This window comes from Aerosakkonema sp. BLCC-F183 (assembly GCF_041929145.1).
Taxonomy (GTDB): Bacteria; Cyanobacteriota; Cyanobacteriia; order Cyanobacteriales; family Aerosakkonemataceae; genus Aerosakkonema.
Genome location: NZ_JBHFNU010000049.1, coordinates 115,343 through 173,013 on the forward strand (window position 1 = coordinate 115,343; position 57,671 = coordinate 173,013).

At 42.2% G+C, this 57,671-nt stretch carries 31 protein-coding genes (2 of these 31 running past the window's edge); 15 read left to right on the plus strand and 16 right to left on the minus strand.

All coding sequences use genetic code 11. From position 1 onward, the window contains the following. The 3 genes from ACE1CD_RS14775 to ACE1CD_RS14785 form a co-directional block, all read right to left on the minus strand. On the minus strand, positions 1–206 hold the 5' portion of the coding sequence (locus tag ACE1CD_RS14775) for a CHAT domain-containing protein (RefSeq protein WP_374825073.1). It extends 2,440 nt beyond the left edge of the window; only the first 206 of its 2,646 coding nucleotides appear in the window; the start codon lies at positions 204–206; its stop codon lies off the left edge, out of view. A 241-nt stretch (positions 207–447) separates the two neighbouring features. Next, the gene (locus ACE1CD_RS14780; protein WP_374825075.1) at positions 448–3,171 is read right to left on the minus strand and encodes a filamentous hemagglutinin N-terminal domain-containing protein; all 2,724 of its coding nucleotides are present in this window, start codon (positions 3,169–3,171) and stop codon (positions 448–450) included. A 349-nt stretch (positions 3,172–3,520) separates the two neighbouring features. Further along, on the minus strand, positions 3,521–4,411 hold the full coding sequence (locus ACE1CD_RS14785) for an NAD(P)-dependent oxidoreductase (RefSeq protein WP_374795509.1): 891 nt from the start codon (positions 4,409–4,411) through the stop codon (positions 3,521–3,523). Between the two features lie 262 nt (positions 4,412–4,673). Here ACE1CD_RS14785 and ACE1CD_RS14790 point away from each other — a divergent pair, with 262 nt between their 5' ends. Next, positions 4,674–4,898, plus strand: coding sequence for a hypothetical protein (locus ACE1CD_RS14790; RefSeq protein ID WP_374795510.1), 225 nt, complete (start codon positions 4,674–4,676; stop codon positions 4,896–4,898). 1,078 nt (positions 4,899–5,976) lie between these two features. Continuing rightward, the gene (locus ACE1CD_RS14795; RefSeq protein WP_374825077.1) at positions 5,977–14,217 is read left to right on the plus strand and encodes a S8 family serine peptidase; all 8,241 of its coding nucleotides are present in this window, start codon (positions 5,977–5,979) and stop codon (positions 14,215–14,217) included. Here ACE1CD_RS14795 and ACE1CD_RS14800 read toward each other — a convergent pair whose 3' ends face one another. Further along, positions 14,218–14,418 (minus strand): hypothetical protein, encoded by a 201-nt coding sequence (locus ACE1CD_RS14800; RefSeq protein WP_374825079.1) that lies wholly within the window; start codon positions 14,416–14,418, stop codon positions 14,218–14,220. A gap of 37 nt (positions 14,419–14,455) precedes the next feature. On the opposite strand from ACE1CD_RS14800, the gene ACE1CD_RS14805 reads away from it, so the two are divergent. After that, positions 14,456–15,037 carry a Uma2 family endonuclease gene (locus ACE1CD_RS14805; protein WP_374825081.1) on the plus strand — a complete coding sequence of 194 codons (582 nt, stop codon included), beginning with the start codon at positions 14,456–14,458 and terminating at the stop codon, positions 15,035–15,037. 79 nt (positions 15,038–15,116) lie between these two features. Here the strand turns inward: ACE1CD_RS14805 and ACE1CD_RS14810 are convergent, their stop codons facing one another. Then, positions 15,117–15,245 carry a hypothetical protein gene (locus tag ACE1CD_RS14810; protein WP_374795513.1) on the minus strand — a complete coding sequence of 43 codons (129 nt, stop codon included), beginning with the start codon at positions 15,243–15,245 and terminating at the stop codon, positions 15,117–15,119. Between the two features lie 124 nt (positions 15,246–15,369). Here ACE1CD_RS14810 and ACE1CD_RS14815 point away from each other — a divergent pair, with 124 nt between their 5' ends. From ACE1CD_RS14815 to ACE1CD_RS14830, 4 genes are all read left to right on the plus strand, one after another. Beyond that, positions 15,370–15,627, plus strand: coding sequence for a type II toxin-antitoxin system ParD family antitoxin (locus tag ACE1CD_RS14815; protein WP_374795514.1), 258 nt, complete (start codon positions 15,370–15,372; stop codon positions 15,625–15,627). Continuing rightward, the gene (locus ACE1CD_RS14820) at positions 15,627–15,923 is read left to right on the plus strand and encodes a type II toxin-antitoxin system RelE/ParE family toxin (RefSeq protein ID WP_374795515.1); all 297 of its coding nucleotides are present in this window, start codon (positions 15,627–15,629) and stop codon (positions 15,921–15,923) included. Before ACE1CD_RS14815 ends, ACE1CD_RS14820 begins: the two co-directional genes overlap by 1 nt. 273 nt (positions 15,924–16,196) lie before the next feature. Further along, positions 16,197–19,091: a filamentous hemagglutinin N-terminal domain-containing protein gene (locus ACE1CD_RS14825; RefSeq protein ID WP_374825083.1), complete on the plus strand. Its 2,895-nt coding sequence runs from the start codon at positions 16,197–16,199 to the stop codon at positions 19,089–19,091. Positions 19,092–19,095: 4 nt separating this feature from the next. Further along, positions 19,096–21,507 carry a CHAT domain-containing protein gene (locus tag ACE1CD_RS14830; protein WP_374825085.1) on the plus strand — a complete coding sequence of 804 codons (2,412 nt, stop codon included), beginning with the start codon at positions 19,096–19,098 and terminating at the stop codon, positions 21,505–21,507. Positions 21,508–21,535: 28 nt separating this feature from the next. Here ACE1CD_RS14830 and ACE1CD_RS14835 read toward each other — a convergent pair whose 3' ends face one another. From ACE1CD_RS14835 to ACE1CD_RS14850, 4 genes are read right to left on the minus strand one after another with little or no spacing between them, the layout of a single operon-like run. Continuing rightward, positions 21,536–22,312, minus strand: a complete 777-nt coding sequence (locus tag ACE1CD_RS14835; RefSeq protein ID WP_374825087.1) for a DUF928 domain-containing protein — start codon at positions 22,310–22,312, stop codon at positions 21,536–21,538. A 21-nt stretch (positions 22,313–22,333) separates the two neighbouring features. Then, entirely contained in the window at positions 22,334–24,676 is a 2,343-nt protein-coding gene (locus tag ACE1CD_RS14840) for a CHASE2 domain-containing protein (RefSeq protein ID WP_374825089.1), read from the minus strand. A gap of 32 nt (positions 24,677–24,708) precedes the next feature. Then, positions 24,709–25,614 carry a DUF1822 family protein gene (locus tag ACE1CD_RS14845; protein ID WP_374795520.1) on the minus strand — a complete coding sequence of 302 codons (906 nt, stop codon included), beginning with the start codon at positions 25,612–25,614 and terminating at the stop codon, positions 24,709–24,711. A 16-nt stretch (positions 25,615–25,630) separates the two neighbouring features. Next, positions 25,631–26,272 (minus strand): hypothetical protein, encoded by a 642-nt coding sequence (locus ACE1CD_RS14850; RefSeq protein WP_374825091.1) that lies wholly within the window; start codon positions 26,270–26,272, stop codon positions 25,631–25,633. A 393-nt stretch (positions 26,273–26,665) separates the two neighbouring features. On the opposite strand from ACE1CD_RS14850, the gene ACE1CD_RS14855 reads away from it, so the two are divergent. The 3 genes from ACE1CD_RS14855 to ACE1CD_RS14865 all read left to right on the plus strand — a co-directional run bounded on the left by ACE1CD_RS14855 (position 26,666) and on the right by ACE1CD_RS14865 (position 33,835). Beyond that, complete coding sequence (locus ACE1CD_RS14855) at positions 26,666–26,917, plus strand: hypothetical protein (protein WP_374795522.1); 252 nt, start codon at positions 26,666–26,668, stop codon at positions 26,915–26,917. A gap of 63 nt (positions 26,918–26,980) precedes the next feature. Further along, positions 26,981–33,499 (plus strand): S8 family serine peptidase, encoded by a 6,519-nt coding sequence (locus ACE1CD_RS14860; protein WP_374825093.1) that lies wholly within the window; start codon positions 26,981–26,983, stop codon positions 33,497–33,499. Between the two features lie 63 nt (positions 33,500–33,562). Continuing rightward, positions 33,563–33,835, plus strand: a complete 273-nt coding sequence (locus ACE1CD_RS14865; RefSeq protein ID WP_374825095.1) for a hypothetical protein — start codon at positions 33,563–33,565, stop codon at positions 33,833–33,835. Here ACE1CD_RS14865 and ACE1CD_RS14870 read toward each other — a convergent pair. Continuing rightward, positions 33,813–34,175, minus strand: coding sequence for a type II toxin-antitoxin system PemK/MazF family toxin (locus ACE1CD_RS14870; RefSeq protein ID WP_374825097.1), 363 nt, complete (start codon positions 34,173–34,175; stop codon positions 33,813–33,815). The two genes, ACE1CD_RS14865 and ACE1CD_RS14870, sit on opposite strands and share 23 nt — an antisense overlap. Next, positions 34,160–34,399, minus strand: a complete 240-nt coding sequence (locus ACE1CD_RS14875) for a hypothetical protein (protein ID WP_374795525.1) — start codon at positions 34,397–34,399, stop codon at positions 34,160–34,162. The genes ACE1CD_RS14870 and ACE1CD_RS14875 overlap by 16 nt, the downstream gene beginning before the upstream one ends. 464 nt (positions 34,400–34,863) lie before the next feature. Here ACE1CD_RS14875 and ACE1CD_RS14880 point away from each other — a divergent pair, with 464 nt between their 5' ends. The 4 genes from ACE1CD_RS14880 (at position 34,864) to ACE1CD_RS14895 (ending at position 38,901) form a co-directional block, all read left to right on the plus strand. Next, positions 34,864–36,318: a hypothetical protein gene (locus ACE1CD_RS14880; RefSeq protein WP_374825099.1), complete on the plus strand. Its 1,455-nt coding sequence runs from the start codon at positions 34,864–34,866 to the stop codon at positions 36,316–36,318. A gap of 121 nt (positions 36,319–36,439) precedes the next feature. Further along, entirely contained in the window at positions 36,440–37,954 is a 1,515-nt protein-coding gene (locus ACE1CD_RS14885; RefSeq protein ID WP_374825101.1) for an HlyD family efflux transporter periplasmic adaptor subunit, read from the plus strand. 23 nt (positions 37,955–37,977) lie between these two features. Next, entirely contained in the window at positions 37,978–38,301 is a 324-nt protein-coding gene (locus tag ACE1CD_RS14890) for a hypothetical protein (RefSeq protein ID WP_374825103.1), read from the plus strand. A 33-nt stretch (positions 38,302–38,334) separates the two neighbouring features. After that, positions 38,335–38,901 carry a hypothetical protein gene (locus ACE1CD_RS14895; RefSeq protein WP_374795529.1) on the plus strand — a complete coding sequence of 189 codons (567 nt, stop codon included), beginning with the start codon at positions 38,335–38,337 and terminating at the stop codon, positions 38,899–38,901. 503 nt (positions 38,902–39,404) lie between these two features. On the opposite strand, the gene ACE1CD_RS14900 is transcribed toward ACE1CD_RS14895, so the two are convergent. From ACE1CD_RS14900 to ACE1CD_RS14920, 5 genes are all read right to left on the minus strand, one after another. Next, complete coding sequence (locus ACE1CD_RS14900) at positions 39,405–46,874, minus strand: RHS repeat-associated core domain-containing protein (RefSeq protein WP_374825105.1); 7,470 nt, start codon at positions 46,872–46,874, stop codon at positions 39,405–39,407. 283 nt (positions 46,875–47,157) lie between these two features. Then, positions 47,158–47,391, minus strand: coding sequence for a hypothetical protein (locus ACE1CD_RS14905; protein ID WP_374825107.1), 234 nt, complete (start codon positions 47,389–47,391; stop codon positions 47,158–47,160). 59 nt (positions 47,392–47,450) lie between these two features. After that, entirely contained in the window at positions 47,451–48,398 is a 948-nt protein-coding gene (locus ACE1CD_RS14910) for a peptidylprolyl isomerase (RefSeq protein WP_374825109.1), read from the minus strand. A 35-nt stretch (positions 48,399–48,433) separates the two neighbouring features. Beyond that, positions 48,434–49,927, minus strand: coding sequence for an efflux RND transporter periplasmic adaptor subunit (locus ACE1CD_RS14915; protein ID WP_374825111.1), 1,494 nt, complete (start codon positions 49,925–49,927; stop codon positions 48,434–48,436). 35 nt (positions 49,928–49,962) lie between these two features. Then, on the minus strand, positions 49,963–51,645 hold the full coding sequence (locus ACE1CD_RS14920) for a site-2 protease family protein (protein ID WP_374825113.1): 1,683 nt from the start codon (positions 51,643–51,645) through the stop codon (positions 49,963–49,965). A 338-nt stretch (positions 51,646–51,983) separates the two neighbouring features. Here ACE1CD_RS14920 and ACE1CD_RS14925 point away from each other — a divergent pair, with 338 nt between their 5' ends. Then, positions 51,984–57,671: the 5' portion of a DUF4114 domain-containing protein gene (locus tag ACE1CD_RS14925; protein ID WP_374825115.1), read on the plus strand. It continues 765 nt past the right edge of the window; only the first 5,688 of its 6,453 coding nucleotides appear in the window; it begins with the start codon at positions 51,984–51,986; the stop codon falls past the right edge of the window.

Below are 57,671 nucleotides of genomic sequence, written 5' to 3' on the forward strand. Positions count from 1 at the left end.
AAACGTTCTGCTTCGTACAAATTCCTGCCTTGTTCAATTAATTCTTGAGGATTAATTAAATTTTGATCGAGCGAGTTTTCCGCTGCCAAATACTGCGAATTGAGCGTTAATAGCACTGTAGCAAAGAATGCAACTATAAACAGCATTAAGAGAGCATAATGCTGTTTTTTTAGCCATTGTTTCAACCAGCGTCGAACTCTAGACAAAAATTTATTACTCCTCTTCACCATTTTTTTGTCCTGTTATGTCGTGTCGGGTTGCATCGGGAGTGTAAGATTGATACGAAAAATTGTCTGTGGGAATATAAGGTGAATTTTTTACCGCAGATGAAGACAGATGAACGCAGATAAACGCAGATAAGAGAGCGTTTTTTTAGGATTCGATGTTATCGGATATGATATTATAACTCTTGATTAGATGCTTTCGTTGTCCTATCTCGTAGCCTAACTAAGGTACGTTGCACGAGGCAGAAAATTGCCACGAACTGTTAGGCGTAACGGGCGCAGTAGCGGTGAGTATTACTTGACCTTTTTCATTTATCACCCATCCTTGAGCTTCGACAATAAGACTTGGTTCGCGCAGAGTTAAATTGCGAGAAACGTTTGAATTAAAGTTGTTTTCTAACTTAGGGTTGAGAGTAACCCACTCTATTTGGATTGCATCGTTACTGAGGGATTCGCTAATACTAGGTGGCAAACCGCCTCGTCCGCTAATCACAAATCTATTTTGTCTCCCGGAGTTAGAACAGCGTCGATCGATTAAACCAGCGGTATCAACAACCTCTTCTGGTAAGTCAACCAATCCAGAGCTAGGATCGACATCGGGCGTGTTAAGTTCTACACTACCGCTAAACTCAACTCCTCGTTGAGAAGTGGCGGTAATATCGCTTTCTGGGGTATCTAGAATTGGTGAGGGACGAAATGAAGTGCCGAAGATGCCAGAAGCGTTGATTCTCACTTGTCCTCCGAAGCTTTGTTCGGCATTAGCACTGATATCGCTATCTTCCAAAGCAGCTAAGGTTTGTGTGGTAATGTCGATATTGCCGCCTGTAGCACTATTGCTGGCATTGGTGGTGATGCTGCTACCGCGCCGCAATTGTATGGATCGCGATCGCATCTCAATATTACCGCGATCGCCTGCTGCGGTTTCTGCTTGGAGGGAACCATTGGAAAGAAGCATTGAACGAGCTTCCACTATCATATTGCCAGCTGCTCCTGAATTTAAGCCTTGACTGTTTACGCTTAGTCCAGCAAGATCGCTAATTATCAAGCGATCGGTTTCAACCCTTAACTCACCTGCATTTCCGATACCGTTCGTTATAGTATTCAACGCGCTGCGGTGGTTTCCATCGGCTGATGTACCGCTCAGTTCCACTGACTCCCTAGCCCTAACCGTCAAAGTACCCCCCTTACCCGCACCCCTTGTGGCAGCTTGTACCAGTGCGCCATCGCGAACAATTAAACGTCCTGTCTCAATGCTCAAATTCCCAGCATCCCCGCTACCAAAAGTCGAAGTATTTAATGTGTTGTATCCGCTTACTTCTACCAACTCGGAAGCAATTACAGTTAAATTTCCTCCTCGTCCCTCGCCTTCGGTAGCTGCTGTTATTTGTGTATTTCCCTCACCTCGAACAATTAATCTTTCTGTATTAATCGTCAAGTTGCCAGCAGCACCACTACTGCTACCGAAAGAAGAAGCCGATACCACAGCCCCATCTTGAACTGTCAACTGCGGTGTGGTAATCGTCAAGTTTCCCCCTGTTCCAGCACCGCTAGTCTCAACAAATATACCGCTAAAAGTTCCAGGGACAACGCCACTTACATCCACCGATTCAGTAGCTGTCACAGTCATATTTCCCGCTACACTATCACCGAAAGTCACTGCTTGTATCTGCGCCCCATCCCGAACGATTAATCGCCCCGTTTCAATAAAGACATCGCCTACATTTCCTGAAGTTTCTTCTTGAGATGAATTAAATATGCCAGTCGAGTATATGTCGTCTCCCAATTTAACTGCGCCACTCGCTTCTAATAACTCAGAAGCAATTACTCTGACTGTTCCCGACGAGCCTTGACCAAATGTACTGGTATCTATCCTAGCTGCGCCCTCAAGGATGATTAATCGCTTAGTTTCTACATTTAAATTGCCTCCAGCACCAGTAGCTCCTGGATTTACTTGAGCAAACAAGCCGCTAACAGACTCACCATTAGCTGATATTCCGATCAGTTCCACTGACTCCTGTGCGGTTACGTTCAAAGTTCCTCCAGCTTCCGCACCCAAAGTATTGGCTTGAATAGGAGAACCATCCTTGAGTATTACCCGCCTTGCACGTACTTGAATATCACCACCACCCGCACCGCTAGCATCGGCTGTTCCTTGTTGGGATAGTTGAATATCTCCAAATGTGGAAACGTTATCGTAGCCTAGAGCATAGCCTTTGTCGATCGCAGTTAAGCTAACTATTCCCGATCCTCCCACACTGCCGAGTTCGATTCTCCCTCCTGCTGTTTTGAGCGTTCCGCCTTCGATCGCAATATCACCGCCAACTAAAGCCAAAGTTCGATCGGACTGTACGCGCAAACCAACAGTAGTATCAATTAAATCGGAGTTTATCCTTATCCCTTCACCATGTCCCTGCACGACAATTCTTCCCGGATTTAACCCGTATTGCAAGCCAACTGGTACGCTTACGGTTAGCAGGGGTTGATTTTGGTCAGCTGCTGCCTTAAAAAAAGAACCATTACCAAAATTTACCTGAGTTGCTGTACTCGCTAAAAATGAGCCGCCAATATTCAGACGAGCATTTGGGCCAAAAATAATTCCATTCGGATTGAGCAAAAATAAATTAGCGACACCATTGGCTTGGATTAAGCCATCAATGTTAGAAATTGAGCTACCTGTCACCCGACTGAAGATATTGTGGATATCCAGGGCGTTATTGAAATAAGCCGTTCCACCAGTGGGAATGGAAAACTCCCGAAAACTGTGGAATAAATTGCCCCCGGCTCTAGTTCCACCTTCAATGAGGCTGGTATTGTCAGAAGGGGTAACGATCGAATTCACGGGCAATGTGCTATCTGGGACAATTTGTGCTGCCGTGGGGTTACAGGCGATCGCATAAAACAGAGCATAGCCCAATATTGGCCAAAGTTTAAGAATAAATGGTCTCATTAAACCGAGCAAGTATTTTCGTTTTAGATTTCGGTGAATCAAATCGAAAAATCTAATTTTATCACATTTTATATCTGACGGTAGATAACTTAAAAAATACTGCCAACCAAGTGAGTAACGCCATTTTGTAACGCTTGGGTGGAGATTTTTGAGGTCGGTGAGGCAGTTGAAACCAAGTTTCTAACCCCGTCAAAACTTGTATGTTCTCCGATTAAAGTTCTATTTCCTTGGAAAGTCGAGCGGCCATTTGGGTACGAGAAGAAACTTCAAGCTTGCGAAATATTCTCTTTAAAGCTTGTTTCACCGAGTTTTTAATTTCTTGATGTGACGCTCGCTAAGTAAAAAGTGTTTAAGATTTGAGACCAGCTTCTTCGGAAATGCTCAGGGCAATACTCGTCCAATCCGAGTCGCCCCGACCTCTAGCAACCGCAGCAATTAATCGATCGTGGAGCAAACTGGCTAGAGGTAAAGGCATTTGACTTTCTCTGGCAGTTTGCAGCGCCAAGGTAATATCCTTGAGGCCAAGCGCTAAGCGGAAGCCGACAGGTTCGTATTCCTGTTGCGCCACCATCCGACCGTAGTTCTGATAAATCGGGCAAGCAAACAGCGTTTGTGCGAATAAGTTAGCAACAACAGTGCGATCGATGCCATTCTTTTCGGCCAGCGTGAAGGCTTCCCCCATTGCTTCAATCGCGGACATAATCAAGAAGTTGCCAGCCAATTTCACCACATTCGCCGCTCCTACTTCCTCGCCAAAATCGTAAATACCTTGACCGAGTTGTTCTAAAATCGGACGAACTCGTGCTTTAGCTTCTGTATTTCCTGACACACAAATCCACATTTTTCTAGCGGCAACTGCTTCGGGACGACCGAACACGGGTACTGCTAGGTATATAGAGCCTCGTTCCTCGTGATCGGCTGCTAACTTTACCGCAGTAGCTGGAGCGATCGTACTCATAGAAATGTGAATACCTCCAGCCCCTAACTGACTCAAAATACCGTTTTCCCCTCCTGTGACGGCTTCTAATGCTGAGTCATTGGCGAGGATAGTGAATACGATTCCTCCCGGTTCTACGACATCTGCGGGGTGAGATACCAGTTGAGCACCTTTGTCTATTAAGGGTTGGGCTTTTTCGGGAGTGCGGTTATACACTCGCAACTTGTAGCCTGATGCCATCAGGTTAAGACCTAATGGCAGACCCATATTTCCCACGCCAATCAAGCCGATCGTTTCACTCATAATGGTTTTCCTGCTGCCAACGTAGCGGTTCTAAGTTAATTTGCGCTCTCGTCGAATTCACTTTGACGATGAGAGTGAAATGCTTTTTTCAGTAAATATTTAATTTCATACCATTCTCTGTTACGATACGCTTCCTACTTTCTGCATAAGCAATTATACTTAGCCAAATTTGCCTTACAAAATTGACAAAATATTAAGCCATCTTTAGAGAGAATTGGTATGAATCACTCCTCTTTCTTTGGTGGTAGTCTGATTTCGCTTATTGAAAATTTGGATATACTTGGGTTCTTTTGGTGTCAGGTTGCTTACTGATGGACTGACACCAGGTAAACTGGCTCTGCAATCAGTGGGATTGGTGCTGGCATTGGGCGCAGGTATTTATACTACCCAGCTAGCTAAAAAAGCTTTGAAGCCTAAGTGTTCGACATCAGAACCCAATCAACAAGCTCATACAGTGTCTCAAGGCTCGTCAAACTCTAAGAGTTGAGATGTCTGGGCTGGCAATAGCTACCACTATCGGTTGCAATTATTGTGGCGATCGTTGCACACTTTATAGTGCAATCGTATTTCGTTCTCTTGAGGTCTACTGATTTTAGGAAAACCACGAACATTAACGAAGCATTGAGGCTGATTAGAACTGGGATACATAGTTAGACTCGCTCTTAACAAATGATAAAGCTTTATCGATTTGTCCTTGACGCCGCGATTGATCTAGTTTGATGCAGTTATAGCGCCACTGTTCACCAGTTGGTTGACTAATAATTTTGAAGCAACCGAAGTATTATACATCGCGAGCGATCGCACGCAATGGGGATTGGTAAATTTGATAGTTGTAACGCCAATGAGAGCGTGTACGCAGCAAGCCTCACACCCTCCTATCTCTCTCTCAGGTCAGACTTCCAACTTTTATGCAGAAGCAACATATCTTTACAAATATTTTTTCTTACTGCCCTTAATGTAAAGATTTGTAACAAAACCAGAAGGTTCTGCATAAAACGGCAAGCTTTGAACAGAGAGAGATATAGAGGGCTGCACACAGTCCCAGCACTTTAGTACCGATCGGGTAAAGGAGTAGATCTGACTGGGGTTTTTAGGAAAAGGCGATCGCAAGGCGGGCCATTCGCTATATTGCTTTTTCCGAGATGTTTAAATCTGGGACATCAAAGAGCGATCGGCTGTTGGCAATGATTATCACTTTCTTGTAGTGGAAATAATCAATTTCCTAACGAGTTAATCAATTTTTATCCTTTTAAGAATTGGCAATATTTGCCAATCAATTTCTCATGCTTAAAAACCAAGTCTAACCTAACTAATTTAAACAGTTATCATGTCCACAATAAAAAGCTCTTGACCTATTCAGCTTCATCATAAATTTATATTTAATCTTAGTTTGTGAAACTTAGTTAAAGCCCCTATTTTCTACGTAAATTTACGGCTGTGTCTTCTTTATAGAAATGTAATATTTTATTTGTTGCTATTCATTTAGAGCTAGCCATAGTAATACAAAAGCGAATCTAAGCAAGAGTTTGACTATCAATAATGCAAGTATCGAGGGGTGCTAACAGATGTCCACTTTTGAGATTGGTCTACTAAATAACTCTTACAATGCAGCCGATGCCCTTGGCGTTGCGTATCCATCCGATCAATATAGCTTTACACTTGGCGATACTCAAAGTTTCAAGTTATCCCTCACTGGCATCAGCACGACTGTAGACTGGCAGATCAAAGACAGTCAGGGAACAACTCTGCACAGTGGCTCAGTTAGCCCCACCAACTTAGAAGGAATTAATATTGATAATTTGTCAGCAGGGGAGTATTCTCTTGAGCTTTCCCAAACAAATACCGATACTAACTATGCTCTCAACATTGACCTGCTGACTAAGTTGAATGTAGAATCGGGATTTTTTACTGTCGGACAAACTGGACAAATAGGGGTTGATTACTTAACTGACGGCGGTTGGTATCAGGGCGAGTTAGCCATTTTCAGTTTGACGGGAATGGAGGCTTTTGCTCCAGGCTCGCAAGCTTTTATTAAAGAAGCTGCTAGAAGGTCACTGACCAATTCAACACAAGGTTACGTCGTTATTGCAGACGCTACAGAAGGAGCCAAGTTCAGTCCTACTTTTCCTTGGGGAGATAATTACAACAATGGCGAATATAAAAATATAAAGACATTTGCCATGAAACCAGGGGATAATTTTGGCTTTATGCTTGTTCCCAATGGCACCGCACAACAGGTATTTGATAATCCGAATATAGGTGGAGCAAAGCGTCCTTTATTCTCTTTGGTAACAGCTAACCCGAATGAGGCGTTTCACGTCGGTCAAATTGCGGATGTAATCGGGGATGGCAAAACTTTTGTCATGGAGGATAAGCGAGTTGATGAAGGTTCGGATAAGGATTATAACGATATAGTTTTTCGACTAACTGGTGCTACAGGAAAAGCAGTTAAGTTAGATGATGTAATTGCTGCGGATAAAGATTGGTGCAAAACTAAGGTAGTTGATGATTTAATTGCTTACATCAACACGCCTCCTCAGTTTTTGCAATTCACCACCAAAACACTCTATAAAGCAGGTGAAGCGATCGAGCTTACTGATGCTAAAGTTTATGACGAAAATCGAGACTTGACCAAAGTAAATTTCTGGTTAAACAGAAAGGAAGAGGTTGGCTGGGTTAATATCAAAGATGCGACTAAAGATGCTTTCAAAGTGAATGAAGACTGGACAAGCTTCAATTACTCTTTGAGAGATTTAGTAGCGGGTAGTTACGAACTGAAGGCGATCGCATTCGACGAGCGGCAACAAAGCAACGAGATAATTAAGGAGTTTCGGGTCAATGCCGCTCCGAAAGAACTGCAATTTAGCATTACCCAAGATACTTACGATATCGGAGAAACGGTAAGTATCACTGGAGGTACAGTGTATGATGCTGACGGGGTGGGTGACTTAGTTAAGGTAGGTTTCTTTTTAAAGAAAGACAATAATACTTGGCAAGATATTACTGCCGATGTCACCAGTTTCACGGCTGGTAGTGGAGATAATAATTTAGCAAACTTCACCTACTCATTATCACCAAATTTATTAAAAGAGGCTGGCAATTACGAGATTAAAGGCGTAGCTTACGATCTAGCAGATGATTCCAGTAATGAGGTAATCAAGAACTTTACCATCCGCAGCAAAACTGTCGAACCATCACCCAACTCGCCACCCGAACAATTGCAGTTTAACTTATTACCATATTACACGATCGGTCAATCAGTCAGCATTACGGATGGAAAAGTATACGACAAAAATGGTGAGAGCGACCTGAAATCAGTAGATTTAGAGCTATACAAAGATAACGTTTTTTTGAATAAATATAGTGTAGCGATCGCAGATGATGATCGAAGTGGAGACGGCTGGGGAACTTTCAACTATTTGTGGAGCGATTTACCAGAAGGGAATTATCGTCTAGATGCAAAAGCTTTCGATGGAGTGGAATACTCTGCTAAAGTAAGCCAAAGCTTTTCCGTCATCGGAGAACCTGTCATCGAGCCAGTACCCAATTCGCCACCTGAATTCTTGCAATTTAACTTATTGCCATCCTACAAAATTGGTCAACCAATCACCATTATGGATGGAAAAGTATACGATAAAAATGGTGAGAGCAACCTGAAATCAGTAGATTTAGAGCTATACAAAGATAACGTTTTTTTGAACAAATATACTGTAGCGATCGCAGATGATAATCAAAGTGGAGACGGCTGGGGAACTTTCAACTATTTGTGGAGCGATTTATCAGTAGGGAATTATCGTTTAGAGGCGAAAGCTTTCGATGGAGTGGAATACTCTGCTAAAGTAAGCCAAAGCTTTTCCGTCATTAGCGAACCTGTCATCGAGCCAGTACCCAATTCACCACCTGAATTCTTGCAATTGAATTTATTGTCATCCTATACAACAGGTCAACCAATCACTTTCACAAATGCGAAAGTATACGATAAAAATGGAGAGAGCGACCTAAAAGAGGTAACTTTAGAGTTATATAAAGATAACAATTTTTTGGGCAATTATACAGTCGGTATTGTGGATGATAGTCAAAGTGGAGATGGCTGGGGAACTTTTAACATTTCTTTTAATCAGCTAGCAGAAGGAAATTATCAAATTAAAGCATCCGCTTACGATAAAGCGAATGCCGAAAGTAATAAAGTAGTTCAAAGCTTTACCGTAGAAGCAAACAAACCGCCACAGCCTAACAGAGCGCCTGGAGCTTTAGATTTTAGTATTTTGCCTCTTTACGTTAATGGTGAGACACTAAGTTTTAGTGATGGGAAAGTTTATGACCCGGATGGAGCTAGAGACGTAGATAGAGTATATTTTTGGTTGGGTACAATTGCTGGCGAACAAGTTGACGCGATCGAAGTTACTCAGTTTACTCCCGATAGCAAGGGTAACGCTAGATTTGATTTCAATTACGACTTGAGTAAATTAGCACCAGGACGCTACCAATTATGGGCGATCGCAACTGACAAATCGGGAGATTATAGCGAACCAACAATCCAAACTTTCTCTATTACCAGTGATGCGGGAATCAAGGGATTATCAGATGAAGAAAGATTAGCTATGCTAGATGCGGCTAAGTTGGAAAACTATACTCCCGAACAATTAGCTGCAACTCGCGAATGGGTAGTTTGGATAACGCCGGGTCAATCTTCAGCAGAGTTAGCAACAGCTGTAGAAGCGCAAGATAAGGGTGCTACTGGATATATTCCAAATACATACATTTGGGAATTTACCGATACTATTCCTCCCGAAGAAGTTATTCAAAGATTAAGTTCACTTCCTGGTTTGGAATTATCTTACCCCCTTGTTCCCGTACCGACAACTTTATCATCGACACCAAACGACGAACCTTTAGTCCAAAAACCAGGAACTTTAAACCCAAGTTACCCAGTTCCCGATCCGAACGATACCAAACTTCGCGATTTTCTGAATAGTTACCAGTGGCATTTACGCAGTGGAGTGAACCAAAGTGCTGATGCTAATGTTAGCAATGCTTGGAATTTAGCTCAAGGTAGAGGAGTAGTTATTGGTATAGTTGATGATGGATTAGACTTTAATAACCCAGATTTGAAAGATAGGTATCGAGGAGATTTAAGCTGGGATTTTAATGAAAACAATAGCACTCCTTCGCCAACTTATAATAAAACCATTAGTTTGAAGAATACGCCCAAATTTATCAGAGATTATGGTCAGACCAATATTTATTTAGATGTTCCTTTAACTGGGGTGTTAAGTGATGTAAACGTCCGTTTAAATGCGACGCACGCCAAACTCAGCGATTTAGAAATTTCGCTGGATAGTCCCAACGAACCAATATTTAACCCTACTATTGGGATGGCATCTTCATCGTTTAGGAGAATACAAGGAGGAAATGGTTCCGGTAAAAATCCCGTTAAATTGTTTGGCAATTTTATCGGCAATGGTGCTAATTTAACCAATACTATTTTCGACGACCAAGCAAGTTTATCCATTTTTCAAGGAACAGCACCTTTCACTGGCAAATTTAGGCCATTAGGAACTTTAAGTGATTTTAACGACCAGTGGGCTGGAGGTACTTGGAATTTAAGAATTACCGACAAAGCTTTGGTAGCTGCTGGTTTGTTGAGTAATTGGACATTGGATTTACAAACTTACAATCCGCACGGAACTGCTGTGGCTGGGATAGCAGCTGCTACTGGTAACAATAGTATTAACGGAAGTGGGGTAGCCCCGTTAGCTTCTTTGGCTGGATTGCGGTTAGTTGCTGATGCGGTGACAGATGAACAAATAGCGATGGCATTGACTCATAAAAACCAAGATATTGACATTTATAACAACAGTTGGAAGCTGCAAGATCGCTTAATTAAGCCAGCACTAACTATGGCAGCAATGAAAGAAGGAACGAATCTTGGTAGAAGAGGATTGGGTAATAATTACGTATTTGGCGCTGGTAACGATGAGTGGACTGGCGGGAATGTGAATTACAATGGGTTGGCGAATTCTAGATATGCGATCGCAGTAGCAGCGATCGATCATACGGGCGAACAAACAATCTACAGCGAACCGGGCGCACCGTTGTTAGTTTCTGCTTACTCTAGCGGTAGCGGAGTTGGTATTACTACAACTGATTTAATGGGTAATAACGGTTACTCAGCCGGAGATTATACTAATAGATTTGGTGGTACTTCCGCAGCTGCGCCTTTAGTTTCTGGTGCAATCGCTTTGATGTTAGAAGCTAATCCAAATTTAAGTTGGCGCGACGTGCAACATATTCTAGTGCGGACTGCCAAGCAAAACGATCCGACCGACTTAGATTGGACTACGAATGGTGCAGGATATCACATCAATCATAAGTATGGTTTTGGGGCAATAGATGCGGATGCTGCTGTACGTTTAGCTAAGAATTGGGTATCAGCAGGCGATGAAGTAATGGTTAGTTCCGATCTCCAAAACGTGCTAGAAAATATTCCCGATGGAGACGAACAGACGGGTGTAACTTCAACGGTTAGCATTAATGATGATATTTCTATTGAAAAGCTGGAGGTATTGTTTGATGCTAATCATAATGATTGGAGTGATTTGAAATTAGTGCTAACTTCTCCTGATGGTACGCAGTCGATTTTAGCTGACTATATATCCAGTGATTCCAATGTAAGTAATAGGTTAACGCCTCTATCTAGTATTTGGACTTTCACTTCTGCACGTCACTGGGGCGAGTCTTCTAAGGGAGAATGGAAGTTACAAGCTTTCGATCGGGAGGGCAACCAAGTTGAGGGCAAGTGGAATTCTTGGAGGTTGAATATTTATGGAGCAAAAGCCACAGTGACAGTTACCGCAACAGATAATTTTGCTACAGAAAGCGGCGATTCAGGTCAATTTACTATTACTCGTACAGGTAATACTAAATACGACTTGAGCGTGAACTATTCTATGGCTGGAAATGCAACAAATGAGAAAGATTACAATCAGGTAAGCAATAGTATTATTATTCCGGCTGGAAAATCCGCAGTTACTATTCCTATCATTCCGATCGATGATCAAGTGTATGAAGGCAATGAGGCTGTTATTTTAAATCTAAATGATAGTGATGTTTATACTTTGGGAACTCAAAGTAGTGGAAGATTGGTGATTGGAGATAATGATAATCCCCCTTCAAATAATCCATCTGATATAAAATTTGTGGATTCTGGTACTCTTCTGGAAGGTGGTGATATTGGTTCCGTAACTCCAGGCGATTACGATAGCGATGGAGATATTGATCTTTTGTTAACTGGTTGGGGTAACTCAGGGCTAACTTCAACAATCTATCGTAATGACAGCGGCACTTTTACTGACATCAATGCTTCATTACTAGGAGTACAAAGAAGTGCTGTAGACTGGGGAGATTACGATAATGATGGAGACCTTGATATTCTTCTGACAGGTACTACAGATAATATCAAAAATAATAATGCCAAGATATATCGCAACGATGGTGGTAATTTTACTGAAGTTAATACCTCCTTAAGTGGTGTTCAGTACGGCTCAGTAGCTTGGGGAGATTATGATAACGATGGAGACCTCGATATTTTATTAACTGGGTTTAATGGTCGCAGTATATCAAAAGTTTACCGGAATGATGGCAGCAATACGTTTACTGATATTAATGCACCTCTAGTGGGTGTTCATTATAGTTCGGTAGCTTGGGGAGATTATGACAATGATGGCGATCTTGATATTCTTCTAACGGGTATAGCGCCTAGTAATGGCACTCCTGTATCAAAAATTTACCGTAATAACAGTGGGAATTTTATAGATATTGGTGCTTCTATAGTGGGAGTTCGTGATAGTTCAGTAGCTTGGGGAGACTACGATAATGATGGCGATATTGACATTCTTTTAACAGGTAATGCTGGGACTTTTGTCAATCCCAAAATGGTTAGCAAAATTTACCGCAATGACAATAACACCTTTACTGATATTGGTGCGTCTTTAGCCAATGTTAATCATAGTTCAGTGGCTTGGGGAGACTATGATAACGATGGCGATCTCGACATTTTATTGGTAGGGGCGACAGACAATCAATACCCAACAATTGTCTCGAAAGTTTACCGCAATGATAATGGTAATTTTACCGATATCAAAGCATCCTTAACTGACAGCGTTGAGCTAAATGGTCATGCAGTAGCTTGGGGAGACTATGACAGTGATAGCGATCTCGATATTTTCATATCAGGTGCTACTGGTATTTCTAGGATTTATTGGAATGATTCTTTTGTAGCTAACAAAGCACCAACTGTTCCTACAGGTTTAACTACTTTAGTTAATACGTCTTCTGCAATTTTTAGATGGAATCCGTCTACTGATGACCATACGCCCCAAACAGGTATGACCTACAACTTGCGTGTAGGAACAACACCAGGCGGTTCAGAAATTATGTCCCCAATGGCTAGTGACAATGGTATCCGCAAAGTTGTCCAAATGGGCAATGTTAATCAAAACACTAGCTGGACTCTCAAAAATCTGAAACCGGGTACTTATTATTGGAGTGTCCAAGCAATTGACACTGCTTTTGAAGGTTCGGCGTTTGCCAATGAAGGCAGTTTTACAATTGAAGAACCAAAACCTTCACTAGAGTGGGTACGTCAATTAGGAACTTCTCTTGAGGATTGGAGTAGAGATGTTGCTACCGATAGTGCTGGGAATGTTTACATCGTTGGCAGTACGGGGAGTGGCGATACAAGTACAGGAAATTGGGATAGTTATCTCGCGAAGTACGATAGTAATGGCAATTTAGTTTGGAAACAACAATTTAATGACAATCTTGCTGACCAAGCTTTGGGAGTAAAGATTGATAATACCGATAATATCTACATCGTGGGATCGACAGAGTATGATGCTTACGTTGCTAAGTATAATACCGATGGTGAGGAAATTTGGAAGCGCGTATTTAGCAGTGAGGATGGAGCTTTTGTAATGGGTGACGGAGCTAGGGGAGTAGGAGTTGATGGAGCAGGTAATGTTTACATTGCTGGGAGTACGATGGGTTCTTTCGATGTGTTAAAATCTGTACAGAAGATAACACCTAATCAAGATGTTTTTATTACTAAATATGACAGCGATGGGAATCAGCTTTGGGTGAAAGATTTCGGTTCTTCAAAACACGAATATCCTTGGTCTATGACTGTTGACAGTGCTGGCAGTATTTACATGGTGGGATATACTGAGGGTGCTTTTGGTGGTGAAAGTAAAGGTTCTGACGATGCTTTTGTTACCAAATATGACAGTGATGGCAACCAAGTTTGGTTGCGGCAGTTTGGTACTGTAGCTACGGATCGCGCTTTTGGAATATCACTTGATAATACTGGTAACGTCTACATCTCAGGATTTAGTTCTGGCTCTTTAGACGGTAATATTAATTCAGGGGGAAGCGATAGTTTGGTTGTCAAATACGATAACAGCGGTAATCATTTGTGGACAAAACAGTTTGGAACTACAAGTAGTGACAATGCAACAACAATAAGTATTGATAAAACCGGAAGTATTTATTTGGCTGGCATAACTAAGGGAGGTTTAGATGGCAAGAATAATGCCGGGTTAAATGATGTATTTATTACCCGATATGATAGTAACGGTAACCGTTCTTGGAGCGACCAGTTAGGGACTGTTGGCGAAGATCAACTCTTAAAATTAATTATCGATAACGATAACAATATGTATTTGACGGGGGTTGCTAGTGGCTCTTTACTTGGTCAACCCTATGCAGGTTCTTACGATGCTCTTTTACTCAAGTACAAGATCCGGTAGTTAGACTGGGCGGATTAAAAAATTTTTGTGCAAAAAAGAGCGATCGCACCTTCCTCCCTTCTCTAGGTGCGATCGCCTTGATGACCTATGGATGGAAAAATTTGGCCTAACAGAGGTGCGATCGCGTAGCGTGCCGTTAGGCGTATCGCGCAGTGTGCCTCCCGGCATATCGCATTTTCCGCAACTCTTCAGGAGTGGCATAAGGGTAAACTTGTGATAGGAGCAAGGAGATTTCGTTATGACAGTAACGCTAGACAAAACAAAAGACCAACGGCTAGTTCATTTTGGCATGAGTTGGCAACAGTTCAAGTTACTTCAGGAAAGCTTTGCCGACGCACGAGGAATTCGACTCGCTTATTACAAAGGAGAAATTGAAATTGTGACACTTTCCCCTGACCACGAATCAATCAGCCGCATGATTACAGGGTTGCTCATTGTGTATTTTTTGAACAAAAACATTGAATTCAACCCATTAGGCAGCTTTACCCAAGAAAAGGAAGAGGAAGTTTCAGCGCAAGCAGACGAATCATTTGCTATTGGTAGCTCAACAGCAACTAAACCTGACCTGGTTGTAGAAGTAATCTTTACCAGTGGTAGCGATCGCAAATTGAAGCGCTATAAAGTTTTAGGTGTTCCTGAAGTTTGGTTTTGGGAGGATGGTTTATTCACGCTGTATCGTTTGCGGGAATCAGGGTATGAGCGGATAGAGCGTTCTGAAGTTTTGCCAGATTTGGATATCAACCTGTTAACTCGTTGCGTGATGATGGCTTCTAAACTTGAAGCTCTTAAAGCGTTTCAACAGACAATTGCTCAAGCTTAGCCAAATATCTAACGTAAGTAGCTAGTTACAAATATTCTTGGTTATATCGTGCCTAACTTTGGAGGTCGGTAGACAGCATTTATGAGAGCGATCGCACCTTCCTTCCATCTCTAGGTGCGATCGCCTTAATGAAGTATGGATGGGAAAATTTGGCAAGTAACAGAGGTGCGATTGGATTTCCTTCCCGCGCCTCGTCAGGAGTTGCCAAAATTGTTGTGGAAGCGTGGAACGCTGAGTCAAACGCAGCATTCGCAAAATTTTAATAACAAGAATTGCTATTGGCTGTTATTGTGACCTAAAATGAAGTTGAAAGGTCACAGGAGAGAGCAAAGATGAATGTATCCCTGACACCGGAGTTAGAGCAGTACGTCCAAGAAAAAATCAAGAGTGGAAAGTATTATTCTGCTAGTGAGGTTATCCGTGAAGGATTGCGGTTGCTACAAGAAAAAGATGAGATGCACCAAATTCGCTTGCAGCAACTACAGCAAGATATTCAGGCAGGGATCGATAGTGGAGAATCAACTCCCTTAGATATGCAAGCTATCAAAGCCAAAGCACGGCAGGGTCGTCAGCAGAGGCAGTCACAGTAATGGCAATTATTATTAAACGTCCGTTAGCTGAACAGGATTTGCTTGATATTTGGGAGTTTATCGCCGAAGACAGTCTAGACCGAGCAGATGAGTTTTTGGATAGGTTGGAGGGTAAGTTACAAACTTTGGCACTCAATCCTGGGATGGGTAGGAGGCGAGAAGAACTGTTAACAGGGTTGCGGAGTTTTCCCAGCGACAATTACATCGTATTTTACCGGAAAATTGAGGATGGTATTGATGTAATTCGTATTTTACATGGCTCAAGAGATTTTGAGGCAATTTTTAGGCAGGGCTAAATAAACTCAGTAGATCGCCTTTATGGGAGCGATCGCACCTTTTCCCCATCTCTAAGTGCGATCGCGCAGCGTGCCGGAGGCATATCGCTCTTTTTTGCTCAATCGCTTTCCATAACACTTTTTGACCAATTATTCAAGCTTAATATAAAACTTTTAACTAAAATTCAAATAATAATTTAAATTAACCCTTAAATAAGAGCCATTATCTTGTAATATTATTTCAGCTAAAGCAATTTAACTTAAAATACCAGCTATGCTATTAGGTGCTTTACCGTGACAGAGAGAAGCCAAAAGAAAAAAAGTAAAATTTTTTGTATTCTAACTTACATCTTCGGGTTTCCCTCTCTGGCAACAGCGCAAATCGTTCCAGATAATACCCTACCTGTTAATTCAACTGTCACATTTTCTAACAACTCCTTTACTATCGAAGGTGGAACTGAACTAGGTAGCAACCTATTCCATAGCTTTGAGCAGTTTTCTATCCCCACGAACGGAACTGCATACTTTAACAATACTCTAACAATTCAAAATATCTTTAGTCGCGTAACAGGTAATTCAATATCAAACATTGATGGTTTAATTAGAGCCAACGGTGATGCTAACTTATTTTTAATTAATCCGAATGGAATTATTTTTGGGCAAAATGCCTCTCTTAATATTGGAGGCTCATTTCTAGCCAGTACAGCTAATAGCCTGCTTTTTAAAGATGGCAGTCAATTTAGTGCCACCAATCCCCAAGCCCCACCGTTACTAACAGTAAATGTACCTGTTGGCTTACAATTCACAAATACACCGGGAGCAATTTCAGTACAAGGGACAGGTCATAATTTTAGTGTAGATCCAGAAACGGGAAAAGTTACTAGAAATGATAGCGCGATCGGTCTATCCGTAAATCCGGGTAACACTTTAGCATTGATAGGTGGAGATGTTACTTTAACAGGTGGAAATTTAACGGCAAACGGGGGAAGAGTTGAACTTGGGTCAGTTGTCAACGGGCAGTTATCAATTGTTGATAGCAATGGAAAAATAACGATCGATCGAGCCGAAAGTACTAATAATTATGGAGATATTCAGTTATTAGGTGCATCTGCCATAGATGTTAGCGGAAACGGTGGTTCAGTTCAAATACAAGGACGAAATATTTATCTTTATGATGGCTCAACAATACTAACTCTCACCCAAGCAGAAGAACGAGGAGAAAATTTAACTGTAAAAGCTTCCGATACTGTAGAATTGATTGGTACTACAGCCGACAGTCGCTTATTCCGCAGTAGTTTGCTGAGTCAGGCTCAAGGGGAAGGAAAAGCTGCCGATTTGACAATAGAAACTGGTCAATTAATTATTCAAGGAGGAGAAGCAGCAGCTTCTACTTTCGGGGCAGGAGATGCCGGAAATCTTATCGTTCGCGCTAGAGATGCGGTGCAATTAACTGGCATAGAAACGGATGGAGAATTGACCAGCGGATTATTTTCTTTAGTCAATCCAGATGCAACTGGGAACGGAGGAAATTTAACCGTAGAAACAAGACAATTAACTGTTAAGAATGGCGCACAGATAGCAACTACTACGTTTAGCGATGGTCAAGGTGGAAATCTCACCATCCGTGCCTCAGATTCAGTAGAATTAATCGGAGGAACGATTACTATTGACCCGTTTGCTGAACTTCCCTATCCTAGCGGCTTATTCTCTTTAGCCGTAGGTTTTGGTCAAGGTGGAAATTTAACAGTAGAAACAGGGCGATTGATTGTCAACGATGCAGCAGAGATATCCAATACTACTTTTTCGGATGGGAATGCAGGAACTTTACTAATTCGTGCTTCCGATTCAGTAAAAGTTAGTGCAAATGGCGGTATATCAACTCAAGTTAATCAGGAAGAAGCGACCGGAAATGGAGGAAATATAACGATTGAAACTAAGCAGTTAATAGTACAAAATGGAGGACAAATAACAGCTTCTACTTTCGGTATAGGTGCAGGAGGAACTTTGATTGTTCGTGGTGTCGAACAAGAAGGAATTTCGACTGCTAATGAAGCTGAATCTGTGGAATTAATAGGAATATCGCCAGATGGGTTTCCTAGTGGTTTGTTTGCTATCACTGGAGGAACTGGTGCAGGTGGAAATTTAATTATTAATACCAGAAGATTAATTGCCGAAAATGGCGCACAGGCAGCAGCTTCTACTATCGGCGAAGGATTAGGAGGAACTGTCACGGTAAATGCTTCTGAATCAGTCCAATTGCGGGGAATAGGAATCAAACCAGATGGCGAAATTGCACGTACAGGAGAAGGCGATATAATTCGCAGTGGATTATTAGCCAGAACTCGGTTTGAAGGTAATGGAAAAGCAGGCAGTATAAACATTAATACAGAACAATTAACCATCCAAGATGGCGCAACAACAACAGTCAGCACTCGCTTAGGTTCCGAAAACGCTGCTGCTGGTAATATCACCGCTCAAGCTAACAATATATTACTCGAAAATGGCATAATCACCGCCGAAACAAGAGCAGGAGATTTCGGAAATATAGAATTAAATTCAAACAACCTACAACTGCGTCGCCAAAGCAGTATCACCAGCAACGCCACCGGAACGGGAGGTAACATTACCCTCAATACAGGTGTATTAGCAGCATTAGAAAATAGCGACATCACCGCCAATTCCACAGACAGCAGAGGCGGTCAAGTAAACATCAACACAGAAGGCATTTTTCGACAAGGATTTTTAGGAACAAATGTTTCCAGAGAAGCAAGCGATTTCACCAGCGATATCACCGCTACCTCTAATTTAGGCCCACAATTTGACGGTGTAATAAATATTCAGACTCCCGAAATAGACCCGACTCAAGGATTAATCGCTTTACCTCCTATTGATAATCGACCAGTTTTCCAAAATGTTTGTGCAGCCACAAGAGATAATGATGAAATTGGCGAATTTGTTCTTACCGGACGTGGCGGTTTACCGCCAAATCCGAGAGAAGCACTCAACCTTTCCACCGCAGAAAGTACCTTTGCGCCAACCGAAATTATAGAAGCACAAGGATGGATAAAAGATGATAAAGGCGTCATACATTTAATTGTACAAGCGCCCAAAGTAACTCCCTATAGTCCCGCAGAAAGTGTAACAGCTTGTCGCACACCATCTCCAGTATCTATGAATACTTTTAATTAAAAATATGGCAAGAAAAGGCAAATCATTTCTAACATTTTCTCACTGTATCAAAAAGCGTTTAGCTTGGTGGTTAATTGCTGCTAGCTGTATGGTTTTGTGTCTCCTCAAATCTCCTGTTTCCGCTCAACTTACCCACAATACCGTACCCAACTTACTAAAGAACGCCCAAGAGTTGCAAGCAGCAGGACATTACCGTAGCGCTTGCGGAACTTTATTACAATCTTTAGCCATTCCTTCCCAAGAATGCAGAACGTTAATTCGCGATGAAACTTCCCTGCAAGTAGCAGAAACTCTTCCCAAGTTAGCAGATTCTCAACTGACTGCTACGAGTTTAAGAAATTTGGGAGATATTTTACGAATTGTTGGTGCTGTCAACAACTCAGAACAGATTTTACAGCAAAGTTTGCAAATGTTTCAACGCTTAAAATCCGATGCAGAGATTAGCTCTACTTTAGTTAGTTTAGGCAATACCAAACGCGCTTTAGGCAAACGCGAAGAAAATTATAATAATCAATCAAAAGCGCAAATGGCTTACGAAGCTGCCTTAAAATTTTATCAAAATGCTGTTTCACTATCTGCCGCACCTATAACCAATTTACGAGCCAAGCTAAATCAACTAAGCTTGTTAATAGAAACTCCCCTCAGTTCTGATATCGGTGATTTACTACAACAAATTCAATCTCATCTTACTGAATTAGCGTCAACGAAAGAAACAATTTATGCGCGGCTGGATTTAGCTCGCAGTTTGACTTGTCTGAAATTACAACAAGAAGAACAAACGCCTGATTATCCTTCACCGATTGCCAGAGAATGCGCTAACTCAAACGTTAATAAAAAAAGCCAGCAAATTGAGATGTTATCTTGGCAATATATCGGCCAATTATTAGCAACATCTATCCAACAAACTAAAACTTTAAACGATGTGCGATCGCAATCCTATGCTTTAGGACAATTAGGAGAATTATATGAAATAACTCAACAATTGTCAAGTGCAAAACAACTAACGGAACAAGCTTTGCGCCTCGCGCAATCAATTCAAGCCTGGGATATTGCCTATCGCTGGCAATGGCAATTGGGAAGACTGGAAATTAAGCAAGAAAAAGATATTGAAAGCGCTATAGAAGCTTACACAGCCGCTTTCGATAATCTCCAATTATTACGAAAAGATTTAACTGCTCTTAACCCCGACCTTCAGTTTAACTTTCGGGATGAAGTGGAACCTGTCTATCGCGAATTTGTTGATTTACTCTTAAAACAAGAAAATATAACCAAAGCGCGAGATGTAATAGAGGCGCTACAATTAGCGGAACTGAACAATTTCTTTCGAGAAGCTTGTTTAAATAGCGAACCAAAACAAATCGATCGCATCGATAAAAATGCTGCCGTAATTTATCCGATTATTCTCAAAAATAGGTTAGAAGTAATACTCACCTTACCCGAACAGCCTATCCGCCATCATACCATAGATATATCTGCCGATGAAATCCACAAAACTATAGACAACCTGCGAAAATTATTAAGAAACCCCAGCATTAGTATTGAAGAAGTTAAAAACCAATCAAAACAGATATATGACTGGTTGCTAAAACCGTTTGAAGCCGACCTGGAAATTGCTCAAAATCGGGAAGAAAGCCAGGTAAAAACGCTGGTATTTGTTTTAGATGGTGCGCTCAGAAATCTGCCAATGGCAGTCCTTTATAATGGAGAAAAATATTTGCTGGAAAGATATGCGATCGCACTTGCTCCAGGTTTGCAACTTATAGACCCCAGACCATTAACGCGAGAGCGAATCAATGCCTTAATTGGTGGTGCAAAAGACGCTCCCAGCTTCCAAAAAGAAACTCCAAAGTTTGGTTTGATAGATAATGTAGAAACTGAATTAAACCAAATTAGTAAAGAAATACCGAGTCGCCAACTGGCAGAACAAAAATTTAATCGCACCAATATTCAAAACCAAATAAACTCATTTGACTTTTCCATAGTTCACCTAGCAACACACGGGAGATTCAGTTCTAACCCTGATGAAACTTTTATCCTCGCTTGGGATGAACGCATCAAAGTAAAAGATTTGGATAAATTACTGCGACAAAAAAACCAGCCTCAATCTAACCCAATTGAACTATTAGTCTTAAGTGCTTGTCAGACCGCACTAGGAGACAACCGCGCTGCTTTGGGACTAGCGGGAGTCGCCGTGAGAGCAGGCGCACGCAGTACCTTGGCAACTTTGTGGCAAGTTAACGATGCTTCTACGACTGAACTAATGATTCTGTTTTACCAAGAGTTAAAGAAACCGCAATTGACAAAAGCAGAAGCACTCCGACAAGCTCAACTTGCTATATTAAAAAATTACCCAGACACAGATTACCAAAAACCTTATTATTGGGCTCCTTTTATTATGGTTGGGAATTGGTTTTGATGGGAAATGCTACCAACTTCCAATCCAATCAATTTACATTCCCAACGATTCGCTCTGCGGAAATTTCTCCTAATCTCACCTCTTCGCTTTTTAAAAGATTAATCCAAGCATTAATAGCTTCCCTATTTTCCGGTTCCTTAAGGCGAAGTTGACCCAACTCGGTTACAGTATCGTACCAAATACCATTTTTGGCATAAATAGCTGCTTTTTCCAATGCTGTTTTCACTGCTTTTAACTGACTATCTAACTCAGAGCTAATCCCAATCCTTTGCACCTGTCCAGTTACAAAAGCAGGGGTAGAGTTTTCGGGAGAACCTTCTCTTTGAGGGCAGTTAAGAGTAAAATACCAACGATATTTTTTACCGATTTCCAAAGGTTCGACTGTAGGGGGAATAGTGACGCTGACAATTCCTGGCGTTTTTGACAAGCTGAAAGGAGTACGGTAGATATTTTTTTCCCCATCCTGCAATGAAAATTCTCCAGAACTAGCTTCCTCTGGCGCATAAGGTACGTAAACCCAAAAAGTAGGTCGATCGCTAATAGTTGACTCCAACTTGCTACCACCTCCTAAACGAGTTAGAGGAATGCTTTTAGACAAACAATCACCCCGACTCCCCGGACCTCTATTATCTGTAGTTGTAGTACCCCTAGTTCCTCCAGAAGGAGAAGTTTGATTTGATGTTCGGGGAATAAAGCGGATATCTACTCCTTGAGAAATTAGCTGACTCGACTGTGCTAATAGTCGCAACGGAAAAATGATAAAGTTAATCAAAAATAAGCAGATGACAATACCCGGTCTGTTCATAAATTCAACTCCATTTTTCTATTATTGTTGCCGATTTGTTGATAAGGTGTAGATGGCCAAGCTTACACCTGTAATTACTGAAGCTAAAACAGAAGGTATCAAGGGTATCCAACCTCCTTTTAGCAAAACTAAAAAACAAATAGCATAAATGAGCGAAATTGTAATGCCCCCAGCAGCTATCTGCTGTATGCGCGATCGCAAACACCAACCAATCATACCTCCAACAAAAGACCAACACCAAATCCAGATAGTTTCAGCTTGTTTTGGCCACCACCAAATCAATGGGCGATTATCCAAAACTGCACTAATAATTTGACTTACTTTATGTGCCTGAATTTCTACACCTGTCATTCTTTGAATTGGCCAATGACCGTAACTGTAAGGCGTCAGCCAATGGTCATCGTTAAAACTAGGAGCAGTTGTACCGATAATAACAATGCGATTTCTGATTAAATCGGGATTAATTTTGCCGTTGAGAAATTCTTTGAGGGTGACTTTCTGAGCAATTTGACGGGTAGAGCGGTAATTGAGCATGATTTGATGAGCGCGTGAATCTATTAGTTGATATCCCCCCGAATCTTTTTCTAGAGTAGTAAAAATAGTTTTTCCGATAAAAGACAAATAATCTTGTGGTTTAATCAGGTCTAATTTAATATTGTCATCATCTAAATAACGTTTAGCTAATTGCAGGCTGAAAGAAAACTCTGTTTGACAAGGAGATTGTTTTCCGTTAGCTAATAAATGGCGGCGAAGAATGCCATCAGGATCGGTTATAACATTATTAAAACCCAAACGTTCGGGTGGAACTTCCGTAGGTGGTAAGATTCCGGGGTGATTGCCGTTACTAGCTTGGCAGACAGCAAAAAAGCGATCGCTCTTTTTCATCCGAGTTGCTAAATCCGCATATTTTGCTTGAACGGGGTTATCCCGATAGATTAGCAATCCAATTGCTCTCGGCTGATATTGCTCTACTTTTTTCAATAAAATAGCTAGAGAGCGATCGGATATCGATGCGCTTCCTCTTTCCGCAGATGGTTGAGATTGTACGTCATTTTCAGTAATAGTAACTAATAGCAGGCGATTATCCTGTCCTTCATCAGGACGCAAACGCATTAATTGGTCAAAAGATTGCAACTCCCAAGCTTGCAAAAAAACAAGCGATCGCACCCCCTTCACCAAAGCAGTTACCACCACACTTACTAACAGCACAGATTGCCATTTTGGGATTTTAGAATTAGGATTTTCGATTTTTTGTAACGACGGAATTTCTACTTTCGCAGCGGGTAACAAATCTTCCCACCTTGGCGGCACCTCTGCGGGATTTTGACAAATTACAGGCAACCAAGTCGCACAAGGAAACTCACCCTCCATCCCCTGCAACCTTTCTCGCGCTGACCGCACAGCTAAATAAAATGACTTACCAGCCACAAATGCTGTCAGAAAATTTCTCAAAAATTCTTGAGCTACTCTGTCTGGCACCAACTCCCGCATCACAATCATTTGGGGAATATGCAAATCATCTAATTGCCGTGCCAAACCTAAACCATCGCAAGAATTAAACACTGCTAATTTTAAACCTTGTTCGACTGCTTTTCTGAGAGCGTACCACAGCTCGTTAATTGTTAAACTTTCAGTGGGATTGATATAAATTATACCCGTTTCCCCTTCTGTCTCGCTATGACCTGCAAAAAAGATGATATCCCAAGGTTGTTCCCACAATCGATCGTTAATTTGTTGACGTTGAGGTTCTACTAAAAAGACTACTTCTGCATTAGGTAAGCTTTCTAGCAAACCTCGATCTCTCTCAATATTAAGACCGGCACTATGTCCTAAAATAGCTAAAATTTTGACCCTCGCCTTCTCCTGTACCGAATTCAATTTTTTAGTAGCTTCAAACTTTTTTGCACTTAAGGCAACTTCTGCCAAAGGGTAACGCTCAAAAAAATCCCACAAATGCCAAGGAAGTTTCTGTAAATGACTATCTTCAGTGCGAATCAATAGCCTAATTGCTTCCTCTCGGCTTAACTCTTCTCGCAATCGCCTGTCAATAGGACGAAAATCGTCAGAATCCAACCACGCACTCAGGCGTAATCGTAACTCTTGCGCTGACTGATGACATTGCTCAATTCGCTTATTTACCGAACCATCATAAGTAATTTTCTTCGGTTTAATGCGGTAAGGCGCACCCACGCTACGATAATTTTGTTGCCAGCTATCTAAACAAACGAGCAAATCTGGATCTGGCGGTAATTGACCAGCGATCTCTATTTCAGGACGCCTACTTTCCCAGCCAATTTCTAGGCTGACTCGAAACCCATTTCGCTCTAGATCGCCATCTAACTTTAGAACGACTAACTTAACCATAATTTGCCCCTTTTTAGTCAGCATTCCGCTCTTTAAATTACAAAACCTTCGGTAATGCTGACATCACCCAAACCCACTTTGACACTAAAATGTTCACCCAGTTCGCCACTAAACTCAAATTGAATATTTTTGGTAGTTCTAGCTTGAGCTTCCATCACAGTAATTCCCTCATCATCTAGTACCATTACTTGGAGATCTGGCGGCAGATAATTTTGATCGCCTGTGGGATATACTTCAACTAAAATATTCACTTCTAATTGATCGACTGGTTTTAGTCCAACGCATAAAGCTACCTGTTTCCCTGCGCGTTCCAATTCTAAAAATTTACCGCGACGTACACCATCTGTGCCTCTAAAATTAAAGGCAATTTGTGCTTGTGGCGGTAATAAAAGTGCTTCCACTGTCTGCCACCCAATTTCAACAACATTGTGCAGCCACTGGCTCAAATTAATAGGTCGAGGCTGGCGAATTTCGCTGATAAATTCTGGAAATTCTTCGAGCGATCGCAATTCGCTAATCGATAAGTTTTCCCTCGTTGCCGTCTTCGTAAATCCCAGCAACATTACTTCCGTTAGCGATCTAGTCATTTGAACAGCTACATAGCCAATTCGGTTTAACCAAACTTCAGGTGGAATATAGATAAACTCTTGTTCTGGCAACACAGGGCGACACTCTAACTTACCCAAATTCTTAACTTCCAAATCAGCCACATCCATAAGTGTCTGCGCTACCGGATCGAAACTATCGCTGGCTTGACAATCTGTTTCTATTCCCAAGCAGTCCAGGTAAAATTTTACTGCATACACCGCCAATGTATTGAGGTAAACCTGCTTGCCTTTCTGAGGCTGTCTTTGGTGTTTGCGAAACTGTTCTGCTAGACGATGGGCTTCTGCGCCTAGAATTACAGTAAAAGTAAACGGATTTGATGGCTCTTGCATAATCTATATTTCTAACTTAACTTCCGTGATTTTGGCAGTATTCTCGCAGCTTAGCTGTAAATTTCTTCAAACAGCGCTGATAAAAGCTACTGAGGGTAGGAACTTTAATCCCTAATTCTTCCGATATTTCTTGCCATGTAGATCCAGCTAGCCTTTTTTTCGCTAAATATTGAAAATTAGCTGGCGGATTATTTTCAATATACTCATTTTTGAAAACATCTTCTCGATCTTCTTCTATACATTGCTTCACTATTTCTGATGTAGAAACTTCTTCTTCAGGTTGAATTATATTCTCTAGGTCGTCCAGCGTCCTTCTGATAATGTTCTTATCCATAAACTTAGGAATAGCCTCTCTGAAAAATCGTTTTTCAAATAGGAAGTTCACCCAGCGCATTACCGGGCTTTTTTCCGGATCGTAATCATCAATTTTTTGGCAAATATACAGCAACATATCTTGTCGGGCTTCATTGTAAATATCTTCGTAAACGCCCTCAAATTGACCTCGATAGGGACGGCAAAGCCTGCCAGATTGCAAAATTGCTTGCACCAGTTGCACTAAAGCTTGCTGTCGCAAGGGCGTCATCGGTGGATGTTGTTGAGCTTTGATAACCAGCTGCTTAAGCCGCTCATCAAGTTCTTTATCCCGCTCATTGTCCATCTCCAGTACCCCAGGAAAAAACTACCTGAATTACCAGCGTAATCTATCTCAAGGTACAACCATTTTCATGCCGTAGATGGATGAAACGTCATGTACTTGAGTAATGGAACAGACAAGATGTTGCTCGGACAGTTTTCGGTGTTCGCGGTCGATTCGATCGCCCGAACATTTCAACCTCCTATTTCTTTGTCAAGGTCAACCCATCAACTTTATGCAAAGTTGCACGATTCTTTAACAAAACTTCATATAACCTGGTTTTGTTATGGCAAGCGGCTTTTATGTAAAGTTTTGTAACAAAACAGGTATTCACGCATAAAAGTTGCCGCCTGACCCTGAGAGAGAGATAGAGGTGTTTCGGGTCAGAGTAGCTGTAACTTTCGAGAGAGGTCGAGTATGGTGCGAATCCGCGAAGTTGTCCAAGAAGCCTTAACCATCGGCTATTTAACGGTTAAAGCCGAAGAGAAACTGCGCCTGCTGTTGCAAATTCAGTATGACTCGCAAGATTTCGATGCCTTTATGACTTTGCAGCAAGCAGCTTCTTCCGGTTCCGTAATGCAAGAATCTCGCAAGGCGATCGAGTTTGAGAACTTAAAAACGCTCCAAGATAGTTTGCTAGTCGAACCAGTTGGCTCGAAAAGTTCGTAAATTTCAAACCTTAATTAACCACACCGTTTCAGTCTACCTCTTCATTTCAAAGGAGAATTATTTATGGGTTGGTTTCGTGGATTTAGCAAAAAGCGTTCTGGAAATAAAGGTTTTCAACCTCAAAAAAACGCGACGGCGTTGCAAACATTCATCCTTGAGCCTATTCTTACTCCTAGCGGCATCATCGATAGTGGTGATGATTCGCACACCTCGCTGATGTTGGATGTGGATACGCCAACTTTGCCAGAAGTTGATTTACCGGAAAATAACTCAACTGATGTACCAGTTGTAGAAGTACCCGATGTAGATGATGTGGATGGTGACGACTCTGACCCAGACACGAGCGCAGTAGAATCTTCCCAAGATAGCAGCGATATCGTTGATACCGATATCCTCGCTACGCATAAAGTAGACGATTCAATTTCAGATGGTGAGTTGGAAGAAATTTCCTTTATCGATAGTGCGATCGATAATGCTGACGATGCTACAACTGATTTGGAAACTGATGATGTTGATACCCCAATAGGCGAGACTGAGGAAATAATTCTTGATTCAACTGATGATAAGTCTGATGCTACTGCGGATGAAGTTTCCGTTTCTTTGGATAAGGAAGACTTCGCTACTGACACTCAAACCGATCTAGAAACTGAAGATTTAGCGGAAACTGATAACACTGACCTAGAAGTTACGACTGTTTCACCCCAAACCAAGGATACTATCACCGATACTCAAATCGATGCGGTGGAAACGGAGGTTGCTGATGTTGATAGTTTCACTGAGAATGCGACGATCGCCGATCAATCTGACCCATCTCTCTTACCAGACTCCGACATTGAAGAGGTAATTGATAGCTTACCAGAACCTACCGATATTCCGCCCATAACTTCATCGGAATCTCCCACTTTTACTTCCGGTGTTTTCACTGTCGGTGAAACCGGAGAAATAGGAATTGATTTTCTATTTGACGGTGGTGGATACAAAGGAGAGTTAGCAATTTTTAGTCTCAAGGACATGGAGAATTTCACTCCCGGTTCCACTGAGTTTATTAAAGAAGCAGCTACTCGCGCTTTGAGTAGTTCTGAATTTGGTTACGTCGTAATTTCCGACCCGATAGAAGGTGCTAAATTTAGCGGTAAACTCCCTGGAGAGGGCAACCAAAATTCGGGCGATTATTTGGGAGTAAAAACTTTTAAGATGCGTCCGGGAGACGAGTTCGGTGTGATGCTCGTTCCCAATGGTACGCTACAACAGCTATTTAATAGCCCGAAAGTAGGTGGTGCTTTGCGTCCGTTATTCTCTTTGGTAACAGCTAATCCTAACGAGCATTTTCATATCGGACAAATTGCCGATGTGACGGGGGATGGCAATACTTTCGTAATGGAAGATTTGCGAGTAGATACTGGTTCCGATCGCGATTATAACGATATCATTTTCCAAGTACGCGGTGCTACTGGTAAAGCAGCCCTTTTGGATGATGTAATTGCTCCCGGTAAAGATTGGCGTACTTCCGATATGGGTCAAGCTTTGATTGCTTACGCCGAACCATACATTGCTCCCGATCCGACGGATTATTTTGAGGGAGAAGATGGCGAACTCGTCGAAATTCCATTTGACGATTCAGATGATTTTCCAGAAAATGTTGAATTAGTTGATGATGAATTAATCATATCTGAAGGAGAGCTTGAATTAGTTGATGATGAATTAATCATATCTGAAGGAGAGTTGGAATTAGTCGATGATGAATTCATCACTTCTAAAGGAGAGTTGGAATTAGTCGATGATGAGTTCATCGCTTCTCAAGAAGATGTTCAGCTTTCAGATGTCACCGAGTTGGGTATAGATACCTCTACTAATTCAGCTTCGGAAGGTGCTACTACTGAACAAAGCACGGTAGCAAATGATTCTACGCTGGAAACTCCGAAAGTAATCGAAAATGCGATCGCTCCTAACAACACTCCGGCGACTGAATCTACTACGGTAGCAGAAGTAACTGCGGTAACATCTCCGAAAGTAGTGGAAAGCGCTTCTAACAGCACTCCGGCGACTGAATCTACCACGGTAGCAGAAGTACCTGTTGTTACATCTGAAAAAGTAATCGAAAATGCTATCGCTTCTAACAACACTACGGTAACTGAATCTACCACGGTAGCAGAATTACCTGTTGTTACATCTGAGAAAGTAATTGAAAATGCGATCGCTCCTAACAACATTACGGCTACTGAATCTACCACGGTAGCAGAATTACCTGTTGTTACATCTGAGAAAGTAATTGAAAATGCGATCGCTCCTAACAACACTACGGTAACTGAATCTATTACGGTATCAGAAGTACCTCTTGTTACATCTGAGAAAGTAATCGAAAATGCGATCGCTCCTAACAACACTACGGTAACTGAATCTATTACGGTATCAGAAGTACCTCTTGTTACATCTGCGAAAGTAATTGAAAATGCGATCGCTCCTAACAACACTACGGTAACTGAATCTATTACGGTATCAGAAGTACCTGTTGTTACATCTGCGAAAGTAATTGAAAATGCGATCGCTTCTAACAACACTACGGTAACTGAATCTATTACGGTATCAGAAGTACCTGTTGTTACATCTACGAAAGTAATTGAAAATGCGATCGCTCCTAACAACACTACGGTAACTGAATCTACCACGGTAGCAGAAGTACCTGTTGTTACATCTGAGAAAGTAATCGAAAATGCGATCGCAGCTAACAGCACCTCCACTACTCCCGCATCTGGCGTTACTACAACAGTGACATCAATTCTTTCTGTTGAGAAAGAAGAAGTTGTAGCAACATCGCCAATTACCATTAACCAGAGTTCGACAACTTCCGCATCTGGGGTAACATCTACTACTGAAGTAACAGTTTCAGCACAAACTAATGTTGCATCTCCAAGTTCTTCTACAATCGTAGCAAGCAGTGGTCAAACAGTTTTGACTGTAGAACAACCACCTGTAAAAGCTGCGATTCCAAAACCTCCAACTTCCTTTGATTTCCCGAAAGCGAATCAGCCATTAGTCGGTGTAATCGATACTGGATTTAGTGCTAATAATCCCGATATTGATTATTCCCAGATTACTTTAGGAAAAGATTTTGTAGATGGTGATGATAATCCCTTATTGCAATCCGGTGAAGGAAGCGAACACGGTACCCATGTATTAGGAATAATTGCCGCCCAAAAGGATAACGATATTGGGATTAATGGTATAAATGATGATGCACCAATTTGGGTAGGACGTGCGATCGGCTCTGGCAAATGGGCAGATTCTTTAGTAGAATTTGTGGATGCTGCTAAAGAGTCGGGACAACCGAATGCAGTGGTTAATTTGAGTTTGGATTTAACCCAAATTAATCCCGATGGTAGCGTGACTACTCGTTATGAATTTACGCCACAAGAAAGGGCAGCAATTGAATATGCACGTCAGAATAATGTGTTGATTGTGGTTGCTGCTGGGAATGATGGCGGCGTGATGTCAGCATTAGGTCAATCTTCCCAAGAATTCGACAATATAATTACCGTTGGTGCAGCCGAACGAGTTAACGATTCGGTAGCGGTATCCAAAGCATTCGATCGCGCCAGTTATTCCAGCTATGGTTATGGTTTGGATATCATGGCTGATGGTGGCACTGTGGATAATCCAGTTTTATCTACTACTGGCGATAGCGTTGGTACGATGGCAGGAACTTCGGTTGCATCAGCGAAAGTGACAGGTGCAGTATCTCAAGTTTGGGCAGCAAATCCGAATTTGAGTTATCGCCAAGTTATTGAGCTGCTGAAGGATACGGCAACTGATTTAAAAACACCTGGATGGGATGCCGAAACGGGTGCAGGATTTTTGAATATGACGGCGGCGGTGTTGTTGGCGAAGGTGACAAAGCCGGAAGAATATGATGTGTTGGCAACTGTTATTCCCGATACTTGGAGTGGTGAAGGAAAGGTAATACCCACAGAACGTGCTGCTGCCACTGAATTTATGGGCAAATACTATGAGTGGGATTCCTACACCATTAAATCAGGAGATAGCCTGAGTGCGATCGCGCTCCGAACAATGGGCAGTAGTTCAGCCACTTACTATAACTTTATTGCTCAGAAAAACGGCATTGCTAATCCCAACCTAATTTATCCGAATCAAAGAATACTGATACCTCGTCAAGTATCAGCACCAGTCCAGAATCAGCCAGCAATTCCAGACTGGCAGAAAGCGATCGACCAAGCTTATGCAGCAAGTCCCGTTAATTTAGGTTCTCCGCTTTCTGGTTACTTGGATGCTACTAAATCGCCAAAAGGAACAACTGGTAAGTTCCGTGTTTACCAAAACGGCACTATTCACTGGTCACCCCAACACGGTGCTGTTCCTCTTTGGCTTGATTTGCAACGAGAATACAACGATTATGGCTCTCCCAATGGTTCTGGTGGTTGGTTAGGCTTCCCCACGAAGCGAGAGTATCCTTGGAATGGAGGAATGCGAACTGACTTTGAAGGGGGGTATATTTTCTGGAACGGACGGGCTAAAGCTTATCGTCTTTGGGAATCACCTAATAATACTCCCTCCCAACCGCAACAACCGTCGAATAACGGACAGCGAATTATTGATGCGGTCAACAAGGTTAATCCCGATCAATGGTACTATCGACCCCGCGACATTACGGGCGATCGAATCAACGAAACTTTCTGCAATTGGTTTGCTGCTGATGTCCTCGATCAGTTAGGAGTTCCTATCCCACGTAACGGCCCCAGTGCTGGTGCCTACACGAAACCTCATCCAATCTACGGAACTAACACCCCAAATAAACCCTACGGGACTGACCAATTGCTAGGTTTTATGAATCGTGGCGGCGATGGGATGTGGGAAAGAGTTAGTGCTGCTGATGCAGTTGCCAGTGCTAATAACGGACAAGTCGTACTTGCTTGTTCTGTCGGTCACGTTGCTGTTGTCATCCCTGGTGGTTCCGGCTCAAATGTCCGCATTGCTCAAGCTGGTGCGACAAATGGCAAGAACATGAGTGTTGGTACAGGGTTTGGTAGCATCACTCCTACATATTTCCGATATAAAGGAAATGTCAAGGGTAACGTCAGCCCCAATACGAACACTTCTTACTCACCTCCAGCAACCCCAGGACAAACGCGGCAGTATATTGTCAAATCCGGTGATACGCTCTCAGGAATTGCTCAGCGCGAACTTGGCAATGCTAATCGTTGGCGGGAGATTAAAAAACCCAATGGCACCACATTTACAGAGGCGGAAGCGCGGCTAATCAAACCAGGACAATCAGTTTATTTGCCTGTTACTCAACAGGTAGGGACGGGTAAGCCGATAACATCTACACCTATATCTGTTCCAGTTCAGAATATTAATCTTAAACCCGGTGCATCTAACTTGAATTTCTCGCGGGGTCAACAGTGGATTACTTCTACAGGCTACAAATTCATCTTTCAGAACGATGGCAATTTAGTATTGTACAATCCCCAAAGGAAACCAATTTGGGCTACCGGGACTGAAGGGACAGGAGCCGATCGGTTTTCAGTTCAAGCAGATGGCAATGTTGTACTTTACGATCGAAATAAACCAGTTTGGGCAACTGATACATGGGGTAATTCTGGAGCATACTTCGCGATTCAAAATGATGGAAACCTTGTTGTTTATTTCTCGAATGGCAAAGCGTTATTTGATACAGGTACGTATGGTGGCAGGACTGGAACAGTTACAGCATCACCAGATTGGCTGAAGAAACACACGCCAGTTCAGAATATTATTCTTAAGCCTGGTGCATCTAACTTGAACTTTTCACGGGGTCAACAATGGGTTACTTCTACAGGCTATAAGTTTATTTTCCAGAACGATGGCAATTTAGTATTGTACAATCCCCAAAGAAAACCAATTTGGGCTACGGGAACTAATGGGACAACAGCCGATCGATTTTCAGTTCAAGCAGATGGCAATGTTGTACTTTACGATCGCGGAAAAGCAGTTTGGGCAACAGATACCGCAGGCAATCCAGGTGCTTACTTTGCAATTCAAAATGATGGGAACCTCGTTGTTTATTCCTCGAATGGCAAACCGTTATTTGATACGGTTACGTATGGTGGTCGGACTGGGACAGTTACAGCATCGAAAGATTGGTTGAATAAACACTCGCCAGTTCAAGTTAACAATATTCTGGCACGTGCAAAGAAATGGGTAGACCAAGGAATTCCTTATAACCAAAGTGCCTATTACCAAGGTTATCGCCAAGACTGTTCTGGCTTTGTTAGCATGGCTTGGCAATTGCCCACCAGTGCTGTTACTGGTACTCTACCTCAATATGCCATTACTCTAAACAGTAAGGATGAATTGCAACCTGGTGATGCAATCAACAATTGTGGTATTGGCAACGGTGGTCATGTTGTCCTCTTTGTTAAGTGGGTAGATAAGGCTCAAGGCAAGTTCATTGCCTATGAAGAAAATGGTGGTTATGGTAAAGCCGTTCAAACGCAACTTACCCTGAAGACTGATGCGAAGGGTTATTATATCCAGGAATATTCTTCCATCTCTAAACCCTGGTATCTAGAACGGAAGAAGTCCTAAAAGACATTTTAGTTAAGTTGTAGGGTGGGCAGGTCTGGAGATTTGCTAACAGCACTGAATCTAGTGACTCTGCCCACCCTACCAGATACAAAAAATCCCAGGCGATCGCTTTTTTGGGGTTTGCAAAAGAGGGAGGCGATCGCCCTTTTCTTCCCCCAACAAAAGAAACCGGGTTTTTCAGATCGCCTTTGCTTCTTAACCGATATCTTGTGCAAAAACCCGGTTTCTGAACTTCAGGCGATCGCACTTCAATCATTTCTCCAAAGTGCGATCGCTTTTTCTAACTCTTCTTTTATTAAAAAGATCGTCTTTTCTACAAAGCAAACACGATTCTGAGAGCTTCATCAATTTTTAACATAATTTCTGGTTCGAGTTCACCTCGGATAGCAACGAAGCGAGAACGGTAATCTATCGGGCGCGTTTGCAAACAATCTGCGATCGATTTTTTAGTTAATCCATTTGCTTCAGAGGGTTCAATCTCGACATTAGTTTTAATCTTAACTTTTTTGTCACTCCAAGCGGTAATCGGAACAACCTGAATAACAGGAACGCGCTCGTTATAAGTATTGTTATTCACCACAATACAAGGTCTAATCTTTCCTGTTTCCGACCCCTTTGTTGGGTCGAGATTAACATCAACAATCATCCCCCTTTTAATCTTTATTCCTTCGGCCATTGTTCTAAACCAGATTCTGTCAGTTCTTGTAATTCTCGCTCGCTTTCATAAATTTCAGCATAGAGAGTAGCTGATTCTTGCAAGTTATCTGATTCCAACGCTAACTGTAATTTTTGCAGGGCAGTTCTGACTACTTCGCTGGGGTCTTTAAACCCATATTCTTGGCAGCGTTCAACAAATGCGATCGCCGATTCATCAAGTTTGAATGTTTGTTCTTTCATCATAAAAAACATTTCGTAAATAAGCGCGTTAGTTTGTCTGAAGGTAACTGACTGGAAATGGCAGTTTTTTACTACCGTATTTTTAATTATATGTCAATTTGAGGTATGCGATAATGCTACGCATCGCTTCGCGAACGGGTTAACGCCTCTTTAATTGAAAATTAGACAGCCGAGAAAACTAAGTGATTTGCATAATCTTTAATCTTAGTTAAATCCACTTGCTAGTTTACCACTAATGATGGACGGGAGGCGCGATATGCCGACCGCACAGCTAATTTTGAAAAAATTTTGGCTGCGATGCGATCGCGCAGCGTGCCTTTTTGCGATCGCTTCCATCCACCCAGCTAAATTGTAAAGTTTTATAACAATCTCCCATCTCCCGCATAAAAGTCACCCATTGTCCCTGAGAGATAGATAGACGGGTAAGAGGTATCCCTCAACCCCAACCCATACAGGGATCTACCACGATGAACCTTGAAGAACGCCAAACTCAGACAGATTACCAAAACTGCATCTGTCCCGATATCCGAGAATATTGGAAATTGGGTCAACTTAAAGGGTGCGATCGAGTCATCCTTCTATCCACCCAAGTCAATCAACGCTACCAATTTTCCGCCGCCGAAGGTTACGCTTTGCGCTACTTCATCGGACAATTCACCGTCGAGGAAATCCAAAACTACTGTCAACAACAATATAAAGATGCAATCTCCCCCAACTTGGTAGTAGAGTTACTCCAAAAACTAATAACTTTGGGTATCCTCGCTGCTGAAGTAGAAAACCAGGAGAGAGAAGAAAACCAAAACATTCCCACAAATCAACCCAAATTGAAAGCTTGCGTTCACTGGGTAGAACATCCCGGCGGTTACTGGATACTACGCAACCCAGAAGATGTGACATTTCTGCAAGTAAGCGATCGCGATAAAGCCATTATCGAACACCTCGGACAAATTCCCATACATCTACTCGCAGAAGAATTCTGCATCACCCAAACCGAACTGCGATATCTCCTCCAACTCCTCGCCGCTACCGGAATGCTATCAGGTACAAAACCTGCCAAACGACGCCGAGGTAAATTTTCTCCCCTGCAATTACTCTCATTTAAAATCCGCCTATTCAATCCCGACCCATTTTTAACTAACCATATTGACAAAATCCGCTATCTGTGGACTAAACCAACTGCTATTTTCCTCAGTGCATTTCTCATCGTTTCCGGTGTAGTTGGATTTACTCAGCGAGCGGAAATTATCTTCATCGGACAAAAACTGTTTGCAGCTTACGGAAGCAATCTAATATTACCATTTGCACTTCTCACTGCTGTAGTTGTTACCCTCCACGAACTAGGACACGCTTTCACCCTCAAACATTACGGTGGAATAGTGCCAGAAGTAGGGTTACTATTTATGTGTTTAATTCCTTCAGTTTATACGAATACCACCGACTCCTATTGTTTGTCGCGCTTTGGCAGAATATTAGTAGTAGGAGCAGGCGTACTCGTCCAATTAATTCTCGCAGCTATTGGTTTATGGTTGTGGAATATATCCGCTAGCGGTACTTGGCTTTCTACTGCTAGTTTTCTGCTGATGTCAGCGGCATTATTTACAGTAGCACTTAACCTTAATCCCTTGGCTAAATTTGATGGCTATTATCTGGCGGTAGCTATTACAGGGATTAACAACCTCCGCAGTCGTTCTTTTGCATTTTATGGCAATATGCTAAGTGGAAAGCCAATTCAAGAACCTTGGGAAAACCGTTGGATATTAGCTACTTATGGTCCTTTTAGTATCGCTTATATTTGGATGGTTTTTGGCTTTCTGTTTTGGCATATTACGGAATGGAGTTTGATTAATATTCCGATGACAGCGTTGATTCTTTTGTTTGGTTGGGGAATTTACTTTTTGTTTCCTAGTTCTGAGAAGAAATAAAAGATTTATTTACCGCAGATATCTACAGATGAACGCAGATAAACGCAGATGTAGATATATTTCTGGCTCGTTGCTGATTTCCGTTTCCGACTACCTAATACCCATTACCCACTAATTAATCATGTCTAACAGCACTTCTAATAACTCTCCGAACCGAATTCAGCTTAAGGTAGTACCGCCTGCGTCTACTCCACAACCTGAAATTGCTCGCGATCGAGTTCAGGATAGGGAGACGGCGAAATCTAAAGTTCAAAATGCCAAATTACCTGAAGGTTCGCCTCAGCAACCTGTTAAATCAACATCATCTTTTAATTACGGACGCTTGTTATTAATTGCTGGTTTAATCGCAGGTGGAGTTTGGGTTGCACAAATGCCAATTCCTAATTCTGTACGCACGGAAGCAAAGTTAGAACCGCTTCCAAATAGCCATCGATTTGTGTATATGGCAATTCCGGGTACGGTGACTAAATTCTGGGTTAATTCTGGGGATGCAGTAAAAGTTGGCAACCCGGTGGCGACTGTTTCTGCTGTAGATTTAGAATCGGAAATTATCCAAAAAACTGCTAAGTTGCAAGAGCAAGAATCAGCCAAAGCTGCTGCTACTGTTCGCATTCCTATCGTGCAAAGTAAGGTGGAAGAAGCGATAGATCGGGAAGTGGCTGCACAGCGACAAGTGGAGGAAGTTCGCCAGGATATCGTGGGGATAAATCAGGGAAATCCGACGCCGGAAATTGAAAAGTTGCAGGCAGAAATTAAAGCTTTGAATAGTCGGATACCGGGGATAGAAGCGGAGATAGTTAGTTTGCGCTCGAATTTAGTGGAAGTTGAGAAATCGATCGCTAATTATGAAAGACCGGAATTAAATGAATTGATGGCTAGAATTCCCCTGCAAGATAAATTGAAAGAACTGAAAACTCAAAAATTTAGTATCCAAGGCGAGGTGAGCAGTAAAGAGCAGGAAATTCAGGCGATCGAACATCAAGTTGAAGCGAAATTTGACGAGATAGAATCGTGTCAACAGAAATTGCAACGCGATTTAGGTCTTCGCCAAGATGAGTTAGATAGTAAAGTGGCGATTAAGAAAACTGCGATACAGGAATTAGCAGCAGCGAAGGCGGAAGTAGCAAATTTAACTCCGGCGATTGAAACGTTGAGGACTGAATTGAGAAAGTTGCAGGAAAAACAACAAAAAAATCAGATGTTATTGGCTCCTATTTCCGGGATAATTTTCAGTCAAAATTTGCATGAAAAAGTGGGGAGGAAAATGGGAGAAAATGAGGCGGTTTTGGAAATTGCTGCTTTGGATAAGTTGGTAGCTTTGATTGAAGTTGCTCAAAGCGATTCGGATTTGGTAAAAGAAATGTTGAAGAAACCTTCGGCTACGGTGGTATTGCAACCGTTGGAACCGGGTTTGAAGCCGATTACTACTAAAATTGAGAAAATTGAGCCTGTGTTGCAAACTGACCCTTCCGGACAGAAACAGTTGTTGCGAGTGAGAGCGATTGTGGATAATAAAGATAATATTTTTCAACCGAATGCGAAATTTTACGCTCAGATTGAAGTGGAATCAATTCCTTTGTATCAGCGGGTGCAGCGGGAGTTGATGAAGTTGTTTCAGATTCGCAAGTATGTTTAGTGTGTTCTAGCAAAGGCTTTTTAATGACAGTAATGCACCCAGGTTCGCGCTATCTTAAGAAATTGATTGCCCTATTCGATCGCTGTCACACTCATCAAGACGATGAAGCCTTATTCATTCTCTCAGGGGAGTGTATTTTCGGCTTTGTCCTTCCCGATACCAGTCAAGTGGAACTGGCTATGCAAGCTCAAGAGTATATTAACATACCATCTGGAACTGAGCATTGGTTCCGTCCCACAGGCAAGCTTCATCTCAAAGCCGTGCGTTACTTCACTACTATAGGTGGGTGGGCACCTGAGTATACCAATACTCAAATTCAGTTCCACAATTTGTTGCAAAATAAGTGAATTGGCTTTTTTAGCTGATTTGGGTCAATTTCCGTGAGACTTGTTGATGATTTAGCAGGGATAATAGCACTATTGAACATTATCCAACTATCCGGCAATGTTAAAATTTCTGCCTTGAGAATTAGGAATTACAGTCAAAAAAATGAAAATATAGAAGATAATGGAGGGATAATATTTGGTTTATCCGCCGACAGGCTGCACTCGATCGCAATACGCTTGATTATGAAAATTTTGACTTCATTGGTGACGGCAATGCTACTTGCAGCTTCTACGATTGCGTTACCCGTTCAGGCGCTCACGCATCAGGATTACAAGACTCAAGCACTCAGTAACCAAAGCCGATCGTTCGATGGTGCTTCACCAGCCAGTGCATCAAACGCCAATTCTACTTACTACGCTACTGGTGGTCGAACGGCAACCGTGTTCGCTCCCCCATCTAACGTTCGCTCACGACCAAACGGTAATATTGTTTGTACGATTACAACTCGTCGTCAGATTAACGTTTATCGTTTTTATGACAATAGCCAACAGTGGCTTTCCACCGATGCCTGTGGGGACAATCGGTACGGCGTGATTCATATCAGCCAGATTCGCTTTTAAACCGCGATCGCACCTCAATTAATCCTTTTAATCTGTAGAAGACAGTTCCACAGCGGTACTTTTTCGAGTAGAGATTTTTTGACATCCGACCCGACCTTGAAGGTACGGGGATTCTAAAGATTACTCTTTGGAGCGAGTTGATTTACTTGGTAGAGTTTCCTCAACCAAGCAGAGATCGGTCTCTCGCCTTGGCGTTACTTTCGGTCTGCCCAACCGTAGTTGATAGTTGGAAGAGGCTTTCAATCTCCCCCTTACAAACCGCGATTTTCCGGTAAGACTTTGAGATTATTGACCCCTTAGCTTGTCTTATGGAACTTGCTCCTGACGGGGCGATCGCCTTGGAATCCCAGCCAGCTAGAGTGTAGGAAACCAAAAACTAATAATTGGGCACACCTTTGTACAGAAGAGCCAAATTTTTATGATTCTAAACGTTCTATCAAACGATCGCTCTTATCGCCATAGACTGGCCTATTCCCGATCGCACTTTCCCTGCGTACCAAAACCTAACTAAACGTTATACCAACTCGTTCTTCCCCGAAACCATATTTTATGAAGTGTTCGTAGCCGCTGCGGAAGATACCGCTACTAACAGCAGCAGCAACATCTGGGTAGTTGGTTTGATATCCACTATTACTAAATTGGCTGCTGGGGTCGCGTCCTTCAAATAAGCCATAATTAACAAAATGTTCAAATCCACTGCCTATAATGCCAGCATCTACAGCTTGTTTCACGTCCTGATTTTGCGCTAAATAAAAATCGGAATTGAAGGTTTCCAACAAAGCGGTAAAACGAGAGAAAGGAGGACGCCCCTCTAGCATACCAAACCGGATTAGATGTTCCAATCCGGTACTCAAAATGCCTTGTTGAATTGCTGCTTGTACATCTGGATTTTCGGAGCGATAAAATACATCCAAAGCTGTTAAATAACCGATAATTGAATCTGGTTGTCGTCCTTCTGCCAAACCAGCTTTGATAAAATGTTCAAAACCGCTGTGGAAAATACCAGCATTAACGGCTGCTGCTACATCTGGGTTATTAGTTATATAATCACCAGCAAATGTTGCACTTGGGTTCCGTCCTTCCGTTAAACCAAATTTGATAAAATGTTCAAATCCGTTGTGGAATAAACCATGAGAAACTGCCGATCGCACATCTGGATTTTGGGTGATATAATAGCGAGAATCAAACAAAAGTTTGGCTAAATTACTGGTATCTTTGCCGCTACCGAAAAGCGTGCTACCAAATACGACATGAGTTTGACCGGGGGAATTGTTAAACAAGTTACCGGGAGAACCGATAATTAAATCATCGATATTGTCGCCGTTAATATCTCCTCCTTGACTGAGGGAAGTTCCCGATAAATCGTCCTCGTTAACGCCATTGATGACTAAGCCGTTAGTACCGTTAATTTTAGATAAAGAAAAACTAGAAGTAAATCCGGCATTATCGCCAAACAGGATGTAAGTTTTGCCTGCGTTTAAGTTAGCTTGAGAAGTCGAAATTGCTAAATCATCAATCCCATCTCCGTTGAGATCTCCCAGACCACTGACAGAACTAATTAAGTTCCCATCAATGTTGTTAACCAGTGCGAAACCATTCCTGCCATTGAATTGAGAAACATCGAAACGAGGCGCAAATCCTTGTTTGTTGCCAAATAAAATGTAGGTTTTTCCAGCATTAGAATTGCTGCTAGATAGAGAGATAATTAAATCATCAATGGTATCGCCGTTAATATCTCCTGCTTTGCTAACCGTAGTACCGGATTTTTCATTTCTGGTGTCGAGAATGAAACCGTTGCTGCCGTTGAGTTCCGCTAAGTTAAAATTAGCTGCAAATCCATTAGCAGAACCGAAGATTACGTAGTTATTGGAGTCGTTTTCTTCGGCGTTGATGATGATATCGTCGATGCCGTCTCCATTAATATCGCCAGCGGCGCTAACGGAAGTACCGGATTTTCCATCATTATCATTGATCACAAATCCGTTGCTCCGATTAATATCGGAAGAGTTAATATTGGCGGCGAAGGTTCCTTTGTGACCGTAAATCACATAGCTCTTGCTGACAGTACCATTTAATGGGCCAGGAGCGCCGATCAACAAGTCATCAATGCCATCGGCGTTGATATCGCCAGCACCGCTAACGGCTAAACCTAAATAGTCGAATTCGTTAATGCCGTTGACTACAAAACCGTTATTTCCGTTGAGGTCAGAAAGGTTTGCTCTAGCAGGATAAACTCCTTTTGCTCCAAATACTACATAAGCTTTACCTGCATTATTTTGACCGTTAGCTGTTGCGCCAAAAGCGCCAATAACTATGTCATCAAGTCCATCGCCGTTGATGTCTCCCGCACTGCTGACGGAACCGCCGCTGAAACCATTGGTATCGATTCCGTTGAGGATGAAACCGTTGCTACCGTCGAGTTTTGGCAAGTCGATGCTAGCAGGAAATCCGCCTTGTTTGCCGAAAACTACATAAGTTTCTCCGGCGGCATTATTGTTATTGGGATCTGCTGCAAATGCTCCGATAATGAAGTCATGGAAACCATCGCCGTTGAAATCTTTTAGCGTATTGACGGAAACGCCTGCGAAGTTGCCGGGGTTTATTCCGTTGAGGGTAAAACCGTTACTTCCGTTGAGATTTGAAAGGTTGAAATTGGCGATATTTACGGTTACTTTGGCGGTACTGGTTTGAGTGCCATCTGTTACGGTGTAGTTAAAGGTGTCGTTACCTGTAAAGTTGGCAGTTGGGGTGTAGATGAGTTGGTCATCGGTTTTATCGTCGGGAGTGTTGTTATCGTCTAATCTGATGATGCTACCTGCGATCGAGGTTTGGTCGAAGTTGGTTATGGAGATCGGCACACCGATAGTGCGATCGTCGTTGCTGGTAACATCAATTCTGATGGGAGTGTTGACGGTGGTAGCGGCGAAGTCTTCAACTGCTTGGGTGGGGGTGACGAAAGCGAGTGTGCTGTTGGGGGTGAGGGATGCAATGGCATCTTCAATAATTGTTTCGTCAAACCCAGTCAGGATATAGTCAATAATCGTAGCTTCGCGGATAGTCGGATCTGCGATTAAATTGCCGATGCGTTTTTCAGCTTTCTCCACATCAGCAGGTCTGGACTCTCTCAACTCGCTGAGAGTAATTTTTCGGGGTGGGAAGTTTTTAATCGTAAAGCTGTTGGTATCCTTACCGGGTTCGTAGTCGAAAAGCGACTCTGCTTGCGAAATGCGCCAGCTATCGGCGTATTCGCTATAAAGCTGACTGGTAGAAACTGGTTCATTCAATACAGTTCCGTCGCGCTTAATCAGGTCATCTTTGGGGTTATTGTTGAAGTTGCCGAGTAGTCCGGTAATTTGACCTTCTCGTTCTTTGGTTAGGTAAACATTAATGTTGACGCGAATGGGTTGCAGCTTGGCAATAAGTTGATCGCCTGTGGCATAGACTATGGTGTAAATGTTGCCTTCGCGATAGATGCGACCATCTCCGACAGCGAGGGAGTCAAGGTCGGGAATTTCGGTGCGGACACCATCTATTAAAAGTCCTTGACCTTTGTAAATTCCGATGCGTTTTCCACCGAGTATTGTAGTTACGGCTGTGTTGTCGGAAACGTTACTTTGTGGGTTGTTACCAACTGGTTCTTGCCGTACTTGAATTTTTAGGTCGCCGCTTGTTGACTGGACTAAGGTGAATTCTCCTGCTGCTTGGAAGTCGTGATATTGTTTGTCGAAAGTTACTATGCGGGGGTCGTTGAAGGTAGTACCGCTGTCTTCAGGAGAAGGTGGAGGCGGTGGGAGTATCTTCATAATCAGATCAAATACTGAATCTGTTAACTGATTGTTCAATTGGTTATATAACTCATCTTTAATTTTTTTAATTTGTTGCTTGATTTGTTCAAGAAATCCAGTACTCTGTTTTTTTAAAGGATCTTTTACTAGATTATCAAGGACTCCTTCGCCTAGCTCAGTAGCAACTTTTTTAATTCCCTTTTCTCCGATTTTTTGAGCAATTTCTTCAGTAAAATCTTTGGCAAATTTTTTACCTACTGTAGATATACCTTTTCCAACACCTGGAATGGCAGAGGCTATGGTTTCTACTCCTAGTTCAATTGGTGAGAAATCTTTTTTGTCGATTGCTGTTTCCAAGGCATAGCCAAGAGCGCCAGATGCAGCCCCAACTGATGCAGTAGCATACGGATTAAGTGTACCTCCAGCAACTGCTCCTGTGATTAATCCAGATACAGTTGCGTTCACAAATTTACCAGGTGTATATTGCTGACCAGTAATTTTAGTGGCTGCATACGAAGCGGTTATACTAAGAGCAGCCCCTCCCAAAGCACCTCCTACAACGTTAAGGAATTCGCCTTTTGGATCGATCGCGTTTAGAGGTGTATTAGTAACGTAAGTGTAGAGATTAGTGCCACTTCCTAAAAAGCCAATCGGATCGGTTGTAGTAAATCGACCATTTCCATTGTCATAGTACCTTGCCCGCATGAAGTCAAGACCATTACCTTCATCCATCACCCCCCATTGCCCAACAAACTCAAAGGGGTTAGAAACTGCCTCAACTTTGTTTAAATCTTCACCAAAAGGCAAATAGCTATATTGGTTAACATAGCTGCCATTTCCTGCTGTTAATCCAACCGTCGATCCAACAACATCAAAATCATAATAAGCTGTGGCATTAGTACCATCAACGCGACTTTCCAGCCCTAATCCATGCGTGTAACGAGCAACTAAGCTACCATTGCTGTATTCACCCACTACATTGCCCAAACCAGTTGGGTCGAGCAAATATTCAGTCCGCTGACCGTTTTGAGTGCTAGCAATGCGGTTGCCAAAAGCATCATATTCATAAGACCAACTGCCTTCTGGCGTAACAGCACTGACTAGACGATTCTCAGCATCATAACTGTAAGTCCAACTCTTACCACCTTCAGTTTTAGCAATCAGATTGCCATCAGTATCGTAGGTGTAGTTTCCCCCACCCACAGTCGTATACTGATTTAAATTGTTAGTGTCATAAGACGTTACCGCACCATTATCATTAACAGCAATTCGGTTTCCTGCGGCATCGTATTGATACTGAATAATCCGACCATTTGGCAAGGTGACAGAAGTTAGCTGACCGTTGGCATCGTAGCCATAATTAAAAGTGCCTTCCAGTGTCGTCATGCTGGTGCGACGACCTAAATTGTCATAAGTATAGTCAAAGCGAGAATTAATCTCACCGCTAGGGCTAAAGTTAACAATATTCAGCAATTGCCCAACAGCATCATAACCATAAGTTGTAGAAGTGCCATTGCCATTATCTTCCCGACTCAAACGACCTACATTGTCATAAGTGTAGGCAACAATTCTTTGACCGTTACCATCAGTTAATCCCGCCAATCTTCCGACTGCATCGTAGCTATAATTGACCGCAAAACCATCCTGGTCTACCATCCGAATTCGGCGACCACCAGCATCGTAGCTGTACTGCAAAAACCGACCATTTGGGTAAGTAATTTTTGTCAGTCGGTCAGCAGAATCAAACTCTTGAGTAATCGTACCTTTAGCATCGGTAGCAGCAATCAGATTATCTCGGTTGTCATAAGCAAAATTGATTTGGGAACCATCAGGATTAGTTTGTTCGATCAGTCTGTCTCGGTCATCATAAGCGTATTCAATTCCCTGACCGCGACGGTTAACATACTTAACTAAATTACCCCGCAAGTCGTAATTGAATTGCTCTTTGATACTCTCGATGGGATAGAAAACATTAGTCGCTGCCAGATTAGCATTCTTTTGATAGTAACTGACAACTGGATTCGTGCTATTGGTATTTTGGATACTTTCCAGTCGCCCGATAGTACGACCGTTAATTAACCCTGTTAAATTGCCCCGTTCGTAACTCAATAGCTGATTGGTTTTGGGAGCATATTCAATTGCTACCAGATTCCCCTTTTCATCGTAATTGTAATTTGTAACATTACCTCGTTGGTCGCTGACGCTTTGCAATTGGTCAAAAGTGGGATCGTAGGTAAAATTAACTTGATTGCGAAGCGGATCGACTTGATTGAGCAGATTACCTCGGTCATCATAAGTAAAAGTAGAGGTAATATTCCCAGGTGCAATCTGCTGAGTCAAATTACCATCAGCGTTATATCGAAACTGGGAAGTACGACCGAGAATATCTTGTGCTAAACCAATTTGACCTAAATCGTTTAATAGCAGTGCTGTCCTGTTTCCTGACGCATCTACTACTGTAACTCCACCAGCAGAATCATACTCAAAGGTAATTGCTTCTGCACCGCCATTCAAACTTTGTTTAATAACGCGACCTTGAGCATCATATTCATACAGCGTTTGCGTACCATCGGGAAAAGTAACCGATCGCAAAACATTACCCGCATCGTAAGTATAGCTAGTAGTTCCAGCCGGATCGGTAATACTAAGTAATAGTTCTCCAGTCGGGTTATAGCTGTAGGTACTAATTCTCCCCGATCGATCTACAATTTGGCTAATTCGACCTTGAGTATTGTAGCTAAAATTGAGATTATCTCCGTTAGTAGAAATAATACTCGTTAACTGATTTCCCGTGTAATTTGCTGTAACGCGGTTGCTGTTAGTATCCTCAATAAAATCCAGTTTGCCATCAGGTCGAAAAGCAACGAGAGTACCCCCTTGTTCTCGCAGTTGAAATGTATCTCCAACTTGCGTTAAAGTTGCCTCATCTCCCGGTTGACTGAGATAACCTCCGCCTGGTTGTTTGGTAAAGAATCGCAAAATACCAGAAGTTTGTACGATCGCATTTCCGTCACTATCAGTTGTTACCAAAATCTCAAAAGGAAAAGTCCAACCGCGACCAAGAGAACCAATATTGTAGCGTTGGGGTATACTGCCATAATTACCCGCTTGTTCTAATTCAAATGCCAACAATCGGGAAACATCATTACTATACTCACCCAATTGACTCAGACGAGTAGCATTCTCAGCTAAAACTGCCTGATATTGACCTGCCGTATTGCCAACCGAACCTGTAAAATTATTCCAAATAACATCCCAAGCATCAGCGGGTACTGTTTCCGGTCGAGCGTTATTTTTGATAGCATTCCAATCGATTGTCGCATTTTCTTGGGCAATACTAGCCGAGAAATTAATATCTTTTCCTACCTCTCCCGTTGCTAAAAACGACAGCTTAAAACTACCACTAGCCCCTGGTGGCAAAATACCAGCCGCACCTTGATTATTAATCCCCAAAAACTGCACTCGTTCTTCAGTGAAACCACCGTTTGGCGATTGCAATAGCGCCCCATTAGCTGATAGAGTGAGCAAAGGCGCGGCTGTATCTGTTTGACCCACATTGGTATATGTTACCGTTACCTCGCCTATGCGATTTGGGCGTGTAGCGGGTGGGGCAGTTATAGTAACTTGAATATTACTATTAGACTGTTCGATGCCAATAGTTTTTCCATCTAAAATAATAGTATCCGCATCATTTTCAACTTTTAATGCCGATATTTTACTCTCAGATAATTCCTTCCCTTGAGCAAGTGCAGCAAAAATTTCTCCTTCATCCCCAGCAGAATCGATCGCATTAATCTGCGAATCTATATAATGACCGTATTCTTCCAGAAGAACAGATGCGATCGCACTCCCATTCCCCTCATTTTCCCTCACAAATTCCCGCGACAAATAAATCGTATTCGTAGCAGCAGCAAAAGCACCCCTCGCACCATTAATTTCAGCCGCATCGCGTATCTCAATTTGGGGAAAATTGCCAAAATCTCCTTTTCCCCAAGATGCAGCTAACTCTTCCACCTTCTGCAAGTCAAAGCTGTTACCAAAAGCCACCTGCATCTTCGTGACAAAATCTGGAGTTGTCGCCAAAATTCTCAGGTAATTCCGAGCTTTTTGCAGTTCATCTGACAATTCAACATCGAATAATTCAGGATTTAAAGTACCGAAGGAAGCATGATTTGTTAGGGATTGCATAATCTAAATTCCTCACAAAACTATTAGTTGACAAAAACAAAAAGCTGGAGAAATGGCAAATATAACCATTTCCCCAGCCTCGCGAAACTCACATCCGTCACAGACTAGGTTCTCTGAATATTTAGTTGATTTAAAGTTCTTAGCTGTCGATACTTACAACCGTACAGCGTCCATGCTTTTAGCTGTTACGCCTCAAGCTTGTATCTTGCACCCTTTATGGATTTGCGGTGTAGGCATCTGCCTTACGCCAGCATTGGCAGGTATCATACCACTACCGATGAATTTAAGATCGTAAAGATTTGTTTTCAGCCCACCTCCTAACTTCTTCATCAGTAATAACATACCGATAGTGAGTACCTCCCTTGATAATTATCCGAATTTTTTTATCTTTCGGTCTGTCGCTTTCGATCGTCAAGCATCCAAAGCCAGTTTCTTGCCAAGTTTCCAGCAGAAGGCTCTCAATGCGATCGAGAATTTCGTTAATCTTAATTGTCGGATTGTCAAATTCTGATAACATTTGTAAATCCTAACTGATTGACATTCAATCCACTTTCTTAATCTGTCACAAATACTCGCTCAGCCAATGTGTATTTTGAGCCGCAGCTGACGGACTTTATCGAACAACCATTGTTCAAACAATTGCTCTTGCAGTTGCTGTTTGACTTGACCCGATAAAACAGCCGGAATAAACTGGGTAACTCGCAACAAAATATAATGGTAATCTAATTGCACTGGTCCGATTAAAGCACCAGGGCTTGCAGTAACAATGTACTTCCTTAGTTGTTCGGGAATTTGTTCCAACATTAATATCCCCATGTGCCCATTAACAATCCGATCCTCTGTAAGCGAGTAGTCTTTAGCTAGCTGGGCAAAAAGGCTGCCGTCTTCGATAATCTTAGTCCTAAGATTCAAAGCCAAGTCTAAGTCATCCACAACAATCCGCTCCAGAACAATTCTGTCAAATAAAATTTTATTGTTGTTAAAATAGGCTTCCATCAGCGGTGCGGAAACTTCACGTTTGAGTTTGTTTAACTTCAAATCATAGGCAATTTGAGCGCGAAAATCATCATAGCTAATGCCTTTGAACTTGAGCCATTCTTGAAATGAGCGTTGGTTTGCTAACTGATTTTGTAAGCGAAAATCTATGAGGAATTCATCAATGCTAGCAGAATCAACGTCTAAATCATTCCGGTTTTGTAACTCTTGTTCCAAAATATGTTGTTGCCAAACATTTATAATGAAGGTATTAAGCTCACCGCAATGGCGAAGATAATTGACAGCTTGAGCTAAAGAAATCGATTGGCTATCACTACTTAAAAAAGGTTTTGATATACTTCCTATTCCTATCGCATAAATTATTTCCGGCAGAAATTTGTTAATTTTCTGTTCGGAATGAGTACATTCCCAAGAGTCAGAAAAGAAAAATTGCTGAGTTTTTGCCTCGCATAGAGATGCCGCTTCGGCTTGAGTAGATTGCATTTCGGCAATTTCGTGGTGAGTGTGCCGATATAAACTAGCTTTCATATCACATCCTCAATGATTATATATGCAAACAGATATTAAACATATTTGCGAATTTTTAACAACTTCATCAACTCGCGCTCTACTCGCTGATATAAAGGAATAGGTGACACTTCAATTTGAGCGTAAACCTTAGCATTTGGTTGGAACAATTTCTGCCGATTGTCAACTATCGCTCTTACCTTTAATAACTGCTTTTGACCGGAAGGGTCGGATTGCAGCACCGGCTCAATTTTTTCAATCTGAGTCGTAATTGCTGGCAATCCCGGTTCGAGCGGTTGTAAAATTACAGTTGCCGATGGTTTTTCTACAATCCCTTTAACTAAATCAGAATCAGATTGAGGAACCTCAATCAAAGCCACCAGTTTATCTAAATTAGCAATTTCCAAAACATCTTGGTTGTCTTGCATTTTTTTGCCTACTTTTTCATGCAGATTTTGGCTGACTACTATCCCAGAAATAGGAGCTTCTAAAGTTTGATTCTTCTGTTGCTCTGACTGTAACTTTTGCAGTTCTTTCCTTAAAGTTTGAATTACGGGAGTGCGAACAGCAACTTCATCTTTAGCTGCTGCCAATTCCTGCATCGCAGTTTGTTTAATGGCAACTCTACTGGCTAACTCATCTTGACGGTTGGCTAATTTTTGTTGCTTTTCCAGTTTGACCGCCTCAATTTCTTCAGTTTTGGCAGAAATTTGATGTTTGATTTCTAAAATTTCTTGTTCTTTTCTGCCAATATTGGCTATCAATGTAGCTTTTTGACCTCTTAGTTCCTCCAACTTTTGCTGTAAAGGCAGTTGTGCCATTAACTCTTTTAATTCAGGTCGCTCGTATCTACTAATTAAATTTTCTGTTCCCTGTAAATTTTCTTCCAAGCCTGATATCTCTGCTTCTATTCCTGGAATTTTACTTGCGAGTGCCTCTACCTCTGCTTGCAACTTCTGAATTTCTGGGGGTGGATTTCCACTTTTCATCCGTTCAATTTCTTGACGGGTTTCTTCCACTTGACGGCGAGCGGCAAGCTCAACTTGAATAGCTTCTTCAAGTTTGCCTTGGACAACTGGTATGCGTGCTAAAGCAGCAGATGATGATGATTCTTGTTCTTGCAATTTCGCTTGTTTCTGAATGATTTCTGCATCTAACTCAAGTGTGGCGACTGATGCAACTCGTTGACCTGCATTGACAAAATCTCCAGGGTTTACCCAAAATTTAGTTACACTGCCGGGAACTTGCATATATACAAACCGATGGCTATCGGGGAGAGGTTCTAAACGCGCTTCTGTTCGCACCGAGTTCGGTATCGGCATCTGAGAAACCCAGATTCCTCCTGCTACTAAACCACAAATTATTACCAGCCGTCCAAAATTAAAAGATTGTGCAGGTTTAATTGGTTGTGTTTTTTCTACAGAAGGCTGATGAGTGGATGTGTCAGCGGGGTTAGTTTTAGCTGGTGAGACAGTTTCTTTTTGGGAGGTAGGAGGTACTACTTTCAGTTTGAGGCGGGAAGGAATGTTGTTTTGGTTAGTTGCAGACATGGCGGTTTCTGGTAATGGATAATGTGAATGAATTTTTAATTTTTACGATTAAGGTTATTTTCAGAAGTGGGTAACAAGAAATAAATTGCCCAAACAAACAGGAGTACCCCGGCTGTAATGGGAATGTTGGTGAGGTTCCATTCGGCTATGTGCAACAGGAGGAAACCAAAGACGCACCAAATATAGGCAATACTAAAAGGGCCGTATGCAGCTAAAATACAAGCATTTTTCCAATTCTCGCGAATTGGTTTTCCCGTTAAGAGGTTGGCATAAAAGTTTTTGGCGCGACTTCTAAGATTGTTGATACCAGTGATGGCTACGGCAAGGTAATATCCATCGAACTTAGCTAGGGGATTGAGATTAAGAGCGACAGTAAATAGTGCTGCTGACATGAGTAGGAAGCTGGTGGTGGAAAGCCAGGTGCCGCTAGTTGATAAGTTCCACAACCATAGGGCAGTAGCAGCGATAATTAGCTGTACGAGTATGCCTGCTCCTATTACTAAAATTCGTTGAAAGCGAGATAAGCAATAGGAGTCGCTGGTGTTGGTGTAGGCGGAGGGGATGAAGCACATAAATAGCAACCCGATTTCTGGAACTATGCCGCCGAAGTGTTTGAGGGTGAAGGCATGACCGAGTTCGTGGAGGGTAACGACTAATGCTGTGAGGAGAACAAATGGTAATAATAGGTTGCTGCCATAATTGGCTAGTAGTTGCTGCCCGATAAAGATTATTTCTGGTTGTTGGTTAAAGCCAATAACGGCGGAAATAAGCAGAAATATACTGAGGAGAAAGGCGGTTGGGTGCGTCCAAAGAAAGCGTAGTTTGTCAATATGTCTGCTGAGAAATTTGTCGGGGTTGAATAGGCGTATTTTGAAGGATAGTAACTGGAGAGGGGTGAATTTTCTTGGGCGCGGTTTTGCTGGTTTTGTACCTGACAGCATTCCCGTGGCGGCGAGGAGTTGGAGGAGATATTTAAGTTCGGTTTGGGTGATGCAGTATTCTTCTGCTATTAGGTGCGTGGGAAGTTGTCCGAGTTGGGAGATGATGGCTTTGTCGCGATCGCCTACTTGCAAAAATGTGATATCCTCTGGGTTGCGTAATATCCAGTAGCCGTCGGGATGCGCTACCCAGTGGACGCAGGGTTTCAGGTGAGGACTGTTAGGAGTGGGGGAGGGGGAGAGTGGGGGAGTGGGGGAAGTTTGGTTGACTGATGTTGATTTGGAATAACTGTAGGAATGAACAAATGCTTCGTTTATCTGTTTCTCCCTCTCTGCTTCTCTCCCTCTTTCTTCGTCCTCTACTTCGTCGGCGAGGATACCCAAAGTTATTAATTTTTGCAGTAACTCTACTACTAGGTTGGCGGAAATTGTTGGTTGAAATTCTCGATTAAGGTGATTTTGGATTTCTAGGGCGGTAAATTCTCCAGTGAAGTACCGCAGCGCGTACCCTTCTGCGGCAGAAAACTGAAAGTGGTTATTTCCTTGAGCGCTCAAAAGTATAACTCGGTCTGAGCCTTTGATGGCGGCGAGTTTCCAGTAGGCTCTGATGTCCGGACAGATTAGGCGTTCATACTCGTTCATGGTCAATTCCGCTGCCAGAGTGGGTGGCTTCCAGATGCGTGCGGGTAGGCTACCCTCACATCTTGCCGTTGGGGAGGTATAAGCTCCCCTAACTCGTTCTGGGAACGAGAATACAGGGGCTACCGCCTCTTGGGGCAAGATGTGAGCGATCGCACTTGTCCTTTTCTCACAAAAACTTATATCACTATCTCACAAAAATAGCTACTGGGTATTACGTTTTGTAAATACGTCCTATAAGCTATATAATTTAAAGTTTCTGTGAAGCTTCAGTTGAAGAGTTGACATTCTCACTAAAGTGATTAAATATATAGCTATGCCTACAAGCAGAGCGAGCTTCAGTTTCGCAGTGAAAAGCAAAGCTATGTGACGATAGCCGAATTTCAGTTTGGCTAATTGACTGTCGAGTCGAGAGGATGTGCGATCGATATTCGCATTATCCCCATTGTCAACATTAAATAATGGAGTGAATTGAATATATGGGACGCTTCAACTTCTTTTCAAAAAAGCAGGCTACCCCTAAAAACCGTAAATCTCAAAAAATTTCTCCACCGCCGCAGCTGGAAACCTTTATTTTGGAACCGATTCTCACGCCAAGCGGCATCGTCGATGGTGATGATCGAAATTATCAAGACTTGGTGGGGACGGACTTACACGAAATTGCACTCCCAGAAGTTCATCTATCTGAAAGTAATCACGATTTCGATTCTTCTGCTGATAGCAAAAATACAGCAACTGTAGATAATACTTCAACGCATATTGAGTCGATCAACAGTCATAACAGCGAAGTTATTATTGCACACAGTACAGATATATCAATTGCTGACGGCGAGTTGGAACCGCTGTCGTTTATTGAGTCTACACCTATCGAAAGTCATGCTAGTAGTGATGCTATTAGCCACACAGATACAGATTTAGTAAGTACCGATATTACATCGGATTCGGAAATTAAATTATTGACTGCCGATCGCACAAATCAAAGAGCAGATGTATCATTAATTATTGCGGAAGGATCGGATTCAGATTTACATAGCGATTTTTCAAATTTAAATCACAGCGATACAGCCGGAGAAACAGATTCTATTGAAGTAGACGATCGCATAGATACAACTCATTTAATTGATACTAAGATTGAGAGCGCACAGCACAACACAGTAACTGCGGAAGTATCGCTACCTCATGCTCAGAGCGATTCTGATGATTTAAGCCACAGCGATACATCTGAAAAAACAGATGTTATTCAATCCGAGCGCATAGACACAACTGATGTAATCGCTCCTAAGATTGAAAGCGCACAAGATAACTCTGGAGCTACGGAGAACTTGTTAAGTGTGGAAGTATCTCAGCATCATACTGAGACCGATTTTGATAATTTAACCCACAGGGATTCATCTGACGAAACTGATTCTCTTAAACAAGCACTTAATAATTCACAACAAAGTTCTACAATTAATACACCGAATCTAGGTGAACATAACACCACAGATTCAGACATATCTTTGACTACAGAAATTGTTGAGGGAACAGATACTACTCATGTTACTGATAGCACAATTGATAACGAACAAAACACCGCTGTAGTTACTGATAGCATTCACCAGCTACCAGATAGCACCGCACATACAACGGATGCGGAAATTATAAACAGTCCTAATGTTGGAGATATCGATAATGTATCCTCAGACAAACTGACGTTTACCTCTGGTGTTTTTACCGTTGGCGAAACTGGTCAAGTCAGCATCGACTATTTGTTTGATGGAGGTGGATACAAAGGCGAACTCGCTATTTTCAGTCTTGATGGGATGGAAAAATTTGAGCCAGGATCTCATCAATTTATCCAAGAAGCAGCACATCGAGCTTTAAGCAATTCTGAATTTGGCTATGTAGTGATTTCTGACCCGACTGAAGGTGCCAAGTTTAGCGGCAATTTAGGTGATGGTAACAATAATTCTGGCAATTATCTAGGCGTTAAAACATTTTCAATGCGTCCGGGAGATGAGTTTGGTGTGATGCTTATCCCCAACGGTACAGTGCAGCAGTTGTCTGACAATCCAAGTGCGGGTGGTGCTTTACGTCCGTTGTTCTCTTTGGTGACAGCAAATCCGAATCAGGCTTTTCATATAGGACAAATTGCTGATGTGACTGGGGATGGTCATACTTTTGCCTTGGAAGATTTGCGGATGGATCGCAGCACCGATCGGGATTATAATGATATGATTTTCCAAGTGCGGGGTGCGACTGGAAAAGCAGTAAATTTGGCTGAAGTAATTGCACCGGCAAAAGATTGGCGCACTTCTAAAATAGGTGAGGAATTAGTTGCTTTTGCTAAGTCAGATATAAGTTCCGATCTTAGTCATAATGGCAATGGAGATGTAGGTAAAATAGAAGTAATTAATCTGCCGGACACCCGTGTTAATATTCCTGTTTATGATGTTAGTCACTTAGATACAAATACCGATTACCATAACGATGGTGTCGGTGATATCCCCACTGCTAACTCAACTATTTCTGACCATCATTCTAGTGATGCAACTAGCAGTTCCGATCGAGATATTGTCGGTGAAAATCAGAGCGCGAGCGTTCCTACTTCCGAACCTATCCACAGTGATGTAACTCAAGATATCTCTGTTGGGGATAAGAGTGCGAGCGCGACTATTTCTGAACCTATCCACAGTGATGTAATTAAAGATATTGCTGTTGGAGATAAAAGTGCGAGCGCATCTAATCCAGAACCTAATCATAGCGATGTAATTAGCACTTCTGAACAAAATATTGTAGTTAGCGATAAGAGTGCGAGCGCGACTATTTCCGAACCCATTTATAGTGATGTAACACCAGATATCGCTGTTGAGGATAAGAGTGCGAGCGCGACTATTTATGAACCTATTCACAGTGATGTAACTCAAGATATCGCTGTTGGAGATAAGAGTGCGAGCGCGACTATTTCCGAACCTATTCACAGTGATGTAGCTAAAGATATTTCTGTTGGAGATAAGAGTGCGAGCGCGACTATTTATGAACCCATTCATAGCGATGTGACGCAAGATATCGCTGCTGGAGATAAGAGCGCGAGCGCGACTATTTATGAACCCATTCATAGCGATGTGACGCAAGATATCGCTGCTGGAGATAAGAGCGCGAGCGCGACTATTCCTGAACCTATCTACACTGATGTAACTAAAGATATTGCTGTTGGAGATAAAACTCCTATTACAATTAACAAAGAAATTCTTCATCCCGATATTTCCACTTCCGATCGCGCTGATGATCCTTTACCCATTCAAACCTTAGAAACAAACAATATTGCAATTGCAATTAACTCAAACCAAACTGATATTGCATCAACAACTGCGGTAGAACACAGCGAAGTTGTCACGACATTTCCTACCCAAAATATTACTCCCAATTCAGATATCTCAACATCTGTAGATTCCCACAAAATATCTGTTGTTGAAACAACTAATATTTCCGCCGATGTCAGTCAAACACCAGTATTTTCAGATGTTGCAAATCAAACACCAGTTGATATCAATCATCCAAATAACAGCGAAATAAATATTACTTCAATTCAGGATAATCAATCAGTCCACACATCAGTAAACAGTCCTGAAATTACAGAAACAAGACTTGACTTAAATCACTCAAGTAGCGATACGGGTAATATTGCTAATTCTGCTCAAACTCAAACTAACGATTCTGTTACTGTCCCAACATCTACAGCCGATAATTCAACAGTAAATCCCACCTTCAATAGCAACGTTACTGAAACTATTTTAGCAACGCATTCTCAATCACAGCCTTCAGATACAGCTATTACTTCTACTGTTGATAAACCAAGCGCAAGTACCGTCAATGAACACTCAGAATTTACTCCAGATATCAAAACAATTGGTAACGAACACAATACCACTGTAATAGATGCTTTACCCCCCATTAACCCATCAATAATTAAACCAGAAACGCACGGTGTATTTACCGTTAATTCCACTGGGAAAGTTAGCGTTGATTATCTATTTGATGGTGGTTACTATCAGGGAGATTTAGCTATTTTCAGCCTCAAAGGGATGGAACATTTACAACCTGGAAGTGAGGCGTTTATCCAAGAAGCTGCACATCGCGCATTGAGTAGTTCGGAATTAGGCCATATTGTCATTTCTGATGCTTTGGAAGGTGCAAGATTTAGCGGTAAATTAGGCGAACAAAGTTGGAATGCTGGTGCTTATCAAGGTGCAAAAACTGTTAGCATGACTCCCGGAAATGAGTTTGCTATCATGTTGGTTCCTAATGGCAAAGTGCAGGAGGTTTTTGATAATCCGAAGATTGGTGGTGCGAAGAGTCCGTTATTTTCAATTTCGACTGTTCAGGGGAATTTACCCCAAATTGTAGATGTGACTGGAAAAGGTCATACTTTTGCGTTTGAAGATTTGCGAATTGATAAAGCCGATCGCGATTATAACGATATTATTTTCCAAGTGAAAGGTGCGACTGGTAAAGCACAACATTTTGAGGAAGCAGTTGCACCCGCTAAAGATTGGCGTACTTCAGAAATAGGTCAGGAATTAATTGCTTATGCCACCAATAACATTACTGACAATACAAGAGATCATAGCTCTAGTGATAGCAATACCAATGACACTGATGTTATCGAGCAATTAACCCCTGAAGAACAAATAGCTGTTGGGAATATTAATCAAGAAATCCAAACCACATTAGCTCCAAATTTAGAAACGTTATTGACACAGTTACAAGGCACACTGTCAGACATAACGGTAAACCCCAACGCTAACCTATATCCTGCTCCTGATGCACCAACAGAACAGGAACAAGACGACCTGATTAACCAACTCAATGCGGAATTAGAGGCAGCATTTGCTGATTTAACATCAGACGAATTTGCGGATGTTAGTGCCCTGGCTGGCAAATTTAATTTTGCCCCGGAAAGTCAGCCATTAGTCGGGGTTATTGACACAGGTTTTGCCGCTAATAACCCTGATATTAATAACGCTCGCATAACTCTAGGCAAAGACTACATTGATGGCGATAACAACCCCTTACTAGCAGAAGGTGAAGGCGACGATCACGGCACGAAAATCTTAGAAGTGATTGCCGCCACCCAAAACAACAATGTGGGCACTGATGGCATTAACGATGATGCTCCTGTTTGGTTAGGACGTGCAGTGGGTTCTGGTAAATGGGCACAATCTTTAGTAGATTTTGTCGATGCAGCAAAAGCTTCAGATCAACCTAATGGAATAGTTAACCTTAGCTTTGATTTAACTCAACAAAATCCCGATGGTTCCATCACTACGCGCACAGAATTTACCCAAGCAGAAATTGATGCCCTAAAATATGCCCGCGATAACAATATTCTGATTGTTGTGGCAGCAGGCAACGAAGGCACAGCAGTAATGTCAGCTTTGGGGCAGGCTTCGGAGCATTTCGACAATATCATCACCGTCGGTGCAGCAGATGAAGCCGCTAACCGCGCTGATTATTCCAGCTATGGCAAAGGCTTGGATATTATGGCTTATGGGGCACAAATAGATGACCCCACAACCACCACTGGCAACCCAGAACAGGATTTATTTGCTGACTTGACTCCAGAAGAAATCGTGCTGGTGCAGAAGTTGATGCAGCAGTCCGAAGGCTCCAGTAGTAGTTCGCCGTCGCTTTCTGAGGCAGAAGAAGCCAAAGCCTTAGCCGCGACCCAAAAAATGCTGCAAAAAGCCTTGGCATCTGTAGGAAATGCGGATGGTAACAGTGATACAGAGGTGGGAACTACTGCCATAGTCGGTACTTCCATTGCTACTGCTAAGGTTACGGGTGCAGCTTCCCAAGTTTGGGCTGCAAATCCAAATTTAAATGCTGCTCAGGTGAAAGAAATCCTCAAAGCAACGGCGGTGGACTTGCAGACTCCTGGTTGGGATATGGAAACTGGTGCTGGTTTGCTAAATTTAGGATTGGCGGTGCAAGCAGCATTGACTACCCAGGGTGAAACCTACGCATTTGACGATGAGATGTCATCTGGGTTGGGACTACTGAATGGTTCAGGCACTCCCGAAGAACGTCCAGCTTTCTTTAAAAAACTCTGGAATGGAGTTAAGAAAGTTTTCAACAAAGTTGTCACCGTTGTCAAAAAGGTGGTCAATGTTATCCAGAAAGTTGTC

Excerpts from the sequence above, each read along its gene's own strand:
- ACE1CD_RS14815 (WP_374795514.1), top strand. The coding sequence starts at position 15,370 with ATGAATGTATCCCTGACACCGGAGTTAGAGCAGTACGTCCAAGAAAAA.
- ACE1CD_RS14870 (WP_374825097.1), bottom strand. The coding sequence starts at position 34,175 with ATGGCCGAAGGAATAAAGATTAAAAGGGGGATGATTGTTGATGTTAAT.
- ACE1CD_RS14885 (WP_374825101.1), top strand. The coding sequence starts at position 36,440 with ATGTCTAACAGCACTTCTAATAACTCTCCGAACCGAATTCAGCTTAAG.
- ACE1CD_RS14805 (WP_374825081.1), top strand. The coding sequence starts at position 14,456 with ATGACAGTAACGCTAGACAAAACAAAAGACCAACGGCTAGTTCATTTT.
- ACE1CD_RS14795 (WP_374825077.1), top strand. The coding sequence starts at position 5,977 with ATGTCCACTTTTGAGATTGGTCTACTAAATAACTCTTACAATGCAGCC.
- ACE1CD_RS14915 (WP_374825111.1), bottom strand. The coding sequence starts at position 49,927 with ATGTCTGCAACTAACCAAAACAACATTCCTTCCCGCCTCAAACTGAAA.
- ACE1CD_RS14835 (WP_374825087.1), bottom strand. The coding sequence starts at position 22,312 with ATGAACAGACCGGGTATTGTCATCTGCTTATTTTTGATTAACTTTATC.
- ACE1CD_RS14890 (WP_374825103.1), top strand. The coding sequence starts at position 37,978 with ATGACAGTAATGCACCCAGGTTCGCGCTATCTTAAGAAATTGATTGCC.
- ACE1CD_RS14880 (WP_374825099.1), top strand. The coding sequence starts at position 34,864 with ATGAACCTTGAAGAACGCCAAACTCAGACAGATTACCAAAACTGCATC.
- ACE1CD_RS14860 (WP_374825093.1), top strand. The coding sequence starts at position 26,981 with ATGGGTTGGTTTCGTGGATTTAGCAAAAAGCGTTCTGGAAATAAAGGT.
- ACE1CD_RS14875 (WP_374795525.1), bottom strand. The coding sequence starts at position 34,399 with ATGATGAAAGAACAAACATTCAAACTTGATGAATCGGCGATCGCATTT.
- ACE1CD_RS14800 (WP_374825079.1), bottom strand. The coding sequence starts at position 14,418 with ATGCCACTCCTGAAGAGTTGCGGAAAATGCGATATGCCGGGAGGCACA.
- ACE1CD_RS14845 (WP_374795520.1), bottom strand. The coding sequence starts at position 25,614 with ATGCAAGAGCCATCAAATCCGTTTACTTTTACTGTAATTCTAGGCGCA.
- ACE1CD_RS14830 (WP_374825085.1), top strand. The coding sequence starts at position 19,096 with ATGGCAAGAAAAGGCAAATCATTTCTAACATTTTCTCACTGTATCAAA.
- ACE1CD_RS14850 (WP_374825091.1), bottom strand. The coding sequence starts at position 26,272 with ATGGACAATGAGCGGGATAAAGAACTTGATGAGCGGCTTAAGCAGCTG.
- ACE1CD_RS14910 (WP_374825109.1), bottom strand. The coding sequence starts at position 48,398 with ATGAAAGCTAGTTTATATCGGCACACTCACCACGAAATTGCCGAAATG.
- ACE1CD_RS14905 (WP_374825107.1), bottom strand. The coding sequence starts at position 47,391 with ATGTTATCAGAATTTGACAATCCGACAATTAAGATTAACGAAATTCTC.
- ACE1CD_RS14780 (WP_374825075.1), bottom strand. The coding sequence starts at position 3,171 with ATGAGACCATTTATTCTTAAACTTTGGCCAATATTGGGCTATGCTCTG.
- ACE1CD_RS14855 (WP_374795522.1), top strand. The coding sequence starts at position 26,666 with ATGGTGCGAATCCGCGAAGTTGTCCAAGAAGCCTTAACCATCGGCTAT.
- ACE1CD_RS14820 (WP_374795515.1), top strand. The coding sequence starts at position 15,627 with ATGGCAATTATTATTAAACGTCCGTTAGCTGAACAGGATTTGCTTGAT.
- ACE1CD_RS14900 (WP_374825105.1), bottom strand. The coding sequence starts at position 46,874 with ATGCAATCCCTAACAAATCATGCTTCCTTCGGTACTTTAAATCCTGAA.
- ACE1CD_RS14840 (WP_374825089.1), bottom strand. The coding sequence starts at position 24,676 with ATGGTTAAGTTAGTCGTTCTAAAGTTAGATGGCGATCTAGAGCGAAAT.
- ACE1CD_RS14785 (WP_374795509.1), bottom strand. The coding sequence starts at position 4,411 with ATGAGTGAAACGATCGGCTTGATTGGCGTGGGAAATATGGGTCTGCCA.